This window comes from Nocardia sp. NPDC057455 (genome assembly GCF_042802775.1).
In the GTDB taxonomy this organism is placed as follows: Bacteria; Actinomycetota; Actinomycetes; order Mycobacteriales; family Mycobacteriaceae; genus Nocardia.
This window is the reverse complement of record NZ_JBHVDM010000019.1, coordinates 1-56,351: the sequence shown is the minus strand read 5'-3', so window position 1 is coordinate 56,351 and position 56,351 is coordinate 1. Positions and strand designations below refer to the sequence as shown.

The following is a 56,351-nucleotide window of genomic DNA, read 5'->3' as shown; positions in this document are numbered from 1 at the left end:
GGGGCGAGGAAAGGGGCGGGGGCGGCGGGGGTCTACCATCCTTTGTAGTAGTAGTCGCGCCGCACCGGTCGGCAGGGGCGCCGGGGCGGACGGAAGTCCGGCGCGTGCAGGTCTGTACCACCGGGACCAGCGCACTGCTGGTCCATGCCGGATGCGATGCACAGCGTGCGAGGAGAGACAGTGCGGATTGGGCAACGGCCGGGTGGCGATGGTGCGCACGGCTCCTCCGCGACGGCGCTGGCCGACCGGTTCACGGGTCCCGGCCTACCGTCCCGGCTGACGCGACGGGCGCTGGCCTACGTCGCGCTGACCAAGCCCAGGGTGATCGAGCTGCTGCTGGTCGCCACGATCCCGACCATGCTGCTCGCCGACCGCGGCACCGTCGACATCCGCCTGATCCTCGCGACCCTGTTCGGCGGCTGGATGGGCGCGGCGAGCGCGAACACGCTCAACTGCGTCGCCGACGCCGACATCGACAAGGTCATGAAGCGCACCGCCAAGCGGCCACTGGCCCGGGATGCGGTGCCCACCCGCAACGCCTTCGTCTTCGGCGTCGTGCTCGGCCTCGGTTCCTTCGCCTGGCTGTGGTGGCAGGCCAACCTGCTCAGCGGCCTGCTCGTCGTCGTGACGATTCTGTTCTACGTCTTCGTCTACACCCTGGGCCTCAAGCGCCGCACCTCGCAGAACGTGGTGTGGGGCGGCGCGGCAGGCTGCATGCCCGCGCTGGTGGGCTGGTCGGCGGTGACCGGCGGCATCGGCTGGCCCGCCCTCGCGCTGTTCGGCGTCATCTTCTTCTGGACGCCGCCGCACACCTGGGCGCTGGCCATGCGCTACAAGGAGGACTACCGCGCGGCGGGCGTGCCGATGCTGCCGGTGGTCGCCACCGAGCGGACGGTCACCAAGCAGATCGTCGTCTACACCTGGCTGACCGTGCTCACCACGCTCGCCTTGGCACCCGCCACCGGTGTGATCTACACGGCCGTGGCACTGGTGGCCGGAGCGTGGTTCCTGCTCATGGCGCACCAGCTGTACGCGGGCGTGCGGCGCGGGGAGTCGGTGAAGCCGCTGCGGCTGTTCCTCCAGTCGAACAATTACCTGGCCGTGGTGTTCTGTGGCCTCGCGGTGGACTCGGTGCTCGGCTGGGACACCATCGGCAGCTTCTTCAGCTGATCGCGCCGATGTAGCCGTCCGGACGGACGAGCACCCGGGTGCCCTCGACCGCGGCATAGGCCGTAAACGCGTGCCCGTCGACGTCCACGACGTGTGGCCCGGCCACCTGCGCTCCCGGACGCACCACCGCATACACGTGCGGTCCGGACTCCGCTCGGGCACCGAATGACAGTGCCGTCGCATGCGGCCCGCGGAACAAATCGAACAACCGGATCGGCCGCCCGGCCTCGTCCTTCACCGGCGCGTCCGGCGCCCGATCGCCGGCCGCCAGCGGGTCGCGCACGGCCGGGTCGCGGTAGGTGATGTCGAGCTGTTGGGTCTCCGGCCCCCGTCGCATCGCGTCCTCGTCGCCGTCGATCAGCTTGTCCAGCAGTTCGGCGCTCAGTCCGAGCACCCTGGCGGCGACCGTCCTGCGCTCGGTCTCGTAGCTGTCCAAGAGGCTGTCATCACCGGCCAGGGCGGCGGCCAGCTTCCAGCCGAGGTTGTAGGCGTCCTGGATGCCGGTGTTCATGCCCTGGCCGCCGGTGGGCGGATGCGCGTGCGCGGCGTCCCCGGCCAGGAAGACCCGGCCGTCCCGGAACCGCTGCGCCAGCCGGATATTGGGCCGCCAGACCGTCACCCAGGTCAGGTCGGTCAGCGTGACGCCGTCGCGTCCGCAGTAGCGGTCGGTGTACCGCTGCAGCAGTTCCAGGCTCGGCTGCTCGTCCGCGGTGAGCGGCGCGGCGAACTGGAAGTGCCGTCCACCGGGCAGCGGGGACAACGCGATGCCTTGCATCGGCTGGTCGGCGGCGGCGAACCAGTAGCCGAACTCGTGGTCGAGCGCGTCGGCGCGTACGTCGCCGAGCAGCATCCGGATCGACTCGTCGGTCTCGCCCTCGAACGGAATGCCCAGCGTCTTGCGCACCGTGCTCTTGCCGCCGTCGGCGCCGATCAGGTACCCGGTGCGCAGCGTCTCCCGCACGCCGTCGCGTTCCAGGGTCGCTGTGACGCCGCTGTCGTCCTGGTCGAAGGCGACCAGTGCGGTGCCCGATTCCACGTGCACGCCGAACTCGGCGAGCCGGTCGCGCAGGATGGCCTCGGTCTGCGACTGGCCGAGAACCCACCCGTTGGGATAAGGGACGGCGGGGGTGGGCTCGACCGGTTCGCTCATCCTGCGCTCGGTCACGAACTCGCCGCCGAGATGGACGCGCATCACCGGGGCGGGCATCCCGGCCGCGTGCACGGCTTCCAGTACCCCCAGGTCGTCGAAGACTTCGAGGGTGCGGGGCTGGATGCCGTCGCCACGGGAGCCCGCGAAGAACGTGGCCGCCTTGTCGACGATCCGGACCGGGATCTCCCGGCGGGCGAGATCGAGGGCGAGGGTGAGGCCGGTGGGTCCGGCGCCCGCGACGAGGACGAGCTGTGACATGGCGTGCTCCTGATGAATTTCTATTCAGTGAATATAAGTTCAGTCTTGCGCTTGGTACGTTGCCTTGTCAAGGAGGTGAGGTGGGTGTCGCTGAGTCGCAAGGAGAAGTCGGCCGAAACCGAGCAGGCGTTGAAGACCGCTGCGCTGCGCTTGTTCGCCGAGCGCGGCTACCTGAACACGAAGATCACCGACATCACGACGACCGCGGGGCGGGCGGCGGGATCGTTCTACAACCACTTCGCGAGCAAGGAAGAACTGCTCCAGGCGCTGCTGAACGACCTGGCCGCGGCGGGGGACGAGCGCGCGGAAGGGCCCGACCACAACCCGGACTTCAGCGACCCGGAGGCGGTGCGTTATCACGTCGCCGGGTACTGGACCTTCGCCCGCGAGCACGCGCCAGTGCTGCGTGCGGTGAATCAGGCCGCCCTGGTCAACGACGAATTCGCGCGGATGGTCGCGCGCTTCGGCACCCAGCAGCGCGCGGACATCGCCGACCACGTGGCGGGCTTCGCCGACCAGGGGTTGCGGCTGCCGAGCAGCGCCGACGCCAGCCTGGCGATGATGTTCATGCTCACCCAGAGCCTGCTGGCGGCGGTGGAGGAAGGAAACGTCGAATTGACCGACGAGCAGGCCGTGGAGGGCCTGACTCGCTTCATCTATCGCGGTCTGACCGGCCGCGACTACTGATGCGACGGTAGGCGACTCATCGGGTCGCCCCCCGCCGGCGGCTCACGGGAGCAGGACGATGGAACCGGTGGTCTTGCGGCCTTCCAGGTCGCGGTGTGCCCGTTCGGCGTCGGCGAGCGGGTAGGTGGCGCCGATCCGGATGTTCAGCGTGCCCTCGGCGATGGCGTCGAGGATGTCACCCGCGCGCCAGGTGAGCTCGGCGCGGTCGCGGGTGTAATGCGCCAGGGTGGGCCGGGTGACGAACAGCGAACCGGCCGTGCTGAGCCGTTGCAGGTCGAACGGTGGCACCGGCCCGCTCGCGCCCCCGAACAGCGCGAGCGTGCCGCGCACGCGCAACGCGGCGAGGCTCGCCTCGAAGGTCGCCGCACCGACGCCGTCGTACACCGCCGCCACGCCGACGCCATCGGTGAGGTCGCGCACCCGGTGGGCGAGGTCATCGCCGTAACGCAGCACCTCGGCGGCTCCCGCCGCGCTCGACAGCGTCTCCTTCTCGTCGGTGGACACCGTCGTGATCACCCGGATACCGCGCGCGGTCAACAGCTGGGTCAGGATGAGCCCGACACCACCCGCGCCGGCGTGGACCAGCACCGTTTCGCCGGGCTCGGGCCGGTGGATCGACTCGATGAGATAGTGCGCGGTCATGCCCTGTAACAGCGCCGACGCGGCCACCGGTGGGTCGACCCCGTCCGGCACGGGGATGGCGACGACGGCGGGCACCGCGACCTTCGGTGCGTAGCTGCCGGGTGCGGCGGACCACGCCACCCGGTCGCCGACCGCGAACTCGGTGACGTCCGAGCCGACCTCCGCGACGACGCCGGTGCCCTCCGTGCCCGGGACGTAGGGAACGTCCTGGGGGTAACGGCCGGTGCGAATGTAGGTGTCGATGAAGTTGACGCCGATCGCCTGCGTCTCCACCAGCAGTTGGTCCGGTCCGATCCGCGGATCGGGCACGTCGACGTACTTCAGGACCTCGGGACCACCGTGTTCGGAAACCTGAATGGCGCGCATGAGCTTCAGTTCTACACCCGAGCGGGGGGCATGCTGCCTACCGGTCGGTAAACTGCCTGCCATGAGTACCGAAACCGCCACGGCGCCCGCGAAGCTGTCGGGTGCCCTCGTGGAATCCGTCAAGGGATTCGTCGCCGACCACGGCAAATCCGCCACGGCCGTGCTCCAGCCCATCGGTCGTGCGGGCGTCCGCGTCACCTTGGTCGGCGCCGACGGCACCCTCGGCGACCGTGTCGTCCCCGACCTGGACACCGCCAAGGCGTTGATCGACACCATCGACGGCCTCACCGAGGCGGACGAATGGAATCGCGAACTCACCTCGATCGTCACCCCGCGCAAGGGCCACTGGGCCAAGATGGCGGGCTGGGTCGCCAAGCAGGCCCGTTTCCCCAAGGCGCGCAACGAGAAGTGATCGGTGCGTAGCCGAGTCACGCTGCCCGGCCGGATCGGCGCGGCGCTGGTCGCCGGGTGGACAGCTCTCACCGCAGCCGCGATTCCGGCGGCCGCGCAGCCGTCGGAGACGTCGAACGTGTTGCGCGCCTGCACGCCCGGCGACTATCCGCCGTACTCGATCCGGGACGACACGGGCGGCTACCGGGGCGTGGACGTCGATCTCGCGCGGGGGTTCGCCGCACTGCTCGGCCGCCCGCTCGAGTTCGTGCCCGTGACCTGGGCGACGCTGAAGACGGACTTCGCCGAGCGGAACTGCGATCTCGCGGTCGGGGGCATCTCCGACCTGCCGTCGCGCCGGGCGTTCGCCGACTTCTCGATCACCTACGGGACCGACGGCAAGGCCCCGATCACCCATCGAGCGAACGGCGCGGCGTACTCGACCATCTCGGAGATCAACCGTCCCGGTGTTCGCGTGATCGCCAATCGCGGTGGGACGAACGAGGAATTCGCGCGCAAGAACTTCCCCGACGCGCAGCTCACCTTGTGGCCGGACAATCTGACGATCTTCGGCGAGGTCGAACAGGGCCGCGCCGACGTGTTCGTCACCGATTCGGTCGAGGGCCGCTACCGCGTCCGTCAACACCCGGACCTGCAAGTGCTGCACCCCGAAGCGCCGTTCGACTCGTTCGGGAAGGTGCTGCTGGTGCGGAAGAACGACCCGGTCCTGGCGGCGATGCTGGACGCCTACTTGGCGACCCGGCTCGCGACCGGCGCGGTGGACCGGTTGTTCGACCAGTGGATCGGGCCGAACGCCTCCGTCGGCTGAGTCCGGTCGCTGTCTCGGGGGCGCGCTGGACATCGCCGAAGTACATGCGGCCGCGTCGGCACACGCCCACCCGGCATCGGCGAGCCCGCCTTGCCCGAGCCGCACTGTGACGGCATCGGGGTCATGTCTGCTCATCGGTCGCCGTGGCACGAAGGCGGCGTCGCCGGGCACTCCTGCGCCTTCGAATGGCGAATCGGGTGTCATCGGCGGTGCAGGTAGTGCGCCAGAGACCTGCAATGCCTGAAGTGAGTGAATCGGCGAATTGCCCGCAAAATGACCCATTCGCGCAGACGCAGCGCCCGCCCCTCTCGGAGCGATACGCTTTGAGCAGGGTAATTCAACGTCGAGGAGTTGATGTGGGACACCTACGAGGCGTGCGTAGCCGCCGCATGAACGACCACGGCTGATTCCGAGCTACCGATGCGTGAGCCGATCGACCTGGTCGATTCAGCCGAACGAACCCGCGCGGCGCTCGCCGCCGTCGTGGCGCAGTTCTCAGAGGCTTGGGCGTCCGGCTCCCCACCCGACCTGTCCACATATCTACCCGCCGAGCACGCCGAGCGGCGCACGATCCTGATCGAATTGATCAAGGTCGACCTCGAGTACCGCTGGCTGCGCTACCACTTTCCCAAGCGGCTGATCGACTATCGCGCGGAGTTCTCCGAACTGCGAAACGGTCCGTTTCCGGCCGACTTGGTCTACGAGGAATACCACGCCATGCGCCGCAGCGACCAGGGCGATGCCACCGACCTGACCGCCACCGCCACCGCGGCCGCGGCGGAACTCGACCGTCTCACCAGCGACTACCGCAGCACGATGATCGCTCGCCCGAGTGCCCAAGTCGCGCTCGACGCCATAGACGTCGGCGCCCAGGTCGACGATTTCGATCTCCTGATGCGGATCGGGGTCGGTGCGTTCGCCCAGGTGTACCTCGCTCGCCAGCAATCGATGCAGCGACTGGTCGCGGTCAAGATCTCGCACAACCACGGCAACGAGCCGCAGACGCTCGCGCAGCTGGACCACGAATACATCGTGCGCATCTTCGACCAGCGACTCGTCGCCGACGACGAACTGAAACTGCTCTACATGCAGTACCTGCCCGGAGGGACACTGCTCGACGTGCTGCGCCTGTCGCGCGCGACGCCGCCGGAGCAGCGTGGTGGGCAACTGCTGCTCGATGCCATCGACAAGGTGCTCGCCGACAAGGGCGAGGTCCGGCCTACCGAATCCGCCGTTCGGGCGCGGATCGCCGCGCTGACCTGGCCGGAGACCGTCGCCTGGCTGGGCCGCCGACTCGCGGACGCCCTGCAGCACGCGTCCGAACGAGGGGTGCTGCATCGCGACATCAAGCCCGCGAACGTGCTGCTGAGCGCCGAGGGAAGCCCGAAGCTGGCCGACTTCAACGTCAGCTTCAGCAAACGCGTCAAGGGCACCAGTCCCCTGGCGTACTTCGGCGGATCGCTGGCGTATATGTCGCCCGAGCAGCTCGAAGCCTGCCATCCCGACCTCCCGGCGACCGCGGGGGAACTGGACACTCGCAGTGACATCTTCGCGCTGGCCGTCATGCTGTGGGAGTTGCTCACCGGGCGCCGCCCCTTCTCGGACGAAACGTCCGCGGGTGATTCGCAGACGTCGCTGGCCCGCATGATTCAACTGCGGCGCAGCCCCGTCGAGCCGGCGTTCCTGTCCGAGCTGCCGCCGGATTGCCCCATGGCGCTGCGCCGCGTGCTGCTGAAGTGCCTGTCGCCCGACCGCGCGGACCGCTATTCGTCCGGTTCGGAATTGGCGCAACAGCTCGACCTGTGCCTGGAGCAGCGGGCGCGCGATCTCGTCTATCCGCCGCCGGACAGCTGGCGCGTGCGACTTTCCCGCTGGCCCACCCCTGTCTTGTGGCTGTCTTCGCTGGTCGGTGTCGGCCTGGCTACGGCCTACATGGCTGTGCACGTGCAGGAATTGATCAGGGAGCGCCTGACCGATGCCACGAATTCGCAGCTCAACATGGGTGTCTACGTTTTCGTTCTCATCGCGGGCCCGCTGTCCATCCTGATCTACGCATCCATGTCCCGTCATTTGCTCGCGGTGCCGCGCGGCTTACGCGAGGGCAGACGCTATGACGAGGCACTGCTCGCGCGGGTGCGGTCGCGAACCCTGTTCTGGGGCGATATGTGTGCGCTGAACACCTTCCAGACCGGGATGACGGCGACCGTGACCGGGGTGTTCCTGTGCCTGTGGTTGACCGACCTTCCGGCGCGGCTGGTGATCCACGCGGCGATGACCGTTTTCATGGCGGGCGTCATCTCCGTTGCCTACACGTTCTTCCTGTCGACGTTCTACATCGTGCGCTGCGTCTATCCGATCTATCTGCGCTACACCCGGACGACGGCGGACGACTCGGGCAATATCCGCGCGCTACGTCGAAGAACCACGGTCTATCTCGCGGTCACGGCCTCCGTGCCGCTGGTGGGAGTGCTGGCCGGATTCAGCCTTCTCGAACCCGAGGAACTTCCGCTGGTGCGCGATTCGGTCCTGGGCTTGTGCGCGGTCGGCGGACTCGCGTTCGTCGCCGTCTATTGGCTGTACCGGACGCTCGACGCGGACCTGCGCGCGCTTCAGCGGGTGGTCAGGAGACCGGCGGTGAGCGTCGGCTGATCGGCCGGCTAGACCTGTCCGGCGAACCGGGCGATCACCCGCCGGATAGCCGCACCCATGGTGGGGCTGTCGAAGTGACCCGCCCTGGTGCAGGGTCGTTCACCTGTCGTGGCGTGACGACCAGGGGCGAGCGTGGGTCGCTCAGGCGGCCTGCGTCGCCGGGTCCGGCTTCGCAGCGGCGACCCGCTCCCGGGTGCGCAGTGAGGCCCACAGCGCGGCGGTGGCGGCGGTGCACGCCGCGGCTCCGCCCACGTGCACGACGACCAGCGCCGCGGGAACGTCGGTGAAGTACTGCACGACACCGACCAGCGCCTGCGAGCACACCAGTCCGAGCAACCAGAACAATCGTGTGCGCACGGGGGGTGCGATGCCGACCGCGAACAGGCCGAACGCCAGGCCGACCAGCAGCGCGAGATACCCGACCAGCAGCTGCGAGTGCAGATGCACCAGGGTGACGATCTCGACCTGCAACCGCTCCACTTGACGCTCGATGCTCTTGTCGCCCGCGTGCGGACCCGCGGCGGTCACCAGGGTGCCCGCGATCAGGACGGCGCTGAGCGCGACCCCGGCGAGCGCGGTGAGCCAGCGCAGCGGCGCGGGGGCGCGCACGGTGTCGACGCCCTCGTCGGGTTCGCCGATCTTCGCGTACAGCACCATCGCGAGCCAGACCATCACCATGGACGCGAGCAGGTGGGTCGCGACGGTCCACCACAGCAGTCCGGTACGCACGGTGATGCCGCCGATGATCGCCTGCACGACGGTGCCACCTGGCATCAGCCATGCGTAGACCAGCACCTCACGGCGGCGGCGCGCCCTGGTCACCGCCAGCACGACCGCCGCGGCGCACAGGGTGACCAGGAAGGTGAGCAGCCGGTTGGAGAATTCGACCGCCTGGTGGATCGCCGGAACCTCCGACACCGCGACCGGCGTGAAGCTGCCGGGGAAGCACTGCGGCCAGGTCGGGCAGCCCAGACCGGACGCGGTGACCCGCACGACGGCACCGGTCACCGAGATGCCCGCTTGCGAGACAACGACCGCGAGCGCGATCAGTCGCTGCGCCCGCAGCGAGGGCAGTGGCAGCTTGTCGACGAGTCGCAAGAACGCGCGATACAGCACGTCGAAAATGGTAGCCGGGCCGGATCCGGTGGCGTCACCCGGTCTACTACATTTCGTCGTTGATTCTCAGTGGAAGCGGAACAGGCGGGTCGCCGCGACGCCCGACACCACGCCCCACACGGCCAGCACGGCGATCCCGAACCAGTCGACGCCGGTGTGCATCGCGGTTTCCAGCGCTTCGGCCAGCGCGCCGGACGGCACCAGCCGGGCGAGCACGCTCACCACGGCGGGCAGGTCGTCGGCGGCGAACACGATGCTGGCGACGCCGAGCATGACGAACCACAGAATGTTCGCCAGCGCGAGCACCACCTCTGCCTTCAGGGTGCCGCCCAGCAGCAGGCCCATCGCCGCGAACGTCGCGGTGCCCAGCGCGATCACCGCCGCGCCCAGCAGCAGCCCGACCGCTGCCGGCCGCCAGCCCAGTGCGAAGCCGATGAGGCCGAGCAGGACGGCTTGCAGGACGACCACGATGAGCACGGCCGCGCTCTTGCCCGCGATGACGCCCCAGCGCGGCAGCGCCGTCGCCCCGAGTCGTTTGAGCGCGCCGTAGCGCCGGTCGAAGCCGACCGCGATGGCCTGGCCGGTGAACGCGGTGGACATGACGGCCACCATCATCACGGCGGGGACGATCTTGTCCACCCGGTGCGTGCCGAGATCGCCGAACGGCAGCAGGCTCAGGCCGATCAGCAGAGTGATCGGAATGAACATGGTCAGCAGGAGCTGTTCGCCGTTGCGCAGCAACAGGATCAGCTCGAGCCTGGTCTGCGCGAGCAGCATCGCGGCGCGGCTGCTCGGGCGCGGGCCGGGGGCGAAGGTGCCCGGCGCGAATCGGTTGGCGGTCGCGTCGTGCTCGCTCATCCGCGCAGGTCCCGTCCGGTCAGTTCGAGGAAGACGTCTTCGAGGCGGCGCTGATCGATCCGGATGTCGGTGGCCAGCACGTTCATTCGCGCGCACCACGCGGTGACGGTCGCTAGCACTTGTGGATTGATCTCGCCCTCCACCAGGTAGGTGCCGGGGGTGGTCTCCCGGGGCGCGAATCCTTCGGGCAGGGCGTTCGCCAGCAGTTCCAGGTCCAGTTTCGGCGGCGCGCAGAACCGCAGCTGCCCCGCCGCTCCGTGTGCGGTGACCTCGGCCGGGGTGCCGGAGGCGACGATGCGGCCGTGGTCGATGATCACCAGCTGGTCGGCGAGTTGCTCGGCCTCGTCCATCATGTGCGTGGTCAACACGACGGTCACCCCGTCACGGCGCAGGGCGTCGATCAGCTCCCAGACGATCAGCCGGGCCTGGGCGTCCAGGCCCGCGGTCGGTTCGTCGAGGAACACGATCTCCGGCTTACCCACCAGTGCGCACGCGAGGGCCAGCCGCTGCTGCTGGCCGCCGGAGAGGCGGCGGTAGGGAGTGCGGCGGTTGTCCTGGAGGCCGAGCGTGCGCAGCAGCCAGTCGGGGTCGAGCGGATCCGCGGAGTAGGCGGCCACCAGGTCGAGCATCTCCCCCGCCCGCGCACCGGGGTACGCGCCGCCGCCTTGGAGCATCACGCCGATGCGGGGGCGCAGCCGTTCGGAATCGGCGACGGGGTCCAGGCCGAGCACACGCACCGTGCCCGCGTCCGGCGTGGCGAATCCCTCGCACATCTCCACCGTCGTGGTCTTGCCCGCGCCGTTCGGGCCGAGTAGCGCGAGCACCTGGGCCGGTTCGACCTCGAACGTGAGGCCGTCGACGGCGGTGATCTGGCCGTACCGCTTGACGACAGCGTCGACACGGACGGCCGGTCCGGCAGTCGCGGTCACGACTCAGCCTCGCCGGCGCTCGGTTTCGGCGCACCCGGCGATGCTGTGTAGATGGCTCCCTCGCCACGCTCGGTCACGATGTCACACCGTAGGAGGTGGGCACCTGTGACGGAGCCGACACCCCCGTCTGCCCGCGCCAAGGCAGCGAGTTGCGCGTGATCACGATGAACAGCACACCGACGATCACGGTGGCGATGGCGGCGCCCACGATCTGGAACACCTCCAGATCGGCGCCGCGTGGCATCAGGATGACGCTCACGATCGCCGAGAACGCCACCGCCGGAACCCGGAACACCGGCCGGGTCGCCCAGGCCGCCATCGGCACGATCGCCCACAGCAGATACCAGGGCTGCACCACCGGGAACAGCAGCACGATCGCGCCGAGCGCCACGCCCAGCGCGCCGACCGGATGCAGCCGCCCGGTGCCGGTGGCGACCAGCATCCGGACGGTGAAGAAGCCCGCGACCACCGCCGCGATCGGGCGGGTGATGCTCAGCAGCGCGGTGGTGTGATCGCCGAGTCCCAGCAGCACACCGCCGAATCCGGTGATGATGCCGAGCACGGTCGGCAGCGACATCCAGCTGCGCACGACGCTCGCGGTGTTCAGGGTGTAGATCCAGCCGAATCCGAGCCCGCTCACCGAACTGATGAAAAGCGTTGTGCCGATGGCGATCGCGCCGAGCATGGCGGCCGCGATGGCGACCGTGCGCAGCGAGGCGCCCCAGCGCCGCGCCAGCGCCATCCCGACGAACCCGAGCACGATGATCGAGGTGAACTTGATCGATGACGACAGCGTGATGATGATCGCCCCGCTGATCAGCCAGGCGTAGGCCCGGCCGTCGAACGGATGGGTGTCCTCGATGGCGCGCAGGCAGAACTCCATGCCCGCCAGCATCAGGCCGAGCATCAGCGCGTCGTTGTGCACGCCACCGACCAGGTGGAACAGCACCAGCGGGTTGGCAGCGCCGAGCCACAGCGCGCTCACCGGTGCGACGCCGCAGCGCACCGAGAGCCGGGGCAACGCCCAGACGATCAGCGCGACGCCGCCGAGCGCGAGGATCCGGTGCACCCACACGCCCGCGATGATGTTGTCGCCGGTGAGTTCGGCGATGCCCCGGCCGATCCAGAGGAACAGCGGACCGTAGGGCGCGGGGGTGTCGCGCCAGATGGTCGGCACGTTGTTGGTGAGGACGTTGTCGATCCCGAGTCCGGCGACCGGGCCTTCCTGATATGGGTCGATGCCGCGCGCGGCGATCTCGCTCTGTGCCAGATAGGAGTAGACGTCATTGCTGAACAGTGGGGGAGCGACGCTGAGCGGGATGAGCCAGAGCAACAGCGTGCGGTCCAGTTGTGAGCGGGTCAGCCGGTGGATGGGGGAGCCGCCGATGCCGCCGATCGCGAACCGGCCCAGCAGCAGCCAGGCCAGCACGACGACGACGGTCCCGGTCATGCACATGGCCAGCGAGCCGGTGTGCGCGCGGGCGAAGATGCCGAGCACGCGGACGCCGGAGGTCGGATTCTGATGTACCGGCTGCGCGCCGATCCCGAGCGCGCTGATCGCCATCAGCACCGTGCCGGTCGCGCCCATCAGACGGATCCGGTCGAGCTGGGCGAGCTCTTTGCGGTCGAGGCCGGGCACCTCCGACTCGTCGCGATGCAGCACCGCGATCGTGTGATCGGCCGCGGGCACGTCGAGTCCGAGTGCCCGGCGCCCGATCGCCAGTGTCCTGCGCCGCGCGCCCTCCAGTACCGCCACGCAACGCAGCCTAGTTGGTGCGCGCATCCCGGTCTGTCGTGTCGATGTCAGCGGGGACGGGGCGGGTGCCGGTGGGGGTTCTCGTCGGTTCGTCGCAGCCATTCCGAGAGCAGGGCGCGTTCGGCGTCGGTGAGCATCGACAGTTCCGGTGCGGCGGCTCGTAGTGCGGCCGCGGTGGCGTCGGGCGCGGAGGGTGGTGGGACGTCGGTGAGGATCGCATGGGTCACCGCCTCGTACATCGCCTCGGCAAGCCCGAGGTCTCGGTCTTGGGGCGGGGCGGACAACAGGGCCAGAGCGGCTCCGGTCCCGGCGGCGTGGACGAGATCGACGGCGCGGCGTTCGCTTACCCGGAGCCGGCCGGCCGCCGCGACGCGGTGCACCCGGGCACGCAGCACCTGCAGCCCGGCGGCCGCCGCGGGTGAGGCAGTCCCGCGGTGGGGGTCGGTGAGCATCGCGAACACCGCCGGATTGGTCAGTGCGAAGTCGATGTGCATGTCCCATCCGGCGCGAAGATCGGCCACTGGGTCGTCCTCCGCGTCGACAAACGTCTTTCCTGCCACGTAGGTCGCGAAGACGTGCTCGGCGACGGCATCGAGCAACGCGTCCTTGTCCTCGAAGAACCGGTAGATGGTCGGCGCCTGCATGCCGGCCGCGTGCGCTACCGCGCGGGTGGTGACAGCGTGCGGACCCTGTTCGCGTAACAGCCGCCCCGCCACCTCCACGATGCGCTCCCGGCTCTCGTGCCTGCTCGCGCTGCTCGATCTCGCCTCTGCCATGCGACCATCCTAATCGCTGCTAATATCGACGTTGCTAACAGCGATATTATCAATGTTAAGGAGCGTTGGATGATCATCGTCACCGGAGGCACAGGACTGCTCGGCTCGCAGATCGTCGAGCGGCTGCTGGAGCGGGTACCAGCCGCACGTGTCGGCGTCAGCGTCCGCGATACCGATCGGGCAGGTGAGCTGGGCGCCCGTGGAGTGCGGGTGCGGCGCGGCGACTTCACCGACCCGCCATCCCTGGCCGAGGCATTCGAAGGCGCAACCCGAGTGCTGATCGTCTCGGCGAACCTGACCGGGGAGGCGGCCGTCGCCGCGCACGTCGCGGCGATCGACGCCGCACGCGCGGCCGGGGCCGGACGCATCCTTTACACCAGCCATCAGGCCGCCGCCGATGATTCGGTGTTCGCGCCCATGCCGGACCACGCCGCGACCGAGCGCTACCTGGCGACGACGGGCATACCGTTCACCGCCCTGCGCAACGGGTTCTACGCCGGCACCGTCCCGCTCTTGCTCGGTCCGGCGCTGGAAACCGGTGAGCTCCGCGCCCCGGCCGATGGGCCCGTCTCCTGGACCGCCCATGCCGACCTCGCCGAAGCCGCGGCGATCATCCTCGCCGACGAGGGCCTGTTCGACGGGCCGACGCCGCCCCTGACCGCACCGGAGGCCCTCGACCTCTCCGACATCGCCGCCATCCTCACCGAACAGACCGGACGAACGATCCGTCGCATCGTCATCGAGGACGCCGAATGGGCCGCTTCCCTGGTCGCTCGTGGTGCCTCCGAGGACCGGGCGGCCATGCTCCTGGGTATGTTCCAGGCTGCCCGCCGTGGGGAATTCGCCACTACCGCAGGCCAACTCGAAAGCCTTCTCCAGCGCCCCGCCACACCGGTCCGTTCGATTCTGCGGGCTGCCACCAATCGCTGAGCACGACCTACGCGCGGCCATGGGCGGCACACCATTGATTGCAATCCTCGGGGACGAGGCGCAGTCGTAAGGCAGCTGTAGGCACCCGCCGACGGTGCGGCATCACGGGGACTTCCGGATTCCCCGGCCTGGTTCGCGCGGCGATCCCGTACCGCGAACGGACCCTGGTTGTTCCGACCGGACCCGTCCCGGTCGCGGGGCACAATCGACAGATGGTTTCGGAGTCCAGGCGGCGGATCGAGGTGGCCGCGTCCGGGTTGCTGGCGCGGCACGGGTATCACGGGTTCGGTCTGAAGGCGTTGAGCGAGGCGGCCGAACTGCCGTACGGCTCGATCTACCACCACTTTCCGGGCGGTAAGGAGGAGATCGCGGTCGCGGCGATCACCGGGACCGGGACGCTGACCGGCCGGATGATCCGGCAGGCGCCCACCGATGTGTTCGCCACCTTGGCCACACTGTTCGAATTCATGGTGGGCAAGCTCGCGGATTCGGAGTGGACCGACGGGTGCCCGGTTGGGACGCCCGCGCTGGACGGCGGCAGTGACGTCGAGGCGGTGCGCTCGGCCTGCGCGCACGCCTTCGAGGCGATGGAGCAGGCGTTCGCCGGGCTGCTCGCCGAGCTCGGGCTCGGTGGGGAGGAGGCGGCCGAGCTGGCGACCACGGTCGTCGCCGCCTACGAGGGCGCCACGATCCTGGCCCGGATCCGGCAGACGGACGCGCCGCTGCGCACGGTGGCGAGGTCGATGGAGCGGCTGATCCGTTCGACTTTCGCGGCGGCGGGAATCGGCGGCCCCGCGTCCGCGCCGAGCGCGGCGGCGGCCACCTCCGAGCCCGGTGCGGCCGCGCGACCCGGAAATTTTCCGGAAACACCTGCTCAGCAGGGCGATACGAAATGGAACGCTTGACTAGAAAGAACGTTCTAGCGACACTCGGACGATGAAGCGTCTGATGCTGACCGGCCCTGGTGCGATGCGCTGGGAAGAACATCCCGAACCTGTGCTGAGCGGACCCGGCCAGGCGCTGGTGCGGCCGGTCGCGCTGGCCACCTGTGACATCGACCCGGCCGTTTTGCGCGGCGCGTTCCCGCTGCCCGGGCCGTATCCGTTCGGGCACGAGGGAGTGGCCGAAGTCGTCGAGATCGGGCCGGAGGTGCGCGGCGTCGGTGTCGGTGATTTGGTGGTGGTGCCGTTCCAGATCTCCTGCGGCGCCTGCCGGGCGTGCGCACGCGGGCGGACCGGGAACTGCGTGAGCCATCCGCGGCTGTCGTCGTTCGGCCTCGGTGCCATGGGCGGGCTGGACTGGGGCGGCCTGTGGGCCGACCTGGCGCTGGTGCCGCACGCGGACACCATGCTGGTCCGGCTGCCCTCCGGCGTCGACCCGGCCGCGGTTGCCAGCGCCAGCGACAACATCCCGGACGCCTACCGCTCGGTCGGGCCACAGCTGGCCGACGATCCCGCCGCCGAAGTGCTGGTGATCGGCGGCCCCGCCGCACCGTCGATCGGTCTGTACGCCGCCGGGCTCGCGGTCGCCCTCGGCTCCGCCCGGGTGGTCTATCTGGACGACTCCGTCAAGCGGCTGGACATCGCGAAGTCGCTCGGCGCGGAGGCGATCGAAGGGCCCCCGCACGCGCGGGTGGGGCGGTTCCCGATCGTCGTGGAGGCGGCAGGTGGGGCGAAAGCGCTGCGTGGCGCGATCGACGCGGCGGCGTACGACGGCTGGTGCACGAGCGTCAGCGTCCAGTCGCAGGACGTCGCGCTGCCGATCTTCGGCATGTACACCCGCTGCTGCACCTTTCACACCGGCCGCGCGCACGTGCGCCCGGTCATTCCCGAGGTCCTCGATCTCGTGGCGGCCGGTCGCTTCGACCCGTCGCTCGTGATCACCGCGACGGTCCCGTGGGAGGACTCGGTGGACGCGCTGCTGGAGACGCCGATGAAACTGGTGGCCGTGCGCTGAACGTCTGTGACGAATCGCACTGCGGAGCGCCGCGGCCCGGTGTCCGGTGGCGACGATCACGCCGCGGAGGCTGTGGTGGACGCTCGGGGTTCGTGCGAACTCGCGCCGACCGGTTCGATCAGCGTTTTCCTCTGCGCAGGTCAGGCGGGAAAGGCGGCTCCGGGCGCAGCGCTGCACCGGTGGACACCTGTCCGGACGATCGGGGCGTGCCGCTCCGCGGTACCGGAATCCCCGCAGGTCGATCGGGTCGGCGACTCAGGGCACCCTTATTAGATTTCCGGAACGAATTCCGCCACACTGATGTTGTGAAAACCGTGGGTTTGCGGAGAAACGACGAAGGGGCTGGTCGCCGGACCGGTACCGGGTCGGTTGCTGCGCCCGCGGCGGTCGGCGGCGAAGGGCATACCCGAGCGGCCATCGTCCAGCTGCTGCTGGAGGAAGGACCGATCACCGCCACCGCCATCGGGAACCGGCTCGGCCTGGCTCCAGCCGGCGTGCGCAGGCATTTGGACGCCTTGATCGACTCCGGCCAGGCACGAGCCGGTCGATCGGCACCCTGGCAGCAGAAAGGCCGGGGCCGCCCGGCCAAGCAGTACCAGCTCACCGCGGCGGGACGAGGCAAACTCGGTCACGCCTACGACGATCTGGCGGGGGCCGCGATCCGGCAACTCGGGGAGATCGGTGGCGAACAGGCCATCACCGAGTTCGCCCGCAAACGGGCACGCACTATCGTGGCCGGGATCGAACCGGTCGGCGAGCACACCACCGAGCAGACCGAAGCCAAGGCCGAGGAGATCGCCGAGGCGTTCACCGACGCCGGGTTCGCCGCCACCACCCGCAAGGTGGGCACGGGCGTGCAGATCTGCCAGCACCACTGCCCCGTGGCGCACGTCGCCGAGGAGTTCCCTCAGCTGTGCGCGGCGGAGCTGGAGGCGTTCCGGGAGTTGCTCGGCACGCACGTGCAGCGGCTGGCCACGATCGCCAACGGCGACTGCGCGTGCACCACGCATGTGCCGCTGCTCGTCCTACCCGCCGACCGGACCGGAACTTCAGCACCAACCGCTGCACAGCCCGCAGCGGTACGAACGAACGACTCCGGAAGGAGTGCCGAATGACGACGACCACCGACCAGGTGCAACCGCTCACCCAAGAAGAGGCCATCGCCTCACTGGGCAACTACGGTTACGGCTGGGCCGATTCGGATGTGGCCGGCGCCAGCGCGCAACGAGGTCTGTCCGAGGCGGTTGTCCGCGACATCTCGGCGAAGAAGAACGAGCCGGAATGGATGCTCGAACTGCGACTGAAGGCGCTGCGCATCTTCGATCGCAAGCCGATGCCGCTGTGGGGCTCCAACCTCGATGGCATCGACTTCGACAACATCAAGTACTTCGTGCGCTCCACCGAGAAGCAGGCCGCGTCCTGGGACGAGCTGCCCGAGGACATCAAGAACACCTACGACAAGCTGGGCATCCCCGAAGCGGAGAAGCAGCGGCTGGTCTCCGGTGTCGCCGCGCAGTACGAGTCGGAGGTCGTCTACCACCAGATCCGTGAGGATCTGGAGCAGCAGGGCGTCATCTTCCTCGACACCGATACGGCGTTGAAGGAGCACCCGGAGATCGTCCGGCAGTACTTCGGCACGGTGATCCCGGCGGGCGACAACAAGTTCTCCGCGCTGAACACCTCCGTTTGGTCGGGTGGGTCGTTCATCTATGTGCCGCCGGGCGTGCACGTCGACATCCCGCTGCAGGCCTACTTCCGGATCAACACCGAGAACATGGGCCAGTTCGAGCGGACCCTGATCATCGTCGACGAGGGCGCGTACGTGCACTACGTCGAGGGCTGCACCGCGCCGATCTACAAGTCGGACTCGCTGCACTCCGCGGTGGTGGAGATCATCGTGAAGAAGGGCGGCCGCTGCCGCTACACGACCATCCAGAACTGGTCGAACAACGTCTACAACCTGGTCACCAAGCGGGCCAAGGCCGAGGCGGGCGCGACCATGGAGTGGATCGACGGCAATATCGGGTCCAAGGTCACCATGAAGTACCCGGCGGTCTGGATGACCGGCGAATACGCCAAGGGTGAAGTGCTCTCGGTGGCGTTCGCCGGCGAGGGCCAGCACCAGGACACCGGTGCGAAGATGCTGCACCTCGCGCCGCACACCTCCTCGACGATCGTGTCGAAGTCGGTGGCGCGCGGCGGCGGCCGGGCCTCCTACCGCGGCCTGGTCCAGGTGAACAAGGGCGCGTACGGCTCGAAGTCGACGGTGAAGTGCGACGCGTTGCTGGTCGACACGATCAGCCGATCGGACACCTACCCTTACGTCGACATCCGCGAGGACGACGTGACCATGGGTCACGAGGCGACCGTGTCGAAGGTCTCCGAGGACCAGCTGTTCTACCTGATGAGCCGCGGCCTCACCGAGGACGAGGCGATGGCGATGGTGGTGCGCGGCTTCGTCGAGCCGATCGCCAAGGAACTGCCGATGGAGTACGCGCTCGAGCTGAATCGCCTGATCGAACTGCAGATGGAAGGAGCCGTCGGCTGATGGCCGTGGAGAACATTGCCGAAGCCGCCGAAGCTCGCACCCCCGCGGTCAACAAAGGTGAGGTCTTCACCTCGTTCGATGTGAACGCCTTCGAGGTGCCTTCCGCCAAGGACGAGGCGTGGCGGTTCACCCCGCTGCGCCGTCTGCGTGGACTGCAGGACGGCACCGCGGTCCGGGACGGCCGCGCGACGGTCGAGGTCGCCGCGGCCGAGGGCGTGACCGTCGAGACGGTCGACCGCACCGACGCCCGCCTCGGCGCGGGCGGTGTGCCGTCCGATCGCGTCGCCGCCCAGGCTTATTCGGGCTTCGAGCAGGCCACCGTCGTGTCGGTCGGCAAGGAGATCGAGGTCGCCCGGCCGGTAACCGTCACGATCACCGGCCCCGGCGAAGGCAAGACCGCCTACGGCCACCTGCAGGTCCGTCTGGAACCCTTCGCCAAGGCCACCGTGGTCATCGACCAGCGCGGCAGCGGAACCTACGCGGAGAACGTGGAATTCGTGCTCGGCGATTCGGCCAAGCTGACCGTCGTCGCGGTGCAGGACTGGGCCGATGACGCGGTGCATGCCACCGCCCACCACGCCGAGCTCGGCCGCGACGCCACCCTGCGGCACACCTCGGTGACCCTCGGCGGCGACCTGGTGCGCCTGACCGGCAAAGTCCGCTACGACGGCCCCGGGGGCGACGCCGAACTGCTCGGCCTCTACTTCGCCGACGCGGGCCAGCATTTCGAGCAGCGCTTGCTCGTCGACCACGCGGTGCCGAACTGCAAGTCGAACGTGCTGTACAAGGGTGCGCTGCAGGGCGATCCGAACTCGCCCAAGGGCGACGCCCGCACCGTGTGGGTGGGCGACGTGCTCATCCGCGCCGCCGCGGAGGGCACCGACACCTTCGAGGTGAACCGCAACCTGGTGCTCACCGACGGCGCCCGCGCGGACTCGGTGCCGAATCTGGAGATCGAGACCGGCGAGATCGTCGGCGCCGGACACGCCTCCGCGACCGGCAGGTTCGACGACGAGCAGCTGTTCTATCTGCGCGCCCGCGGCATCCCGGAAGACGCCGCCCGCCGCCTGGTGGTGCGCGGTTTCTTCCACGAGATCATCCAGAAGATCGCTGTGCCCGAGGTCCGGGAGCGGCTGGAGGCGGCCATCGAGGCCGAACTCGCCGCCATCGGCGCCTGATCGACAATCCCATACCTGGCAAAGGAATTCGAATTCGATGACCACCCTGGAAATCAAAGACCTGCACGTCGAGGTCGCCAACCCCGACGAGTCCGGCGAGCCCATCAAGATCCTCAAGGGCGTGAACCTCACGGTGAAGTCCGGTGAGACGCACGCCATCATGGGCCCGAACGGCTCCGGCAAGTCGACGCTGTCGTACGCGATCGCCGGTCACCCGAAGTACACCGTGACCTCCGGCTCGATCACCCTCGACGGCGAGGACGTGCTGGCGATGTCGGTGGACGAGCGCGCGCGTGCGGGCCTGTTCCTCGCCATGCAGTACCCGGTCGAGGTTCCCGGCGTCTCGATGTCGAACTTCCTGCGTACCGCCGCCACCGCCGTGCGCGGCGAGGCGCCCAAGCTGCGGCACTGGGTCAAGGAGGTGAAGGAGTCGATGAGCGAACTGGAGATCGACGCCGCTTTCGCCGAGCGCAGCGTGAACGAGGGCTTCTCCGGCGGTGAGAAGAAGCGCCACGAGATCCTTCAGCTGGGCCTGCTCAAGCCGAAGATCGCCATCCTGGACGAGACCGACTCCGGCCTGGACGTCGACGCGCTGCGCATCGTCTCCGAGGGCGTCAACCGCTACAAGGAGCGCGAGAACGGCGGTGTCCTGCTGATCACGCACTACACCCGCATCCTGCGCTATATCCAGCCGGAGTTCGTGCACGTCTTCGTCGGCGGCCGCATCGTCGCCGAGGGCGGCCCCGAACTCGCCGAGGAACTCGACGCCAACGGCTACGTTCGTTTCACCCAGACTGCAACCGCTGGAGCCTGACATGACCGCTACGGTCCGCACCCTCGACGTCGCCCGCATCCGGGCCGACTTCCCGATCCTGAACCGCACGGTCCGGGACGGAAAACCGTTGGTGTATCTGGACTCCGGCGCGACCGCGCAGCGGCCGATCGAGGTGCTCGAAGCCGAACGTGACTTTTTGATCACCAGCAACTCCGCGGTGCACCGCGGCGCGCACCAGTTGGCCGAGGAGGCGACCGACGCCTACGAGGGCGCGCGAGCCGATATCGCGCGGTTCGTGGGCGTCGACGCGGGCGAGATCGTCTTCACGAAGAACGCCACCGAGTCGCTGAACCTGGTGACCTACGCGTTCGCCGACGACCGGTTCCCGCACCACCTGGGCCCGGGCGACGAGATCGTCATCACCGAGCTGGAACACCACGCGAATCTGGTGCCCTGGCAGGAGCTGGCCCGCCGCACCGGCGCCACGCTGAAGTGGTACGGCGTGACCGAGGACGGCCGGATCGACCTGGACTCGCTGGAGCTGTCGCCCGCCACCAAAGTGGTCGCGTTCACCCATCAGTCCAACGTCACCGGCGCTGTGGCGCCGGTAGAGGAGTTGGTGCGCCGGGCGAAGGCGGTGGGCGCGCTGGTCGTGCTCGACGCCTGCCAGTCGGTGCCGCACATGCCGGTGGACTTCGGCGCACTCGGCGTCGATTTCGCCGCGTTTTCCGGGCACAAGATGCTCGGCCCCTCCGGCGTCGGCGTGCTCTTCGGCCGCCGCGCGCTGCTGGAGGAAATGCCGCCGTTCATCACCGGCGGGTCCATGATCGAGACGGTCTTCATGGACCACAGCACCTACGCGCCGCCGCCGCAGCGCTTCGAGGCGGGGGTGCCGATGACCTCGCAGGTGGTCGGATTGGGCGCGGCGGTGCGCTATCTCGAGCAGATCGGCATGGACGCCGTCGCGGCGCACGAGCACACGCTGGTCGGCGCGGCGCTGGACGGGCTGGCCGGGATCGACGGCGTGCGCGTCATCGGACCCACCGACAACATCGACCGCGGCGGCGCCGTGGCCTTCGTGGTGGACGGCATCCACGCACACGACGTCGGGCAGATCCTGGACGACGAGGGCGTCGCCATCCGGGTGGGCCACCACTGCGCGTGGCCGCTGCACCGGCGTTTCGGCATCGCCGCCACCGCACGCGCTTCGTTCGCCGTCTACAACACCGTCGCCGAGGTGGACGCGCTGGTCGCCGCCGTGCGGAAGGCCCAGAGCTTCTTCGGAGTTGCATAAGACATGCGCATGGAGCAGATGTACCAGGAAGTGATCCTGGACCACTACAAGCACCCGCACCACCGGGGGCTGCGCGAGCCGTTCGGGGCCGAGGTACACCACGTGAACCCGACCTGCGGCGACGAGGTAACCCTGCGCGTGCAACTGGATGACAACGGTGACATCGCCGACGTCTCCTACGACGGGCAGGGCTGCTCGATCAGCCAGGCCGCCACCTCGATCCTCACCGACCAGGTCATCGGGTTGCCGGTGCAACAGGCGCTGAAGGTGGTCGACTCCTACAGCGAGATGATCTCCAGCCGCGGCACCGTCGAGGGCGACGAGGACGTGATCGGCGACGGCGTCGCCTTGGCGGGAGTCTCGAAGTACCCCGCGCGGGTGAAATGCGCGCTGCTCGGGTGGATGGCGTTCAAGGACGCCGTCCTCAGGATCGGCCCCGAGCAGCCCGCCGGCGCCGCGGAAGTGAACTGACCGTCCGATGGGAAACGGGGAAGCGTCAATGACTGACACACCGGCCACCGAGCAGCTGGAACAGACTGCCGAACTGTCCGAGCTGTCCGCGGAGGACATCAAGCTGCTCGAGGACATCGAAGAGGCGATGCGTGACGTCGTCGACCCGGAATTGGGTATCAACGTCGTCGACCTCGGCCTGGTCTACGGGTTGCGCGTCGAGGAGGACAACATCGCGATCCTCGACATGACGCTGACCTCGGCGGCCTGCCCGCTGACCGATGTCATCGAAGACCAGTCCCGCAACGCGCTGGTGCGCAGCGGCCTGGTGGAAGACTTGAAGATCAACTGGGTCTGGATGCCGCCGTGGGGTCCGGACAAGATCACCGAGGACGGCCGCGAGCAGCTGCGCGCCCTCGGGTTCACGGTGTAATCGCGAGAACTCGGGCAGCCGCCGAGTAGCGCCCTGGACAGGGTGCTTCGGCGGCTGAGTCCTATCTGCCGCGCGAGCAGTGCTGTCGAGCGCGATCACCCGCGTCGCGTTCCCGCTGCCCCCGCCCGCCCCAGCGCTCGGTGCTCGGCGGAGACGGACACGGGAAGGCGACGTGCGCGCCGGGTCTCGGTGTCGTGCACCCGCCCGAGCTGGGAAGCCCGCACTTCGACAAAGCGCACCGGCCGGACGATGATCTGGGCGCTGAGTCGTTCGAAGACGGGGAGGATCATCACATGTCGCTGCCGCACAAGGCTGCCATCGGGCTCGCGGCGGTATCGGCCGCCACCTGCGCCGTCGTCGGCGCACCGGCGGGTGAAGCGCACGCGGCGACCTACTATGGCGCGCTGGCGCTTTCGCCCGGTACCGGTGCCGTCGTCTCGGCGGTGGACTACGCGAGCGCCGCCGCCGCCGACACCGCGGCTCGCGCCCAATGCGGTGTCACCGACTGCCAAACGGTCGTGCAGTTCTGGAACGCTTGCGGGTCGGTCGTGCGCGGCGCCGACGGCAAGCACGGATGGGCGTGGGGTTCCACCCGCGTCGAAGCCGAACGCCGGGCCATCGACGTCCTCGGCCCGAGCGCTCCGCCCTTCCCGAGTCTCGGCAGCGCGATTCCCCGGCCCGCGAGCGTCCGATTGACCGCTTGCACGTCGACGGCCGGATAGCTCTGCGGCGCAAACATTCCGGGCCGAAAGGCTGCCCCGCCTATGCGCGAGAAAGATCAGTGCCGTGACAAGCGTGACCTGCGAGGCGAAGCGCTGATAACCGTAGACCGGGGTCGAGGCCGCCGAACGCGTGCCGTGGCGCCGGGCATACGGCTGCGTGTCGGCTCGGCCCGCGCGGCGGTCAAGCCGGGGGCACGGTCGGCGGATAGTGGGAGCGCCTGCCGCTGATCATGTCGCGGATCTTGTCCACGACCGCCGACACCATGCCCAGAGTTTTCAGGTAGCCGGGACCCGATGGTGTGCCGGGATGCGGCCTGGTCGGCGCCATCGCTTTGGCCGCGGCCATCTTCCGCCCCAATTCGTTCGACGTCTCGGGTGGGATCGCGTCCGCGAAAGCGGGCCAGACCTCGGACTGCTCGAACTCGATGTGGGCCCGGGCAGCGGGAATGAACCGGGTCAACGCTTCCTCGAACTCGGAGCTGCCCGCTCGAGAATTCTTCAACTGCTGAAGCAGTTTCTTGGCGCCGTCTTCCTGGCCGATCGCCCGATCGGCGAGATCGTCGCCGTCCGGAACAGTCCGCCGGACTTCGGGCCAGAAGAACTGCTCCTCGAGCGCCTCGTGCTGTGATTCCGCGATCACCAGAGTGGTGACCAGATTGCCGCGAGCGCGGACCTCCGCCTCGCCGCTGCCTCGCCCACGTTCGAGGGACTCGAGAATTCCGAGTACGCCCTCATGGTCGGTGCGCAGGAATGTCAATGCGTCCACAGCGTGCCTCCTTCTGAGTGCCGGGCCGGGCGACCGCCGATACGGCGAGCTGGCCAGCCATTTCGCCCCTCGAGCCCGTCGCATCAGGGGCTCACTTCGTACATCCGTCGCCTACCCGGTTCCGCTGCGTTCATACCCGACGGCTCGCAGCCGTCGGCCGCCCGGATCCGACGGACGAACCGCGTCACCGGCCGGGCCGGGCATCCTTCGCGGAGCAGACAGCCGGTGTCGCGGTTCCGGATCTGACGAACGGGCCGGATAACCCCGCCGACGGCCCAGCATGCCCGCGGTCTGGCAAGACACTCGCCAGGAACGTCGCCGCAAGCCTCGGTATCGGCTCGGCCGCCGACTACAAGCCCCTGGCGTCGCCCGACTGCGCTGTCGCCCTGTCTTCCCGCTCGGTGGCCGCGTCGCGTTGCTCGCACGAAACGCGTGCGCGAGACCGATGACAACGGAGATGATGCGGGGGTGGACGAGGTGACGTATCGGGGCTCGCGAGTCGGATTGCACGCGGTCGCGGAATTATTGATCGCCGGGCCGCAGTTCCGAGAGTTCGGCACCATTCGTTTGGGGGTCGTGCGCGGAGGCTTCGGGGGTGTGCGGTGGCCGGTATCGGTTGTCGGGGAGGAGTTGGTGTGGCCGGAAGGGAGGGTCCGGCTGGAGGGGACCTATCGGGAGGTTGCCAGGGCCGCGGGTTTCGAGCCGGGACCGCCGGAAGGGGTGTACTCGGCCACCACGGGCGTGGATCTCGATGCGGCGATCGAGGTGGATCCCTCCGCGGGCGGGATGATCGAGGACTGGCTCGCGCTGGGGGACAGGGCGCTGCGTTGCCTGGCGCCCGACGTGACACCGGTGCTGTGGCCGGAGCACTTCGATCTGGCGAGCACGCTCGATGAGGTGAACTACGGGATCTCGCCCGGAGACGACGCCCACCCCGGTCCGTACGCCTACATCGGGCCGTGGACCCCGCGAACCGGCGCGTTCTGGAACGCGCCGTTCGGCGCACTCAGGCCACGCGGCGCGGTGCACACCGTCGCGGCTTTGCTGGAGTTCTTCGAAGAGGGCCGACGGCGCGCGGCGCAGGACTGACTCGGCCCCCGCCCGGGGTGCCCTGCTCGAAGAGACTCAGGCGCCTTTGCGCGCCGGAGCCTTCTTGGCCGCCTTCTTCGCGGGCGACTTCTTCGCCGCGCTCTTGGACGCCGTGCTCTTCGATGCGCTGCTCTTGGACGCGGTGCTCTTGGCGGCGCCGCTCTTGCCTCCGGCGCTTTTGGCCGCGGCCTTCTTCGCGGCCTTCTTCGGTTCGGCCCCTGCCCCGTCGCCGTCCGCCGTCCGGCGTCCACTGGCCTCCAGGCTGCGCTGCAACGCGGCGACCAGATCGACCACCTCGGCGTCCATCCCGCTCGGCGCGAGTTCCGGCTGCTCGGGCACCTTGCCGGTGCCGCTGGCGATCGCCTCGTCGAGCAGGCGTTTCAGCTCGATCTGATACTCGTCGGTGAACTGTTCTTGATCGAAGTCGTCGGACATCGCCGAGACGAGCGTCTCGGCCATCTTGATCTCCTGCGGCCGCGGGTCGGCGACACCGTCGAGGGATTCGAAGTCGACGGAGCGGACCTCGTCCGGCCACAGCAGCGTCTGCAACACCAGAATGCCGTCGCGCACGCGCAGGGCGGCCAGCCTGGTCTTCTGCCGCAGCGTGAAGTACACCAGGGCGGTGCGTTCGATCTTCTCCAGCGTGCGCGCCAGCAGGACATAGGCCTTCGGCGTACTGGAGTCCGGTTCCAGGTAGTAGCTCTTCTCGAACAGGATCGGGTCGATCTGCTCGGACGGCACGAACTGCAGCACCGGGATCTCGTGCTTCTCCGCCACCGGCAGTTTCGCGAAGTCCTCGTCGCTCAGGACGACCTTGTCGCCGTCCGGGGACTCGTAGGCCTTGTCGATCTCGGTGTACTGGACGGACTGACCGCATACGGAGCAGACGCGGTCGTATTTGATCCGGCCTCCATCCTTGGCGTGCACCTGATGGAACCGGATGTCGTGGTCCTCGGTGGCGGTGTACACCTTCACCGGAACGTTCACCAGCCCGAATGCGATCGAGCCCTTCCAGATCGATCTCATGCTCCCATCATGGCCGAAGCCTCTCGACCTCGCGAGCGAACCGGAAACCGAGTGTCGCCGCCGCGACACGCCGCCGCAGCCGGCCCGGCAGCGCCACGAAGAGCGCACTCATAGCCGAAACCGTGCCGGCGAGGTCGGTACGGCCGGACAGATACGCGCGCTGCGCGGCCGGGGGCAGCGTGAAGAACGTGTCGAAGAACAGCGGAAGGTCCTCGGGGGGCAATGCCAGCAGCGCCCGCAGGCCGGCGCTGCGCAACCGGTGGACGACGCGCGCCGCAGTGGGCCACACGTCCTGCCCCGCCGCCATCGCGTCGGCTGCGGCCAGCGTGGCGCCGACGCTGTAGCCGGTCGCCGGATGCAGGAACCCGCCCGCCGCCCCGAACCTGCGCGGCCCGGGACCGCCCCCCTGTACGGGAAATCGGACGTGCTCCACGGCTTCGTCGCCGGTGAGCCGGATGCCCCTGGCATCGAGCCGGTATCGCAAGCGTGAGCGCAGCTGCGCACCCGTCGACGCGGGGCGGCCGGCCAGGCAGGTCTCCTCGAGCAGCATTCGCTCGTCGTCCAGCGGGACGGCGTAGAGGAACGAGGGTGGCGCGCCAGGTGCGGCGCCGTTGTCCGGCCGCCAGTCCATGAACAGCGGGTCGAGTCCGGCGCAGCGTTCCGCGTCCACGATGACGCCGTAGGCGGTCTGCTCGGCCCGTGCGGCAGAGCGGGCGAGTCCTCGCGCGTCGATCACCCTGCCGCCGGTGATCGTCGCTCCGGAGGCCAAGGTGACGCGCTCGGGAGCGATGTCGACCGCGCGATCGGCCACGACGTGCGAATCGCCGATGGCCAGCGAGGTCTGTAATCGACCGGTGTCCAGCACGACGTACGGGCGGTCGACCCGGTGAGCGCGCGTTCCCCAGGCCATCGGCCGGGGTACCGTCGCCGCGACGACCTCCGGCGTCAGCCAATTCGGCAGTTCGTCGGCCCACGCCGCATAGGTGGCCGTCCACTTGCGCTCCGGCGCGGGATCCACCACCGTGACCGTGCGACCGCGTGCCGCGGCCCGGTGTGCCAGAGCGCGACCGGCCGGGCCGAGACCGCAGACGATCAGGTCCGGCTTCACGCCGCGCCCGTTCGGATCCACGAGGGTGCGATGCCGTGCATGGTCCGAGCCTCTCATCCGTTCCTCCGGCCGCCGCGCCCTGGATGCGGGTCAGCGAAGCCGTCGGCCGGCTGCGCGCGGTCGCTCCGCTCGACCGGTCCGCTGCCGCGGCCGAGCTTTGAGCCCGTTCCAGATCACGGTTCGACGCGTACGCGCAACATGGTCCGGCACGAAGATTCGGATCGGTGCGGTGAACTCTTCGCGAAGACCGTCGCGGCGATTCGGGCTGCCCGGCTCGTGTGCGGAAGCGTGACCGGGTCGGATCGGTGGCATGCCGAGGCGGGGAGCGAAGTCGCGCCGGTGCTGCGAGTTATCGCCGCGACTCGCGCCGACGGAATGTGTTCGCGCTCACCGTAGTTTGTCACACGTTGCTAGGATGCCGGGGCGCTGGCGCACGCATCCGGCCCGGTGCCGTGTGTCGGATGTCGGCGTACCGGTGCGCCGTGGATGGCGTACCGGGCAGGTTGCCGACCGGCGGCCGCTGGCGTTCACCGAGCGAAAGCGGCACGACCGGAACGAGTTAGGGGTAGACGGAGTGTTCGAACTGACCAGGCGGCGCAGCCGGTGGATCCTCGCCGTGTTCGTGGTGCTCGCACTGGCGATGGGCACGCTGAGCGCGACGCTGTTCGACAAGGTGCAGGGCGGCGGGTACATCGACCCCGACAGCGAATCGAGCCGCGCGACCGCGGTGCTGCGCGACACCTTCGGCCAGGCCGCCCCGAATTTCGTGCTGCTGGTGCAGACTCGCCGGTCGGTGGACGACGACGCCGCGGCCACCGCGGCGACCAACCTGGTCACCGAGCTGAAGTCGGTGTCCGGCGTCGCGGGCGTCACGTCGTACTGGACCGACAAGTCGCCCGCGCTGCGCAGCACCGACGGCACCAAAGGGCTGATCGTGGCCAGCATCCTCGGCGAGGAGGCCGAGGTCGACCAGCGAGTGGGTGATCTCGCCGACCGGTTCGGCGGCGCCCACGGACCGCTCGAGGTGCGGGTCGGCGGCTACGCGATGCTGCTGCACGAGACGGTGCAGCAGAGCGAGAAAGACGTCGTGCTCGGCGAATCGATCGCTTTCCCGATCACGCTGATCGCACTGCTACTGGTGTTCGGGGGTCTGGTCGCGGCCAGCCTGCCGCTGGTGGTCGCGATGATCACGGTGATGATCACGATGGGCGCGCTGTGGCTGATCGCGAGTGTCACCGACCTCGCGGCGACCGCGACCAATGTCGCCACGCTGCTCGGACTCGGCCTCGCGATCGATTACAGCCTGCTGATGATCAGCCGCTACCGCGACGAACTGGTCGCCGGTCGGGAACCGGCTGCCGCGGTGGCCGCGACCATGCGCTCGGCGGGCCGGACGGTCCTGTTCTCGGCCGTCACCGTCGCCGTCGCCCTGTCGGGCCTGCTGTTCTTCCCCCTGCTGGCGGTGCGGTCCATGGGGTACGCGGGTCTGGCCGTCGCGGTGATCGCCGCGACGGTGTCGCTGACCGTGCTGCCCGCGATCCTGTTCCTGCTCGGCGCCAAGGTCGACAGCGGCCAGTTGTGGTGGTTCCTGCGCGCTGCGCGTCCCGCGCCCGGTGAGGGCGCCTGGCACCGCCTGGCGCGGTTCGTGATGATGCGACCCGTGCCCATCGGGCTGGCGGTGACCGCCCTGCTGCTCGTGCTGGGCGCGCCGTTCCTCGGTGTGCAGCTCGGCTTCCCCGACGAACGGTCACTGCCGGAGTCGATGAACAACCGCCAGGTCACCGAGACCATCCAGCGAGACTTCGCGGCCACCGAGCAGCACGGGCTGTTCGCGGTGCTGCCCGAAAGCGCCTACAGTGCCGCTGGATTGGACGCTTACGCCCGGGAGCTGTCGGAGATCGAGAACGTCCGCCGGGTCGACACCGCCACCGGCAGCTACAGCCACGGCGGTCTGCTCGCCGCCCCCACCGCCGCCCACGACGGCTTCCGCGCCGAGAACGCCGCCTATCTCTCGGTGGTCCCGGACACCACCGATCCCACGGTGCTGGACCGGATCGCCGACGACGTGCGCGCGACGCCCGCCGCCTCGCCGGTGCTGGTCGGCGGCGTGGCCGCGGCCAACACGGACGCGATCGACGCGGTGATCGAGGCACTGCCGTACGCGCTGGCCTTCGTCGTGCTGATCATGGTGGTGGTCCTGTTCCTGCTGACCGGAAGCGTCGTGCTGCCGGTGCTGGCGGTGGTGCTCAGCTTCCTGAGTCTTACGGCCACCTTCGGTGCGCTGGTCTGGATCTTCCAGGACGGGCACCTGTCGGGACTGCTCGGATTCACCGTCACCGGCGATCTGCCGCCCACGGTCCCGGTCATGCTGTTCGGCGTCGCGTTCGGACTCGCCATGGACTACCAGGTGTTCCTGTTGGCGCGCATCCGCGAGGAGTACCAGCGCACCAGATCGAACGCGCTTGCCGTCACCTCCGGGCTGGAGCGGATCGGCCGGATCGTCACCGCGGCCGCGGTGCTGATCTCGCTGGTCTTCCTCGGCTTCCTCGCCTCCGACATCACGTTCATGAAGGCGTTCGGCATCGGCCTTCCGCTGGCCGTTCTGGTGGACGCGACCCTGGTACGCGGCTTCCTGCTGCCAGCCGCGATGGAACTGCTCGGCCACTGGAACTGGTATGCGCCCGGCCCGCTGGGCAAACTGCACCGGCGGTTCGGCATCGAAGAAGGGCCTGCCGTCCCGGCGGTCGCCGGACGGGAGGACTGGCTCCAGCCCGCGCGGCTCTGAGCCGCGGCGACCGTACGCGCCCGATCGGGTAGGTTCTCCTCCGGCAGCTCGGGGAGGCCCGCACGAGGTGGGACGGCTGCCGGGAATGTGGAGGGCGACCGCGATGACCTACCCGTCCGGTTCTGGATTCGGTGGCGGCCCAGCGGAACACGGGAAACCGGACCAGGCGGGGCACCCGCCGGACTGGGGAAGCATGTCCCCGCCCAGCGCGTACCCGATGCAGGCATGGGAGACGCCGCCGCTGCCGCCTCCGCCCCAGCGCGCGACCGGCGTGATCGTCGCGCTGGCGGTCGGCGTGGTGGCCGTGCTGGTGGCGGTCGGTATCGGCGTGTCGGCGAACTCACGCGTGCAGGGGCACGCGCAGGCCGCGGCCACATCCGCCGAGGCGACCACCCGCGCGGGCAGCGCCACCAGCACGCGGCCCGCGCCGACAGCGCCGGGCGGTACGCACCCGTCGTCGGGCAGGCTGAGCTATTGGGAATACGCGAAGGATTGGGACTTCCGGTTCGATCGCGTCGAGCTGCACGCCGACTGGGTCGACGGCCGTGACCACGCCGATTGCCACCCCGTGGAGGCCGCGGGCAAGCTCACGAGTCTCGGCTGCGTCTATGCGGCGGAGCTGGTGTACCGCGCCGAAGGCGGCGCGCTCATGCTCACCCAGCTCGTCCTCGGCATGGCCGACCAAGGCCGGGCCGCCGCGGCGAAGGATCGGTTCACCGACGCGGACCTCACCCTGCGTCCCGGTACTTACATCAAGGGCTACGCCACCGGCAAGTGGAAGGACGGCAGCGAGAAGGAATTCGTGGTGGTGACGCTCGCGACGGCCACCGGCGCGGTCGACGCCCCGACCGTCGAGAAGTACCTGCGCTACCGGCATGCCGACACGATCGGCGCGCTGGCCTTCCGGTAGCGCAAGGCCGACCCGCGGCGGGACCGCCGTCCGCCCCGGGTCAGATTCCGCCGGTGGAGAGCAATCCGCCGTCCACGCGCACCGTCTCGCCGGTGATCCACGCGGCCTCGTCGGAGACCAGGAAACCGATCAAGCGTGCCACGTCCTCCGGGCTGCCCAGCCGCTTCATCGGGTACACGCTCGCGGCGCGCTCCTCGTCGGCCGAGTACAGCGCGTCGGCGAACTTCGTCTTGATCACGCCGGGTGCGACCGCGTTCACCCGGATCTTCGGCCCCAGCTGCCAGGCGAGTTCCCCGGTGAGATGGATCAGCGCGGACTTGGACGCGCCGTACGCGGCGATCACGCCGGTCGAGCGGATGCCCGCGACGCTGGCCACGTTGACCACGGCGCCGCCGTGATCGCGCATCCACGCCTTGTACGCCTCCTGGATGTAGCCCAGCGCCGCGACCACGTTCACGTCGAAGATCTTGCGCACAGCGTCCAGGTCGGCCTCCATCAGGGAGCCGAAGACCGGATTGATGCCGGTGTTGTTGATCAGGACGTCCAGCGAACCGAACTCCGCGACCGCGCGCTCGACCGCGGCTGCCCGATCCTCGGCGACCCCCGAGTTGCCCGCCGAGGCCACGACCTGGCCCTGGTGGCCCAGCTCGCGCAGCTCCGCGGCGGCTTCCTCCAGCGCATCCTTCTTCCGCGCGGTGATCAGCACGTTCGCGCCGCGGCCGAGCAGCTCCGCCGCGACCGCCTTGCCGATGCCCCGGCTGGCCCCCGTGACCAGAGCGCTCTTACCCAACAGATCGGTACCCATGGCATCGCACGGTAGCGCAGCCGCCCGCGCGAGCCGTTACCGCCGTCACATGCGGGGTGCTGGTATGGGGGAGCATCGGGCATCCCGGGTAAAATCGGTGGTTCTTGTGCGCGTCGGGTCGCACAATCGAGCACGCGCCCAGCACCACGATCCGCGAGGAGAATTTTGTGATCACCGCGACCGACCTGGAGGTCCGGGCCGGAGTCCGCACCCTGCTGTCCGCTCCCGGACCGGCACTGCGGGTGCAGGCGGGCGACCGGATCGGGCTGGTCGGGCGCAACGGCGCGGGCAAGACCACCACGCTGCGCATCCTGGCAGGCGAGGGCGAGCCGTACGCCGGCAAGATCCTTCGCTCCAGCGACATCGGTTACCTGCCGCAGGACCCGCGCGAGGGCAACCTGGACGTGCTGGCCCGTGACCGGGTGCTGTCCGCGCGCGGCCTGGACACGCTGATCCGTGAGATGGAGAAGCAGCAGGCGCTGATGGCCGAGGTCGCCGACGACAAGGAGCGCGAGAAGGCGGTCCGCAAGTACGGGCGGCTCGAGGAACGGTTCTCGGCGCTCGGCGGCTACGTCGCCGAGAGCGAAGCGGCGCGCATCTGCCACAGCCTCGGCCTGCCCGACCGGGTGCTCGGCCAGGCGTTGCGCACCCTGTCCGGTGGGCAGCGGCGGCGAATCGAATTGGCACGCATCCTGTTCGCCGCTTCCGACGGCAGTGGCGGGCGCTCGGACACCATCCTGCTGCTGGACGAGCCGACCAACCACCTCGACGCCGACTCGATCACCTGGCTGCGCGGCTTCCTGCAGAGTCACGACGGTGGCCTGATCGTCATCAGTCACGACGTGGAACTGCTCGGCGATGTGGTGAACAAGGTGTGGTTCCTGGATGCGGTGCGCGGCGAGGCCGACGTCTACAACATGGGTTGGAAGAAGTACCTGGACGCACGCGCCACCGACGAGCAGCGCAGGCGCCGCGAACGCGCGAATGCCGAGAAGAAGGCGAGCGCGCTGCGTGCCCAGGCGGCCAAGCTCGGCGCGAAGGCCACGAAAGCCACTGCGGCGCAGAACATGGCCAAGCGGGCCGATCGCCTGCTGGCCGAGCTCGACGACGTGCGGGTCGCCGACAAGGTCGCCCGGATCAAATTCCCCGAGCCCGCGGCCTGCGGCAAGACGCCGCTGATGGCCGAGAACCTGACCAAGGTCTACGGCTCGCTGGAGATCTTCACCGGCGTCGACCTCGCGATCGACCGCGGCAGCCGGGTGGTCGTCCTTGGGCTCAACGGCGCGGGTAAGACGACGCTGCTGCGCCTGCTGGCCGGAGTCGAGCAGCCCACGGCGGGCGGTTTGGTGCCGGGGCACGGGCTGAAGATCGGATACTTCGCCCAGGAGCACGACACCCTGGACGACAACGCCACGGTGTGGGAGAACATCCGCCACGCCGCCCCGGACGCGGGCGAGCAGGATCTGCGTGGCCTGCTCGGTGCGTTCATGTTCTCCGGTCCCCAGCTCGACCAGCCCGCGGGCACGCTCTCGGGCGGTGAGAAGACCCGGCTCGCGCTGGCCGGACTGGTGTCCTCGGCGGCGAACGTGCTGCTGCTGGACGAGCCGACGAACAACCTCGACCCGGTGTCGCGCGAGCAGGTGCTCGACGCCCTGCGCACCTACGCGGGCGCCGTGGTGCTGGTGACCCACGACCCGGGCGCAGCGGAGGCGTTGTCTCCAGAACGCGTGATCCTGCTCCCGGACGGGACAGAAGACCATTGGTCGGCCGAATACCTGGAACTTATTCAGCTCGCGTGAGTTTCATCACACGAACCCGTTGATCACGGCCTGCTGAGTGCTTAGCCTGGAAAGACGCTGCTCGGCGACTCGGAGGAAGCCATGAGCGACAGGCCACAAAGCAAGGCCACATTGGGTAAGGGCACACGTGTCACCGGGAAGTCCCGCGATCGCCTACAGACCCAGCTGAAGAAACAATACGAGGCGGGTGCGAGCATCCGGTCACTGGCGCGGTCCACCGGCCGCTCCTATGGCTTCATCCACAACGTGCTGGTGGAGTCGCATGTGCAACTCCGCAGCAGGGGCGGAGCCAATCGCCGCAAGGGCCAATAGCGCCGCAGGCGGCGCGCGGAATCCGCACCGCGAAGGCCGTCCGCACTGTGGGGACACATTGCCGACGGAAGCAACCGCGCGGTGTGGAGCCCTGCTGCTCGCGGATCGTGGTCAGGTTGCACCGCCACGGCCCAGCGCGGTCGGAGCACTCGGATCGCACGTCGACGTCACCGCACCGGATGGTTATCTCGCCGCGCCGTTCGGCGGCGTCGATGCTCGGATCGTCGGTCGCCCCGTTACGATCTCCGGCCGATAACGGCCGCAGGCACAACACAATCCGGCCGCCGGGGTGATGCTGGTCGAGCCGGTGTCGTAGCACCGGCCTGCCAGGCTGGTCACCCGCCGGATCGGCGAATGCTCGCGTCTCGGCGCGGAGGGCTCAGTAGCCCGCCACCATGCCGTCGCCTTCCACCAGTAGGTTGGCAAGGCTGCGGAAGATCGGCAGCCCCGTTTTGATCTCCAGGTAGGCGAACTGGCCCTGCGGATTGACCTCGAGGAAGTAGTACTCGCCGTCGCGGCCGAGCCGAATATCGAGCACACCGAAGGACAATCCCAACGCGCCCATCAGCGTGGCCAGTGACTTGCTCACCGAGGCGGGCAGGTGGTCGGGCACGAAATCGACCGAGGTGTCCAGACGGGAGTCGACCTTGCCGACGCCTGCCTGCGAGTCGATGCGCACGGTCCATTCGACGCCGTCCACCCAGACCACGCGCAGATCGCAGGTGGCGTCGATGTAGTCCTGGAAGGTCGTCGGCGCCGAACGGATCGCGGCCAGCCTGCCGAAATCATCCCGGGAGATGATCCTCGTCTCGGCGAACTCCGCGCGGCTGGTGCCGGTGCGCTTGTAAACGACCGAGCCGGGCCGGGATTCGACGAAGCTGCGCGCCTCGTCCGGGTCGTTGGTGATCAACGTCTCCGGCACCGCGAACCCGGCCCGCAGCGCCGTCTCCAGTTGCACGATCTTGCGTCCCGCGGTCCGGTCGGCCCCTGGGTCGTTGACCCAGTAGGCGGGGATGGACCAGAGCAGTCCCTGGATGAACCCGTCGCACTCGGCCTGGCGAAAGTCGTTGTCCGAGGCGCGGACACCCGCGGGCACCCGCGCGGGGTGCGGGCGCCGCCACCACACCGACCGGACGTCGTCCAGGCCGATGACGTGCGACAGCGAGCGTGCGGTCCCGAGCCGGTCCAGCCGGAAGCTGCCGGACTCACGGGGGAAATCGCGCAGGTCGAGCTGGATCGGGCCGAGTCCGTAATGGTCTCGCAGCGTCGCCGCCATCGCGGTGGCGTGTAGATCATCGGATTCGGACACGATCAGGACCGAACCACGCCGGCGTGCGGCCATCCGCCTTCCGCTCAGTCGAGACTGTCGCAGTTGATGCCGTCGTCGCTGCCGTTGATCGATTTGGTCTGGCAGTAGGTGAAGGTCGCTCCGCCCGCGCCCGGGCAGTCGACGAGTTGCAGCCGGTCGGCCCAGGTTTCGGTCAGCTGACGCAGCTGCTCGTCACCGAGTGCCTCCGACGGCGACTCCGGGATGGTCATCGGTCGATCGACCAAGTCGATGCGCAGCCTACGGGTGAAATCGGCGGTGGCGCCCGCGCGGATGTCCACCAGTACCGGGCGGCCGTCCTGATCGGTGTGCGACGCCGCGGAGTCGACCACACGCAGGACATCGGATCGACTGAACGTCCACGTTCCCTCGGCGACGCGCACGCTGATCTGCCGGTCCGATTCCGCGACAAGCAGACCCTGGAGCGGAGGAACGCGGTCACCCTTCGGCGTCGTCCCGGGAAGGTGGATTGCGTCGGTCATAGCCGGTTCTCCGATCTGCTCACGATTTGCCACGACCCCCAAGCGTGTGAGCGATCATATCGCGATGAGGGGCGCTACCGGCTCGGATCGCGAGATTTCTCGGCCTGTGGCAAACCTAATTCCGATCTATAACGGCCGAGTGCCGAAAGTTTTCCGGTAGGCTGGAAGTACCTCCAGCGCAATCATGGAGCTAATTTCACCTGCTGCCCGTCCGGTGCCCATAGCCCGATATTGGCGGCTGTGCATCTGCGCTTTCGCGCCTCTCCGGAGGTGGGCGGCGAATGCGGTCGCTGCCTACCGGCTCGGTCGAATCCGGTCGCGCGCAGCGGGATCCGGGGTTCGGCTGCCCTCAGCCCCGGTTCGCGTTGCGCTCCGCCCACCAGGCGGGAGCGTCGATGAAGTGGTTGTCGAACTCGTCCTGAGCGGCAGCGAGATCCTGGATCGTGGATCGGCCCGCGGCGATCCGTTCCAGCAGCCGGAAGTACTCGAAGCGCTGCACGCCGGGGGTGAGCGCGATCAGAATGCGCGCCGTGCTGTCCGGTGTGGCGCCGAAGGCGTGCGGCATGAATTTCGGGACCACGATGGAACCACCCGCGCCGACGGTGACGATGCGGTCACCGGCCAGCAGCTGCAATTCGCCCTCTGCGACGTAGAACAGCTCGTCCGAACGCGTGTGATAGTGCGGCGCCGCACCGTCCGCGCCGCGGTCCATGCTGACCTCGAGCGTGCTCAGGCCGCCGCCCGCCTCCTCGGCGTCGATCAGCAGGCGCAGGGTGACCGACGTGGTGCGCAGGACTTCCGCGTCCTGCGGCTGTCGGATCGCGACGTCTTTACGGGGGGTGGGGATGGTCATCGGATCCTCCATTTAGTTCGGTCATTTATAATTCGCTAACGAACTATATCTCGACGAATAGAATCTTGTCCATGACCGAGCGAGATGCGGACGCCGTCGACGCGATCGTGGCGCAGTGGGAGCGCGAACGACCGGACCTCGATCTCGAGGCGATGGCCGTGGTGGGACGCCTAAGCAGGCTGCTCGTGGTGGCCCAGCGTGAGATCGAGGCGGTGTTCGGCAAGCACGGCCTGCAGCGCGGCGAGTTCGATGTGCTTGCCGCGCTGCGTCGTTCGGGCGAGCCGTTCGAGCTCAACCCGTCGGCGCTCGCCGACACGCTGATGCTGTCCCGGGCGGGCATGACCGGACGGTTGGACCGACTGGAATCGGCAGGGCTGGTACGGCGCGTCCCCGACGCCCAGGACCGCAGGGCGGTGCGCGTCGCCCTCACCACGGCGGGGCGGGAACTGGTCGACGCCGTGGTCACCGAGCACACCGCGAACGAGGCCAGAATGCTGTCGGTACTCACCGCGGGGGAACGGACAGAACTGGACCGAATCGCGCGAATCCTGCTGAGCAGTATGGAACCGGACGCGTAGTCGCGGTAGCTCGCGTACGCCTCGAAGCGCTGAATCGCGCTCTACATGGGAGAACTCGCGCTGCGATGAGGTAGCCCGTTACTCGTGTCGACGGAGCATTTCGGGTCTAACTTGAGATTCCGTGCCGAAGGGGTCGGTGCGGTTGTGCAAGGAGGACACGATGATCGACATCATCACTCTCCGCGGCACCGGCGAGCCGCGCAACTCCGACGGAATGCCCGCGGGCATGCTGCACGACGTCACGAAACTACTGGACACCGGCAGGTTCAGCTGCTTCGAACCGGATTGGCCCGCTTCGGTGGGGCCCGTGCCCGAGGTGTGGGGCCCTTCGCTGGAGACGTCGGTGCGGGCCGGGGTCGCCGCCGGGGTGAAGGCGATCCAGGACTCGCCGAATGTCTGCGGACTGCTGAGCTATTCGCTCGGCGGTATCTGTGCGAGCCGGATCCTGGAAGGCGTCCACTCGGGAAAGTACGAGAACACGAACGGCACTCCGCTGGAGATCGCCTTCGTAGTGAACATCGCCAACCCGTTGCGCCGTGCCGGCCAGTCGGTCGGGAATCTCTGCCCCGTCACCACGTTCGGCCTGCACGGGCAGCGGGGCGCGTGGCCCGCCTCGGTCGCGGTCCGCGAGTACGCCAATCCCGGCGACATCATCACCGCGTCACCGGGCAATTCGCCGCTGCGCGTCATCGACGTGGGCATCTCGCCGTTCTCCTTCGTGGAGGGCGCCCGCATCGGCGACATCGCGCCGCTGATCTTCGCCGAACTGCTCGAAATCCTGCTGCGCGACCCGATCGGCAACCTCGACCGCTACACCGCGGCGGTCCGCGGCGTCGTCGGCTACCTCACTCCGTGGCCCTACGGTCAGCACGTCCTCTACAACCACCAGCACATGCCGGGGACGAACGTCCCATGGACGACGCATGCCGCCGAGCACATCAATACGACGTATTGAGCCCTGTCGGGAGCACGGACGGTCCCGTCTGTCCGTGTTCGTGGTCCGCGCCCGAGATCTCGGGTGCACGTAGGGTATCGCCGGGTATGTCCGGAACGTGGGTGGCGCCTGACGCAGGACCGCGACGCAAGTTGTGCGCTACCCCGGCTGGTACGGCCTAAAAACCAGGAGAGGCGGGGGAACGGACCGAAGCCTCGACGAGATCGAGGACGGCGGAGAGGTTCTCGTTGGTGTGCCCGGAGGCGATCCGGGCGATCAATCCGTCGAGGACCAGATCGAGGTAGCCGAGCAGGACGTCGGTGGGCACGTCGTCGCGCAGTGCGCCCGCGGCCTTGCGGCGTTCCAGGCGCGCGAGGGTGGCGGCGGTGAGCTCGGCCGAACGCTGGGTCCAGCCGGCGCGGAATTCGGGATCGGTGCGCAACCGTCGCGCGATCTCCAACCGCGTTCCGAGCCAGTTGAACTGCTCGGGATGGGCGAGCATATCGCGCATCACCTGCACGATGCCCTGGTTGGCCGCGACGTCGGCCATGCGTTCGGCGTCCTCTTGGGCGAGGGCGAGAAACAGCGCGTCCTTGTCGCGGAAGTGGTGGAAGATGGCGCCCCTCGATAGCCCGATCTCCTCCTCCAGGCGGCGCACGGTGGCGCCGTCGTAGCCGTATTCGGCGAAGCAGCGACGTGCTCCGTCGAGAATCTGGCTGCGCCGGGCGGCGAGGTGATCGTCACTGACCTTGGGCACGGGATCCTCCAGCGGGGAAACACGGACCCCCGCATCGGCGGTCCACCGATGCGGGGGCTCTCACAGTACGAGCGAGGCGAGTAGTGATCCGAGCGACCGTGACGACGGTGTCCGGAGCGCCGGTACCCGGGGTGCTCATGGACCCGCCGCCGCTCGCGCAATCGCGACTCCGCCGGGAGCGAGTCCTACCGACACGCGCCGCCGAAGGCGGTGCAATCAGGCACGGATCATATTGCGCAGCACGTACTGCAGGATGCCGCCGTTGCGGTAGTAGTCGGCCTCACCGGGGGTGTCGATCCGCACCACCGCGTCGAAGGTGATCTTGTCACCGTTCTCCTTGGTGGCGGTGACCTTCAGGGTCTTCGGGGTGGCACCCTCGTTCAGCTGGGTGATGCCCTCGATGTCGAAGGTCTCGGTGCCGTCCAGCTTCAGCGACGCGGCCGACTCGCCCGCGGGGAACTGCAGCGGGATGACGCCCATGCCGATGAGGTTGGAGCGGTGGATGCGCTCGAACGACTCGGTGATGACGGCCTTCACGCCCAGCAGGCTGGTGCCCTTGGCGGCCCAGTCACGCGAGGAGCCCGAACCGTACTCCTTGCCACCGAGCACGACCAAGGGAATGCCCGCGGCCTGGTAGTTCTGCGACGCGTCGTAGATGAACGCCTGCGGGCCGCCCTCCTGGGTGAAGTCGCGGGTGTAACCACCCGAGACGTCGTCGAGCAGCTGGTTGCGCAGCCGGATGTTGGCGAAGGTGCCGCGGATCATCACCTCGTGGTTACCGCGGCGCGAGCCGTAGGAGTTGTAGTCCTTGCGCTCGACGCCGTTGGTCTCCAGGTACTGGGCGGCCGGGGTGCCGGGCTTGATGTTGCCCGCCGGGGAGATGTGGTCGGTGGTGACCGAGTCGCCGAGCAGCGCGAGCACCCGGGCGCCCTTGATGTCGGTGACCGGCACCGGGGTCTGCGGCATGCCCTCGAAGTACGGGGGCTTGCGCACGTAGGTCGACTCGGCGTCCCACTCGAAGGTCTTGCCCTCCGGCGTGGGCAGGCCACGCCAGCGCTCGTCACCCCGGAAGACGTCCTTGTAGTCCTCGAGGAACATGTCGCGGCTGATGACCCGGTCGATGGTGTCCTGGATTTCCTGCGGCGAGGGCCAGATGTCCTTCAGGAAGACGTCGTTGCCCTCGGTGTCCTTGCCCAGCGGGTCGTTCTCGAAGTCGAAGTCCATGGTTCCCGCGAGCGCGTAGGCGATGACCAGCGGCGGGGAGGCCAGGTAGTTCATCTTCACGTCGGGGGAGATGCGGCCTTCGAAGTTGCGGTTACCCGACAGCACCGCGGTGACGGTGAGGTCGTTGTCGTTGACCGCTTTGGAGATCTCCTCCGGCAGCGGGCCGGTGTTGCCGATGCAGGTGGCGCAACCGAACGCGACCAGGTTGAAGCCCAGCTTGTCCAGGTACGGCCACAGACCGGCCTTCTCGTAGTAGCCGTTGACGACCTGCGAGCCCGGCGCCATGGAGGTCTTCACCCACGGCTTGCGGGCCAGGCCCTTCTCCACCGCGTTGCGGGCCAGCAGGGCCGCGCCGATCATGACCGACGGGTTGGAGGTGTTGGTGCAGGAGGTGATCGAGGCGACCACGACCGCGCCGTGGTCGAGCACGAAGTCGCCGTACTCCTCGGTGGAGACCTTGACCGGCTTGCTCGGGCGGCCCTCCGCGCCGTTCGCGGCCGACGGCGTGAAATCGGAGCCGTCGTCGGCGAAGGACAGCACGGCCGGGTCACTGGCCGGGAAGGATTCTTCGACGGCTTCGTCCAGCTTGCTGTGCGGGGTGTCGGCAGCGGGGCCGCTCTCCGCGTCGCTGGTGTAGTTGTGGATGTCCTTGCGGAACGCGATCTTCGACTCCGACAGCAGGATCCGGTCCTGCGGGCGCTTCGGGCCCGCGATGGACGGCACCACGGTGCTCAGATCCAGTTCGAGGTACTCCGAGTAGGCGGGCTCGGTGTCGGGATCGTGCCAGAGGCCCTGCTCCTTGGCGTACGCCTCGACCAGCGCGACCTGCTCGTCGGAGCGGCCGGTCAGGCGCAGGTAGTCGACGGTCACGTCATCGATCGGGAAGATAGCGGCGGTGGAACCGAATTCGGGGCTCATGTTGCCCAGGGTGGCGCGGTTGGCCAGCGGCACCTCGGCCACGCCCTTGCCGTAGAACTCGACGAACTTGCCGACCACGCCGTGCTTGCGCAGCATGTCGGTGACGGTGAGCACGACGTCGGTGGCGGTGACGCCCGGGTTGATCTCACCGGTCAGCTTGAAGCCGACGACGCGCGGGATCAGCATCGAGACGGGCTGGCCGAGCATGGCGGCCTCGGCCTCGATGCCGCCGACGCCCCAGCCGAGCACGCCCAGGCCGTTGACCATGGTGGTGTGCGAGTCGGTGCCGACGCAGGTGTCGGGGTAGGCCTGGCCGTTGCGGACCATGACGACGCGGGCCAGGTGCTCGATGTTGACCTGGTGCACGATGCCGGTGCTGGGCGGGACGACCTTGAAGTCGTCGAACGCGGTCTGGCCCCAGCGCAGGAACTGGTAGCGCTCACCGTTGCGCTGGTACTCGATGTCGACGTTGCGCTCGAAGGCGTCGGCGCGGCCGAAGACGTCGATGATGACGGAGTGGTCGATGACCATCTCGGCGGGGGCGAGCGGGTTCACCTTGTCCGGGTCGCCACCCAGGGTGGCTACCGCCTCGCGCATCGTGGCCAGGTCGACGATGCACGGCACGCCGGTGAAGTCCTGCATGATGACGCGGGCGGGCGTGAACTGGATCTCGGTGTTCGGCTGCGCCGTGGGATCCCACTTCGCGATGGCGCGAATGTGATCAGCGGTGATGTTGATGCCGTCCTCGGTGCGGAGGAGATTCTCCGCGAGGACCTTGAGTGCGTAGGGGAGTTTTTCGGTGCCGGGCACGGCGGAGAGGCGGAAGATCTCGTAGGAGTTGCTTCCCACCTCGAGGGTGCCCTTGGCGCCGAAAGTATCGATACTTGTCGTCACGTCAGCTCCACTCGTCTGTACGGGCGGCCGCCGGCGGGGCTGTGCCGGCGGCCGAGTCTTCGGAGGTGCTCCGGTGCCGCTCCAGCGCCGGTTCCTCGCGGCTACGACCCTAACAGTACGCTTGTCCTGTGAAACACCAGGGGGCGGTTCGGCGTGCCGCGCGCGCGGAATGCGACACTCCGTCGCGTACTGTGCTTTCGAGCCAGCAAGGGGGATCTTGCTCGCCCTGCAGTGTTAGATGCCCGTCGCTTCGGTTGCCGATGCGGCTCGACAGACCGGATGGAAGATGACCGCCCCGCACAACTCGGTTTTCACCCCCATGGCCGCCGAACTGCCGCCGAATGTCACCACCGACACCGTGCGCTCGCTCACCGCCGATCTGGCCGACGATCACGTCGCGACGCTGACCGGCAAGGACACGGCGGAACTGGCCACCATCGCCGCGGAGGCGCGATCGCAGGGAATCCCGTTGAGCATCGTGGTCGTCCCCGGCAATCCAGGACACGACTCGAGCCTACGAGACTTGGCCACCGAGGTGGGCAAGACGCAGCACGGCACCGTGGTCGTCTTCAGTGACGACTGGATCGGCACCTACAGCGATTCGATCAGCCGGGTCCGGTTGGAATGGGCCGAGGACGCCGCGAAGGCTAAGCAGGGCAAGAGCGGGGAGGCCGCGAGCATTTTCGTCGCCCGCCTGGAGGCGCCGGAGTCGGTGTCCTGGACCGCGATCACGGGCACGCTGCTGGTGGGGACGGCAGCGGCCATCGCCGGGCTGTACTGGTTCAAGGTCCGGCGGGCGGCGAACGACGCCGAGCCGGTGCGAGTGGCGAACGATCGCCGGGCGACGGAGGACGAATCGCCCGAGGTCCGCACCAACTGAGTGTCGCGCACGCCGCGTCACGATCGGCCGCGGTTATTCGAATTTCCTGACGATCTCGCCCCGGCTTCTGCCACCCTCGGCTGCGCCATGCGCCGTGATGGCTGTCTTCCCCGCATATTTCTTCGCTGGATGCGAAGCCTGCCGTAGGCGGATCCGGGGGGCAATCAGGGCTTGAAGTTTCTATTCAGCTAATTTTCCGAACAGTTGGTCTGTTACGTATCACCGGATCTCCGGTGATGCTCAGCAAACTTCTAGCAATACTGAGACTCGACCGCATAGTTGCGTGAATGTTGTTTCGTCGGTGACGCAAGTGTCTTACGGTTCGAATGGTCCCTTATGGGGAATAAGTGTTCCCAGAGGCCATCTGTCGACCACAGTGCGTCATGGTTCGCCTGATGCCCTCGAGGATTGCCGGAATCCGGTCCTTGGAGGTGTGATGCGCAACAACGGCGCGCTGACCTACCGGCGCCGATTATCGGTCGCTGTGGGATTGCTGATTACGGTCGCCGTAGTGGTCACGGCCGGGCCGGTCATCGCTGTGCCGCCCCCTCCGCCAAATCCCAGCGACGGCCAGATCGCGCAGGCCGGCGCGCAGGTCGACTCCGGGGTCGCCGAGGTCGGCACCCTGATCAATCAGGTCGCCGTGGTCGATCACCAGCTGGGGCAGCTCGACGACGCCGTCGCGCAGCGCCGGGAAGACGTCAACAAGGCACTGGTGGACCTGCAGGACGCGCGCGACGCCGCCGACGCGGCCGCCGTCGTGGTCGTGGACACCCAAGTCGCGTTGGCCGACGCCGCGGCGGCGGTGGGCCAGGCCCGGCGCAACTTCGACCAGTTCGCCACCCAGGTCTATACCCGGCCGGGCGCCGACTCGATGGTCACCTACCTCGCGGCGGCCACCCCGGCCGTCGCGCTGGACCGGGCCCAGCTCCTCGACCGGGTCTCCAAGAATCGCAGGCAGGTGCTGGACGGCCTGCGCCGCGCACAGATCGATCACGGCAACAAGAACTCCAGCGCCCGGCGGGCGAAGTCGGACGCCGACGCGGCCGCCGCCGTCGCCGCCGCGCGCAAGGCCGACGCCGAGCACGCGGTCGCCGCCGCCGAGGCCGAACTCGACCGGCAGACCGCGCAGCGCGACGACCTGCTGCGACAGCGTCAGGACGCGCAGGGCCGGCTGGATCAGGCGCGGCAGAACGTGGCGGGACTGCAGGACCAGCGCGACGCGTATCTGGCCTGGGACGCTCTGCGCAAAGCGGAGGAGGCCGCGGTCCGGGCCGCCGCAGCGGCGGCCGCCGCCCGGGCGGCCGCCGACCGGGCCGCTCAGGATCGCGCCGCCGAACTGGGCGCGGGCAAACGCCCGCACACCCAATTGGAGGACGCGCCACCGCCGCGGCGCAGCGCGCCCCGGCCGGACTCGCCGTCGGTCGGGGGCTCGTCGGCGATCGAGATCGTGGTCGATCGCGCCATGTCCCAGCTGGGCGTCACCTACGCCTGGGGTGGTGGTGACGAGGACGGGCCCACACTCGGCATCCGTGACGGCGGTGTGGCCGACCGCCACGGCGACTACGGCAAGGTGGGCTTCGACTGCTCCGGGTTGATGGTCTACGCGTTCGCGGGCATCGGGGTCTCGCTGCCGCACTACAGCGGCTACCAGTACAACGCGGGCACCCGGGTGCCGGTCGGTGACCGCGAACGCGGCGACATGCTGTTCTGGGGGCCGAACGGCAGCCAGCACGTGGCGCTGTATCTCGGCGACGGGAAGATGGTGGAGGCGCCGGAATCCGGCGACGTGGTCAAGGTGTCCCCGGTCCGTGAGGGCGGCATCATGCCGTTCGCGGTGCGCATCGGCTCCTGATATCGGACATTCCGGGTGCCGCCCGAGGCCGCGGGACCACCGAATTCCCATTCTGTCGGGTCCGGTTGCGGCACAGGCGGTGATTACCTGGAATAGTTGTGGCAGCACGCACAGGACCAAGGCGAAAGCGGGGATGTTGGTGACTTCGACGGACGGTGTGAGCGGAGCGAACTCGGCGAAGGGCACGCCGGGCTCCACGCCCGGCACCCTCGAGCGTGACGTCCAGACCCTGGAGAAGGCGATCTACGAGGTCAAGCGGGTGATCGTGGGCCAGGACCGCCTGGTCGAGCGACTGCTCGTCGGCGTGCTCGCGCGTGGTCACGTCCTGCTCGAAGGTGTTCCCGGCATCGCGAAGACCCTCGCCGTGGAGACCTTCGCCAAGGTGGTCGGTGGCTCGTTCGCCCGGGTGCAGTTCACGCCCGACCTGGTGCCCACCGATCTCATCGGAACCCGCATCTACCGGCAGGGCCGTGAGCAGTTCGACACCGAACTCGGCCCGGTCGTCGCGAACTTCGTCCTCGCCGACGAGATCAACCGCGCGCCCGCCAAAGTGCAGTCGGCGCTGCTCGAGGTGATGGCCGAGCGGCACGTGTCGATCGGCGGCAAGACCTATCCGATGCCGGATCCGTTCCTGGTCATGGCGACGCAGAACCCGATCGAGAGCGAGGGCGTGTACCCGCTGCCCGAGGCGCAGCGCGACCGCTTCCTGTTCAAGGTAGTCGTCGACTACCCCTCGGTCGAGGAGGAGCGCGAGATCATCTACCGGATGGGCGTCACCCCGCCGGAGGCGAGCCGCATCCTGGCGCCGGAGGACCTGATCCGCCTGCAGAAGGTCGCGGCAGGCACGTTCGTGCACCACGCGCTGGTCGACTACGTGGTCCGGGTGATCGCGGCGACCCGTAAACCGGCCGAATTCGGCATGCAGGACGTGGCGAGCTGGATCTCCTACGGCGCCTCGCCGCGCGCCAGCCTCGGCATCATCGCCGCGGCCCGTGCGGTCGCGCTGATCCGCGGCCGCGACTACGTGGTGCCGCAGGACGTCGTCGAGGTGATCCCCGACGTGCTGCGCCATCGCCTGGTGCTCTCCTATGACGCGCTCGCCGACGAGATCAGCCCGGAGGAGGTCATCAAGCGCGTTCTGCAGACGGTCGGCCTGCCGCAGGTCGCCCCGCAGGCTGTCGCACCGGGCGCGCCCGGCGCCCCGGCGCAGAGCGCCCCACAGCAGCAGATTCCGCAGCCGCAGCCGCCGCAGCAGGCCGTTCCCCAGCCGCCTAACGGGCAGCAGTCGCAGCCCGCGGGCACCATGCCGCCGAAGTGACCTCGGCATCGGATCCGGTTGCGCCAGTGCCGATGTCGCCGTCCCACGCACCGCCGTCCTTTCACGCGGGGGAGCTGACCGACCCCCGGCTCACGGTCGCGCTCAAGACCCTCGAACTCACCGTGCGCCGCAGGCTCGACGGCGTGCTGCACGGCGATCACCTCGGTCTGATCCCCGGACCCGGCTCCGAGCCGGGCGAGGCGCGCGCCTACCAGCCGGGTGACGACGTGCGTCAGATGGATTGGTCGGTCACCGCCCGCACCACCCATCCGCACGTCCGGCAGATGATCGCCGACCGGGAGCTGGAGACCTGGATGGTGGTCGATCTGTCGGCCAGCCTCGACTTCGGCACCGCCGCCTGCCAGAAGCGTGACCTCGCCATCGCCGCCGCGGCCGCGATCACCCATCTGACCAGCGGCGGCGGCAACCGGATCGGCGCGGTCGTCGCCACCGGGGAACGGTTGACCCGCATCCCGGCGCGCGGCGGGCGGGTGCACGCCCAGTCGCTGCTGCGCAGCATCGCGACCACCCCGCATGTGCGCGACGGTGTGCGCGGCGACCTGCGCGGCGGCATCGAGTCGCTGCGCCGCCCGCAGCGCAAACGCGGGCTCGCGGTGATCATCAGCGATTTCCTGGGTGACATCGATTGGCAGCGCTCGCTGCGCGCGATCTCGGCCAGGCACGATCTGCTCGCGGTCGAAGTGCTCGACCCACGCGACCTGTCGCTGCCCGACATGGGCGACGTCGTGCTGCACGACCCGGAGACCGGGCGCACCCGCGAGTTCAGCGTGACCTCCACTCTGCGCGCCGATTTCGCGGCCGCCGCGCAGCGCCACCGAGAGCAGGTCGAACAAGCCCTGCGCAGCTGTGGCGCTCCGGTGCTCACCCTGCGAACCGATCGGGACTGGATCGCCGATGTGGTCCGGTTCGTGTCCACCCGGCGCCACAGCTTCGGCGCCCCGACCGGGCGGGTGCCACGTCAGTGAGTATTTCGCATTTCACCGCGCAGATCTGGCTCGGATTCCTCGCCGTCATCGCGCTGATCGCGCTCGGCTACGTCCTGGTGCAGCGCAACCGGCGCAAGCACATGCTGAAGTTCACCAACATGGAGTTGCTGGAGAAGGTCGCTCCCTCGCGGCCGAGCCCGTTGCGCCATGTGGCCGTCGCGCTCCTGCTGGTCGGCTTGGTATTCCTCACCGTCGCCGCCGCGGGACCGACCGCGGTCAAGAAGGTGCCGCGCAATCGCGCGACCGTCATGCTCGTGATGGACGTGTCGCTGTCGATGGAGGCGACCGACGTGGCTCCGAGCCGCATCCAGGTCGCCGAGAAAGCGGCCAAGGAGTTCGTCGACGGGCTGCCCGAGGGCGTGAACATCGGCTTCGTCACCTTCGCGGGCACCGCCTCGGTGATGGTGTCGCCGACGACCAACCACGAGTCCGTGAAGGCGTCGATCGACAACGTGAAGCTGGCCGAGCGCACGGCTACGGGTGAAGGCATTCTCACCGCGCTGCAGGCGATCGAGACGCTCGCGACGGTGCTCGGCGGAGCCCAGGAGCCGCCGCCGGCCCGGATCGTCCTGATGTCGGACGGTAAGCAGACCGTCCCGGCGTTCGAAGACGTCGACAACCCGCGGCACGAGTACGTCGCGGCCCGGCTCGCCAAGACCAAGAACGTCCCGATCTCCACGATCTCGTTCGGCACCAGCTGGGGCGAAGTCGAGATCCCGCGGGAAGACGGGAGCAAGGACCGGGTGCGCGTGGCGGTGGACGACGACGCCATGCGCGAACTCGCCCGGCTGTCCGGCGGAGAGTTCTACACCGCCTCGTCCCTGCAGGAGCTGACCAGGGTCTACGACACTTTGGAGCAGCAGATCGGGTACGAGCTGACCAGAGGCGACGCCAGCCGCCCGTGGATGTTGCTCGGACTGCTGGTCATCGCCGGCGGAGTGATCTTCGGTCTGCTGTATCGGCAGCGGCTGCCGTAGCCGTACGACACCCCCGACCGGCCGGTGGTCCGCCTCGCGGGCGGCCCCGGCCGGTCGGCGTTCGTAAGCTCCGATCGCGTTGTCCTTGTGGTGTTTCACCAACGCATCGGCACTCCGGTGTCGGTTCGACAGACGGGGCAGCCCGGTCGTGACCTATCGATCCGACCAGGTAGGTTGAACCCCATGTCGAATCTCACATCCCGGTCGGTCCTGGTGACCGGCGGTAACCGCGGCATCGGACTCGCGGTCGCGCAGCGTCTGCTTGCCGACGGTCACAAGGTGGCCGTCACGCATCGTGGGTCGGGGGTGCCAGACGGCCTGTTCGGTGTGAAATGCGATGTGACCGACAGCGAGTCGGTGGACGGCGCCTTCGCCGAGGTGGAGGCACACCAGGGTCCGGTCGAGGTGCTGGTGGCCAACGCGGGGATCACCGACGACACGCTGCTCATGCGGATGAGCGAGGAGCAGTTCACCCGGGTCATCGATGCGAACCTGACCGGAGCCTTCCGTGTCGCCAAGCGCGCCAACCGGGCCATGCTTCGGGCGCGCTGGGGCCGGATCATCTTTCTCGGTTCGGTGGTCGGTATGGGCGGTGGGCCCGGCCAGATCAACTACGCCGCGTCCAAGGCCGGTCTGATCGGTATGGCTCGCTCGATCACCCGCGAACTCGGCTCGCGTTCCATCACCGCCAACGTCGTCGCACCCGGGTTCATCGAAACGGACATGACCGCGGCACTGGACGAGAAGTTCCACGACATGGCGAAAGAGTTCATTCCGCTGCAGCGCCTCGGCCAGCCGGAGGACGTCGCGGCCGTCATCAGCTTCCTGGCGTCCGAGGACTCCGGCTACGTCTCCGGCGCCGTCATCCCCGTCGACGGCGGCATGGGCATGGGTCACTGACCACACCGAACGCGTAGTGCGGCCGATCACGGCCGCCCGCAGCCAATCCCACTTCGAATTTCAGGAGAACCGAGAACTCATGGGCGGACTGCTCGAAGGCAAGACCATCCTGGTCACGGGCATCATCACCGATTCGTCGATCGCGTTCCACGCGGCCGCCGTCGCGCAAGAGCAGGGTGCGAAGGTGATCATCACCGGCATCCCGGAGCGGCTGCGGCTGATCGACCGGATCGCCAAGCGCCTGCCCCAGGAGGTTCCGCCGGCCATCGGGCTCGACGTCACCAGCGAAGAGGATCTCGCCGGCTTGGCCGACAAGCTGCGGGAACTGGCTCCGCAGGGCATCGACGGCGTGCTGCACTCGATCGCGTTCGCACCCCGCACCCTGATGGGTCCGGAAGCTCGGCCGTTCCTGGAGGGCCCCGGTCCGGACGCCGCCAAGGCGTTCGAGATCTCGGCGTGGAGCTACGCCTCGCTGTCGCGCGCGGTGCTGCCTGCGATGAACGAGGGCGGCTCGATCGTCGGCATGGATTTCGATCCGCGCACCGCGATGCCCTACTACAACTGGATGGGCGTGGCCAAGGCGGCGCTCGAGTCGGTGAACCGGTACGTCGCGCGGGAGGTGGGCGCGGCGAAGAAGATCCGCTCCAACCTCATCGCCGCCGGCCCGATCAAGACACTGGCCGCCAAGGCGATCGCGGGCACGGCGACCGACGACGCGGCCAAGCTCAACCAGCTCAACACCTACTGGGACGGCGCCTCGCCGATCGGCTGGGACGTCGACGACCCCACGGTGGTGGCGAAGTCGATCGTGGCGCTGCTGTCGGACTGGCTGCCGGGCACCACCGGCTCGATCATCTACGTCGACGGCGGAGCCAGCCACAACACCTGGTTCCCCGAGGACATGTCCATCAACTGAGCCGGATCGAGGGAAATCACCGTGGTTCGGACCGCCGACGCGCTGCTGCTGCTGTCCTTCGGCGGTCCGGAGCGTCCTGAGGACGTGATGCCGTTCCTGGAGAACGTCACCCGGGGCAGGGGAGTGCCGCGCGAGCGTCTCGAATCGGTCGCCGAGCACTACCTGCACTTCGGCGGTGTCTCGCCGATCAACTCGCTCAATCGTGACATCATCGCGGCGGTGGAAGCCGAACTGGCCGCCGCGGGCCTGGATCTGCCGGTGTACTTCGGTAACCGGAACTGGCATCCCATGGTCGAGGACGCGGTCGCGCGGATGGCCGCCGACGGCGTGGGCTCCGCGCTGGTCTTCCCGACTTCGGCCTGGGGCGGCTACTCCGGCTGCCTGCAGTACCACGAAGACATCGTCAGGGCGCGTGCGGCATTCGGCGCGGGCGCGCCGGAACTGCTGAAGCTGCGCCAGTATTTCGACCACCCGCTGTTGATCGAGTCGTTCGCCGAGGGAATCCGCGCGGCTCGTGATCAGCTCGCGGCCGGGCAGCGCGCCGCGGCGCGCCTGGTGTTCACCGCCCACTCCATCCCGGTGGCCGCCGATGCCGCGGCGGGGCCGCCTGCCGACGGGGGGCGGCTCTACAGTCGTCAGGTCGCCGACGCGGCTCGATTGTGCGCCGCGGCAACGGGTTTCACCGACTACGACGTCGTCTGGCAGTCTCGTTCCGGTCCGCCGCAGGTGCCGTGGCTGGAGCCGGATATCGTCGACCACTTGGACGATCTGGCGGCCAAGGGGGTCGAGGCCGTGGTCGTCTGCCCCGTGGGCTTCGTTTCCGACCATCTCGAAGTCATCTGGGACCTGGACAACGAGGCTGCGCAGAAAGCCGCCGAGCTCGGCATGGGCTTCGCCCGGGCCGCGACGCCGGGAACCGACCCGCGCTTCGCGAAGCTGATCGTCGAGCTGGTCTCCGAGCAGTGGCACGGCATCGAAGCCCGGCGACTCGGGATGGTCCCCGGCTACGGCTGCACGCGCGACGGCGAACCGTGTGCCGTCGGTTGTTGCGCGCTGCCGCGCCGTCCCAGCGCTGGGAATTGAGGCGGAGCAGGCGCGATAGCATCGCCTGCGACCGATCGCCGAATCCGACTTCCCGGGGGTACCTCTCGATGACCTATGCCGACATGCTGACCAACGCCGCCTTGCTCGATCCGCACGCCTGGTCCGATGCGAACGTGTGGACCGTGGCACTCGATGCCACCGAGGCCAGGCGTCGCGGCCGCAGCAGTGGCAAGGGCGGGTTCTCGCTCGGTGGTCTGCTGTTGTGCATCGGAGTCGTCGCCGTGGTCATCGGACTCATTGTCTGGCTGAGCCGGCGAGGGAAAGCAAACCAGTCCCAGCAGCAGCACCCGCCACAGCAGCAGTACCAGCAACAGCAGTATCCGCAGGTCCAGCAGTACCCGCAGCCGTATCCTGCGCAGCAGGATTTCTCGGGACAACCGCAGTATCCGGCGCAGCAGCAGCAGTACCAGCAGCCGTATACGCCGCCGGCGCAACCGCAGTATCAGCAGTACCCGCCGCAGCAGCAGCCCTATCCGCCGCAGCAGCCGTACCAGCCGCCGCAGCGGTAAGGCGCAGAGCGCCCCGAACGATCAGAAGTTCGCGGTGGTCACGCGGGTGTAGACAGTGGGGAAGCCGGGGCGGGCCGCGCCGGTGCCCCAGGATGTGAGACCGGCGAGACGTCCGTCGACGATCAGCGGTCCACCGCTGTCGTACTGGGCGGTGTCGGCGGTCGGGCTGCCCGCGCAGAGCATGGTGCGGGTATCGAAGGCCGGACCGTAGGCGGTGGCGCACTCCGCGTCGACGGCCAGAGGGATGTTCGCGGCGTGCAACCGGGTGTTGGCCTCATCGGTTTCGAAGGTCGCGCCCCAGCCCAGGATGGTCGCGGTGCCGGCCGCGGCGGGCGCGGCGACGGTGACCGTCGGACCGGGCTGCGGCTGGTCCAGGGTAAGGATCGCCACATCGTTCTGATAGGCGGTCGTCGTGTCGAGAACGGTCGCCCGGAAGTCCGGGTGAATACGAATGTCTTTGACGTGCACCGTGTTTCCGGTGTGCTCGCGGAGGTCGTCGCGGCCGAAGGTGACGGTGAGCGTCTGCGCGAGCGGACTCGCCAGGGCCACGCAGTGCGCCGTGGTGATCACCTCGTCCGGCGCGACGAGTGCGCCGCCGCAGAACTGGCCGGAAGCGCGGGTGAGGAACATCGGCGTGCCGATGGCCGCCAGCCACGGATATTCCGTCGTCGTCGCGTCGGTGCCGCCCACGATCGCCGCGGCCGGGGCATGCAGCGCCAGACCGATCAGCACGGTGAGGGCGGCAACGCGGCCACGGCGGGAAAATCGCATGTCATACCGCCCGTGCCATGATGTCAGCGGCTCTCGCGCGCGGAGGCGTGCACGGCGACCAGACGCGCGGCGCGGATCGCGTCCCACAGCGGCCGCAGCAGCGATTCCTGCGCACCGATCGCGCTGGCGGACGTGGGCGCGGAAGCCGGCTCCCGCTGCGCCACCGTGAGGATGGCCGCGACATGATCGGCGGTGTCCAGAATGCGCCTGGCGCGCAGCGGAATCGACTCGGGGTAGTCGTGGCGCGAGTAGTCGGCGAGTTCGGCTTCGATGAGTTCGCGCGGATCGGAGTCAACCGTGCCGAGCGACGTGGTATGCAGTTGCATCAGCGCGTCGGCGGCGTCGCGGACCGCTTCGCGCATCGCGTATTCGGCCTCGCCGAGCGACATGTCGGGTCCGGGCGCCCCGGGGATGGGGGTGCTGTAGACGGTCCACTGCAACGTGTCGTCGTCCGACCACTGCGGGATGAGGCCGGTACCTTCGGTGCCCGGTACGCCGATCAGGATGCCCTCCTCGGCCTCCACCGCGTCGGCGGCGAACGCCGTGCCGGTGGGCACGCCGCGCACGTCCCCCGGGACGGGGAGCACCAGCCGCAGCTGCGCCCCGGGGTGGGCCATCGTCTCGCGAATCACTTTGAGCAGCGCCATGACCCCGCTTCCCGGCAGATTGCCGTGCGCGGACCACGGTAGGTCGGTGCGGCCGCCGGTGAGCGGGTCGCCCGCCGCGATCGTGTGCTTCGGCGCCCACGCGTGCAAGGCGGCCAAAACGTCGTCGGGCGCGCTCCGGCCGGCCAGCCAGGAGCTCGCCCACACCGTCAGCGTCGCACTTGGAGAGCACATAATTATCGAGCATAAGGGGTGGGCGCTACCGGTGGGCATCCATGCGCGAGGGCATTCGTGAGCAGCGCGGGAACCGGGGGCCACGCGCTGCCTGCGACGAGCGGGTCCGTGCGGATACCCGCCCGGCATCTGGCTTCGGCCCCCGCGACCCGGAATGCGCTAGTCCGGTTCGGTGACGAAATCGATGAGGCGCTCGACCGCGCCGATGAGCGGCGCTTCCAGATCGCGGAAGGAACTCACCGCGTCGTACACCCGCCGCCAGCCGTCCTGGGGAGTGCCCCAGCCCAGCCGTTCGCAGACGCCGGTCTTCCAGTCCTCGTCGCGGGGCACCCGGGGCCACCGCGCGATCCCTAGGGTGGACGGGCGCACCGCTTGCCAGACGTCGACGAACGGGTGACCGGTCACCAGGACGTGCGGTCCGAGGCCGGTGGTCAGCTGGGTTTCCTTGGATCCGGTCACCAGATGGTCGACCAGCACGCCGACCCGTTTACCCGGGCCGGGCCGAAACTCCGCCAGGCGCGCGGCCAGATTGTCCAGACCTTCCAGCTGCTCCACGACTACGCCCTCGACGCGCAGGTCATGGCCCCACACCCGCTCCACGAGCGCGGCGTCGTGGACGCCCTCCACCCAGATCCGGCTGCCGCGAGCGATCCGGGCGCGCAGACCGTCGACCCTGGTGGAGCCGGAGGCGGAGCGGCTCGGAGTCTTCGGCGGGGCGGCCGTCGGCCGCACCAGCGTCACGGGCCCGCCGTCGATGAGGAACGCGGCCTCGCGCAGCGCGAACAGGCGCACCGCGCCGCGTGCGTCCTCCAGCTTGACGAACTCACCGTCGTAACTGCGCTCGAATCCGACCACCGCGCCGCAGAATCCGGTGGCGGCGTCTTCGACGACCAGGTCGCGCTCCGCGGTGACCGTCGGCACCGCCCGTTTCTTCGATCGAGGATGGCCGGAGAAGATGTCGCTGTACCTGTCACGCCCGCTCACCTGCCTGAAGCTAGCACCGCCGCTGCGGCTTTCGGTGCACCCGGGCCGCCGCGCGTCCGCGCAAGGAATTCATCGGGAGTACTGGCGAAGGTCGCGCCCGATATCATGATCGGCGCACTACAGTGGTCGTGTGGCCGCAATTTTTTGGCTGGTCGCGGGCATTCTGCTCGCGGCGGCGGAGATGCTCACCGGCGATTTCACCCTGCTGATGCTCGGTGTCGCCGCGCTCGGCACGGCGGGTGTCAGCGCGGCGGCGGACACCTCGCTCGTCGTGGACGCCATCGTCTTCGCGGTGGTCTCGGCGGTGCTGTTCCTCGGCGTGCGCCCGATCATCCGGCGTCGCTTCGGAACTCCGCCGCCCACGCCGACGAACGTGGACGCGTTGCCGGGGAAGACCGCCCTGGTGCTCGAACAGGTCGCCGCGCACTCCGGTCAGGTGAAACTGGGCGGTGAAGTGTGGACCGCGCGTCCGATGGACACGACCGAAGTCTATGAACCGGGTACGACCGTATACGTCATGAAGATCGACGGCGCGACCGCCGTCGTCTGGAAGGGGCCTTGATGGCTGTATTGATCGTTGCCGCTGTCCTCGTCTTGCTGGTCGTGGTGGTGGTCTTCAAGTCCATCGCGCTGGTGCCGCAGGCCGAGGCCGCGGTGATCGAGCGACTCGGCCGGTATTCGCGGACCGTGTCCGGCCAGCTCACGTTCCTGGTGCCGTTCGCCGACCGGGTGCGCGCCAAGGTGGATCTGCGGGAGCGGGTGGTGTCGTTCCCGCCGCAGCCGGTGATCACCGAGGACAACCTCACCCTGCACATCGACACCGTGGTCTATTTCCAGGTGACCAGCCCGCAGGCGGCGGTGTACGAGATCAGCAACTACATCGCCGCCGTCGAGCAGCTGACCGTCACCACGCTGCGCAACGTCGTCGGCGGCATGACGCTCGAACAAACCCTCACCTCCCGCGACGCGATCAACGGCCAGCTGCGCGGCGTGCTGGACGAGGCGACCGGGCGCTGGGGGTTGCGCGTCGCGCGGGTCGAGCTGAAGAGCATCGATCCGCCTCCGTCGATCCAGGAGTCGATGGAGAAGCAGATGAAGGCCGACCGCGAGAAGCGCGCCATGATCTTGACCGCGGAGGGTCAGCGCGAATCGGCGATCAAGACGGCCGAGGGGTCGAAACAAGCGCAGATCCTGTCCGCCGAGGGCGCCAAGCAGTCGGCGATCCTGGCCGCCGAAGGCGAACGGCAGAGCCGCATCCTGCGGGCGCAGGGTGAGCGCGCCGCCTCCTACCTGCAGGCCCAAGGCCAGGCCAAGGCCATCGAAAAGGTCTTCGCCGCCATCAAATCCGGGAAGCCGACGCCGGAACTGCTTGCCTATCAGTACATGCAGACGCTGCCCCTGGTCGCGCGCGGTGACGCCAACAAGGTGTGGCTGGTGCCCAGCGATTTCGGCAAAGCGCTGGAAGGGTTCGCCAAGAGCTTCGGCACGCAGGGCGAAGATGGTGTGTTCCGGTACGAACCGCCCGCCCCGGACGGCGCGGAAGTCAAGCCGGAGGACGACTCCGATGTCGCGGACTGGTTCGACACCGCCCCCGACCCGACCATCGAGCGGGCCGTGCGGGCCGCCGAGGCGACGGCGCGGACTCCGGTCGAAGGGTTGATATCGACACCGCCCCCGCAGAGTTTCGAACCGTCGCCGCACCAGCCGGTCATCCCGCCGCAGGAAGCTTTCCCGGCCCAGCAGCAGCCGCCGCAACAGCCGCCGTCGCAGCCTCCGGCTCAGCGCCCGGACGACCCGCACGGCCGTCCGTGGCAGCCGCCGGAGAACTTGTCGAAGTAGCACCGCGCCCGACCGCCCCGGAC

Annotated in this window: 53 protein-coding genes and 1 pseudogene; 35 read left to right on the top strand and 19 right to left on the bottom strand. The window is 68.8% G+C overall.

The window, feature by feature from the left end; all coding sequences use genetic code 11:
• Positions 1–180: 180 nt before the first annotated feature.
• Complete coding sequence (locus ACFU5M_RS10860) at positions 181–1,170, top strand: heme o synthase (RefSeq protein ID WP_379047271.1); 990 nt, start codon at positions 181–183, stop codon at positions 1,168–1,170.
• Here ACFU5M_RS10860 and ACFU5M_RS10855 read toward each other — a convergent pair.
• Positions 1,163–2,578 carry an FAD-dependent monooxygenase gene (locus ACFU5M_RS10855; RefSeq protein ID WP_379047268.1) on the bottom strand — a complete coding sequence of 472 codons (1,416 nt, stop codon included), beginning with the start codon at positions 2,576–2,578 and terminating at the stop codon, positions 1,163–1,165. The genes ACFU5M_RS10860 and ACFU5M_RS10855 overlap by 8 nt on opposite strands.
• Positions 2,579–2,662: 84 nt before the next feature.
• Between ACFU5M_RS10855 and ACFU5M_RS10850 the strand changes: the two genes are divergently transcribed.
• Positions 2,663–3,265: a TetR/AcrR family transcriptional regulator gene (locus ACFU5M_RS10850; RefSeq protein WP_379047265.1), complete on the top strand. Its 603-nt coding sequence runs from the start codon at positions 2,663–2,665 to the stop codon at positions 3,263–3,265.
• Between the two features lie 42 nt (positions 3,266–3,307).
• On the opposite strand, the gene ACFU5M_RS10845 is transcribed toward ACFU5M_RS10850, so the two are convergent.
• A complete protein-coding gene (locus tag ACFU5M_RS10845; protein WP_379047262.1) occupies positions 3,308–4,273 on the bottom strand; it encodes a quinone oxidoreductase family protein in 966 nt (321 codons plus the stop codon).
• A gap of 61 nt (positions 4,274–4,334) precedes the next feature.
• On the opposite strand from ACFU5M_RS10845, the gene ACFU5M_RS10840 reads away from it, so the two are divergent.
• From ACFU5M_RS10840 to ACFU5M_RS10830, 3 genes are all read left to right on the top strand, one after another.
• A complete protein-coding gene (locus ACFU5M_RS10840) occupies positions 4,335–4,685 on the top strand; it encodes a hypothetical protein (RefSeq protein ID WP_379047259.1) in 351 nt (116 codons plus the stop codon).
• A gap of 3 nt (positions 4,686–4,688) precedes the next feature.
• A complete protein-coding gene (locus ACFU5M_RS10835; RefSeq protein WP_379047255.1) occupies positions 4,689–5,492 on the top strand; it encodes a transporter substrate-binding domain-containing protein in 804 nt (267 codons plus the stop codon).
• 420 nt (positions 5,493–5,912) lie between these two features.
• A complete protein-coding gene (locus tag ACFU5M_RS10830; protein ID WP_379047251.1) occupies positions 5,913–8,141 on the top strand; it encodes a serine/threonine-protein kinase in 2,229 nt (742 codons plus the stop codon).
• Between the two features lie 141 nt (positions 8,142–8,282).
• Here ACFU5M_RS10830 and ACFU5M_RS10825 read toward each other — a convergent pair whose 3' ends face one another.
• From ACFU5M_RS10825 to ACFU5M_RS10805, 5 genes are all read right to left on the bottom strand, one after another.
• Positions 8,283–9,257: a heme A synthase gene (locus tag ACFU5M_RS10825; RefSeq protein ID WP_379047248.1), complete on the bottom strand. Its 975-nt coding sequence runs from the start codon at positions 9,255–9,257 to the stop codon at positions 8,283–8,285.
• Positions 9,258–9,323: 66 nt separating this feature from the next.
• Positions 9,324–10,115: an ABC transporter permease gene (locus ACFU5M_RS10820; protein WP_379047245.1), complete on the bottom strand. Its 792-nt coding sequence runs from the start codon at positions 10,113–10,115 to the stop codon at positions 9,324–9,326.
• Positions 10,112–11,044: an ABC transporter ATP-binding protein gene (locus ACFU5M_RS10815; protein WP_379047242.1), complete on the bottom strand. Its 933-nt coding sequence runs from the start codon at positions 11,042–11,044 to the stop codon at positions 10,112–10,114. The genes ACFU5M_RS10820 and ACFU5M_RS10815 overlap by 4 nt, the downstream gene beginning before the upstream one ends.
• Positions 11,045–11,117: 73 nt before the next feature.
• Complete coding sequence (mptB, locus tag ACFU5M_RS10810) at positions 11,118–12,827, bottom strand: polyprenol phosphomannose-dependent alpha 1,6 mannosyltransferase MptB (RefSeq protein WP_379047239.1); 1,710 nt, start codon at positions 12,825–12,827, stop codon at positions 11,118–11,120.
• 20 nt (positions 12,828–12,847) lie between these two features.
• Positions 12,848–13,576 carry a TetR/AcrR family transcriptional regulator gene (locus tag ACFU5M_RS10805; protein ID WP_379047236.1) on the bottom strand — a complete coding sequence of 243 codons (729 nt, stop codon included), beginning with the start codon at positions 13,574–13,576 and terminating at the stop codon, positions 12,848–12,850.
• Between the two features lie 69 nt (positions 13,577–13,645).
• Here ACFU5M_RS10805 and ACFU5M_RS10800 point away from each other — a divergent pair, with 69 nt between their 5' ends.
• The 11 genes from ACFU5M_RS10800 (at position 13,646) to ACFU5M_RS10750 (ending at position 23,862) form a co-directional block, all read left to right on the top strand.
• On the top strand, positions 13,646–14,506 hold the full coding sequence (locus ACFU5M_RS10800) for an NmrA family NAD(P)-binding protein (protein ID WP_379047233.1): 861 nt from the start codon (positions 13,646–13,648) through the stop codon (positions 14,504–14,506).
• Positions 14,507–14,718: 212 nt separating this feature from the next.
• Positions 14,719–15,411 carry a TetR/AcrR family transcriptional regulator gene (locus ACFU5M_RS10795; RefSeq protein WP_379047230.1) on the top strand — a complete coding sequence of 231 codons (693 nt, stop codon included), beginning with the start codon at positions 14,719–14,721 and terminating at the stop codon, positions 15,409–15,411.
• 31 nt (positions 15,412–15,442) lie between these two features.
• Positions 15,443–16,462, top strand: a complete 1,020-nt coding sequence (locus tag ACFU5M_RS10790) for a zinc-binding dehydrogenase (protein WP_379047227.1) — start codon at positions 15,443–15,445, stop codon at positions 16,460–16,462.
• 314 nt (positions 16,463–16,776) lie between these two features.
• On the top strand, positions 16,777–17,577 hold the full coding sequence (locus tag ACFU5M_RS10785; protein ID WP_379047393.1) for a helix-turn-helix transcriptional regulator: 801 nt from the start codon (positions 16,777–16,779) through the stop codon (positions 17,575–17,577).
• Positions 17,574–19,010 (top strand): Fe-S cluster assembly protein SufB, encoded by a 1,437-nt coding sequence (sufB, locus tag ACFU5M_RS10780; protein WP_379047224.1) that lies wholly within the window; start codon positions 17,574–17,576, stop codon positions 19,008–19,010. The genes ACFU5M_RS10785 and sufB overlap by 4 nt, the downstream gene beginning before the upstream one ends.
• Complete coding sequence (sufD, locus tag ACFU5M_RS10775; RefSeq protein ID WP_379047221.1) at positions 19,010–20,188, top strand: Fe-S cluster assembly protein SufD; 1,179 nt, start codon at positions 19,010–19,012, stop codon at positions 20,186–20,188. Before sufB ends, sufD begins: the two co-directional genes overlap by 1 nt.
• A gap of 37 nt (positions 20,189–20,225) precedes the next feature.
• The gene (gene sufC / locus ACFU5M_RS10770; RefSeq protein WP_379047218.1) at positions 20,226–21,002 is read left to right on the top strand and encodes a Fe-S cluster assembly ATPase SufC; all 777 of its coding nucleotides are present in this window, start codon (positions 20,226–20,228) and stop codon (positions 21,000–21,002) included.
• Between the two features lies 1 nt (position 21,003).
• Positions 21,004–22,257 carry a cysteine desulfurase gene (locus tag ACFU5M_RS10765; protein WP_379047215.1) on the top strand — a complete coding sequence of 418 codons (1,254 nt, stop codon included), beginning with the start codon at positions 21,004–21,006 and terminating at the stop codon, positions 22,255–22,257.
• A 3-nt stretch (positions 22,258–22,260) separates the two neighbouring features.
• Positions 22,261–22,728 carry a Fe-S cluster assembly sulfur transfer protein SufU gene (sufU, locus tag ACFU5M_RS10760; protein ID WP_379047211.1) on the top strand — a complete coding sequence of 156 codons (468 nt, stop codon included), beginning with the start codon at positions 22,261–22,263 and terminating at the stop codon, positions 22,726–22,728.
• A 73-nt stretch (positions 22,729–22,801) separates the two neighbouring features.
• The gene (locus ACFU5M_RS10755) at positions 22,802–23,140 is read left to right on the top strand and encodes a metal-sulfur cluster assembly factor (RefSeq protein WP_379047390.1); all 339 of its coding nucleotides are present in this window, start codon (positions 22,802–22,804) and stop codon (positions 23,138–23,140) included.
• Between the two features lie 293 nt (positions 23,141–23,433).
• Positions 23,434–23,862: a DUF4189 domain-containing protein gene (locus ACFU5M_RS10750; RefSeq protein ID WP_379047208.1), complete on the top strand. Its 429-nt coding sequence runs from the start codon at positions 23,434–23,436 to the stop codon at positions 23,860–23,862.
• Positions 23,863–24,043: 181 nt separating this feature from the next.
• On the opposite strand, the gene ACFU5M_RS10745 is transcribed toward ACFU5M_RS10750, so the two are convergent.
• Positions 24,044–24,628: a hemerythrin domain-containing protein gene (locus ACFU5M_RS10745; RefSeq protein WP_379047205.1), complete on the bottom strand. Its 585-nt coding sequence runs from the start codon at positions 24,626–24,628 to the stop codon at positions 24,044–24,046.
• A gap of 227 nt (positions 24,629–24,855) precedes the next feature.
• Between ACFU5M_RS10745 and ACFU5M_RS10740 the strand changes: the two are divergent.
• Together ACFU5M_RS10740 and ACFU5M_RS10735 are read left to right on the top strand one after the other, a co-directional pair.
• Positions 24,856–24,984: pseudogene (locus ACFU5M_RS10740) on the top strand (NAD(P)/FAD-dependent oxidoreductase); the annotation flags it as partial.
• A 112-nt stretch (positions 24,985–25,096) separates the two neighbouring features.
• On the top strand, positions 25,097–25,717 hold the full coding sequence (locus ACFU5M_RS10735; RefSeq protein ID WP_379047202.1) for a hypothetical protein: 621 nt from the start codon (positions 25,097–25,099) through the stop codon (positions 25,715–25,717).
• 36 nt (positions 25,718–25,753) lie between these two features.
• Here the strand turns inward: ACFU5M_RS10735 and ACFU5M_RS10730 are convergent, their stop codons facing one another.
• Both ACFU5M_RS10730 and ACFU5M_RS10725 read right to left on the bottom strand, forming a co-directional pair.
• Complete coding sequence (locus ACFU5M_RS10730) at positions 25,754–26,743, bottom strand: Ku protein (RefSeq protein WP_379047199.1); 990 nt, start codon at positions 26,741–26,743, stop codon at positions 25,754–25,756.
• A 7-nt stretch (positions 26,744–26,750) separates the two neighbouring features.
• Positions 26,751–27,908: a lycopene cyclase family protein gene (locus ACFU5M_RS10725; RefSeq protein ID WP_379047196.1), complete on the bottom strand. Its 1,158-nt coding sequence runs from the start codon at positions 27,906–27,908 to the stop codon at positions 26,751–26,753.
• 517 nt (positions 27,909–28,425) lie between these two features.
• Here ACFU5M_RS10725 and ACFU5M_RS10720 point away from each other — a divergent pair.
• Both ACFU5M_RS10720 and ACFU5M_RS10715 read left to right on the top strand, forming a co-directional pair.
• Positions 28,426–30,636, top strand: a complete 2,211-nt coding sequence (locus tag ACFU5M_RS10720) for an MMPL family transporter (RefSeq protein ID WP_379047192.1) — start codon at positions 28,426–28,428, stop codon at positions 30,634–30,636.
• 103 nt (positions 30,637–30,739) lie between these two features.
• On the top strand, positions 30,740–31,546 hold the full coding sequence (locus tag ACFU5M_RS10715; RefSeq protein ID WP_379047188.1) for a hypothetical protein: 807 nt from the start codon (positions 30,740–30,742) through the stop codon (positions 31,544–31,546).
• Positions 31,547–31,586: 40 nt separating this feature from the next.
• Here the strand turns inward: ACFU5M_RS10715 and ACFU5M_RS10710 are convergent, their stop codons facing one another.
• A complete protein-coding gene (locus tag ACFU5M_RS10710; protein WP_379047185.1) occupies positions 31,587–32,351 on the bottom strand; it encodes an SDR family oxidoreductase in 765 nt (254 codons plus the stop codon).
• Positions 32,352–32,518: 167 nt separating this feature from the next.
• Between ACFU5M_RS10710 and ACFU5M_RS10705 the strand changes: the two genes are divergently transcribed.
• Both ACFU5M_RS10705 and ACFU5M_RS10700 read left to right on the top strand, forming a co-directional pair.
• Positions 32,519–34,150 carry an ABC-F family ATP-binding cassette domain-containing protein gene (locus ACFU5M_RS10705; protein WP_379047181.1) on the top strand — a complete coding sequence of 544 codons (1,632 nt, stop codon included), beginning with the start codon at positions 32,519–32,521 and terminating at the stop codon, positions 34,148–34,150.
• Positions 34,151–34,231: 81 nt separating this feature from the next.
• Positions 34,232–34,462 carry a helix-turn-helix domain-containing protein gene (locus tag ACFU5M_RS10700; RefSeq protein WP_040867425.1) on the top strand — a complete coding sequence of 77 codons (231 nt, stop codon included), beginning with the start codon at positions 34,232–34,234 and terminating at the stop codon, positions 34,460–34,462.
• Between the two features lie 379 nt (positions 34,463–34,841).
• On the opposite strand, the gene ACFU5M_RS10695 is transcribed toward ACFU5M_RS10700, so the two are convergent.
• The 3 genes from ACFU5M_RS10695 to ACFU5M_RS10685 all read right to left on the bottom strand — a co-directional run bounded on the left by ACFU5M_RS10695 (position 34,842) and on the right by ACFU5M_RS10685 (position 37,124).
• A complete protein-coding gene (locus ACFU5M_RS10695) occupies positions 34,842–35,771 on the bottom strand; it encodes a hypothetical protein (RefSeq protein ID WP_379047177.1) in 930 nt (309 codons plus the stop codon).
• A gap of 44 nt (positions 35,772–35,815) precedes the next feature.
• Positions 35,816–36,271 (bottom strand): hypothetical protein, encoded by a 456-nt coding sequence (locus ACFU5M_RS10690; RefSeq protein ID WP_379047174.1) that lies wholly within the window; start codon positions 36,269–36,271, stop codon positions 35,816–35,818.
• Positions 36,272–36,620: 349 nt separating this feature from the next.
• Positions 36,621–37,124 carry a cupin domain-containing protein gene (locus ACFU5M_RS10685; protein ID WP_379047171.1) on the bottom strand — a complete coding sequence of 168 codons (504 nt, stop codon included), beginning with the start codon at positions 37,122–37,124 and terminating at the stop codon, positions 36,621–36,623.
• A 71-nt stretch (positions 37,125–37,195) separates the two neighbouring features.
• Between ACFU5M_RS10685 and ACFU5M_RS10680 the strand changes: the two genes are divergently transcribed.
• Both ACFU5M_RS10680 and ACFU5M_RS10675 read left to right on the top strand, forming a co-directional pair.
• Entirely contained in the window at positions 37,196–37,702 is a 507-nt protein-coding gene (locus ACFU5M_RS10680; RefSeq protein WP_379047168.1) for a MarR family winged helix-turn-helix transcriptional regulator, read from the top strand.
• A 160-nt stretch (positions 37,703–37,862) separates the two neighbouring features.
• The gene (locus tag ACFU5M_RS10675) at positions 37,863–38,657 is read left to right on the top strand and encodes a hypothetical protein (RefSeq protein ID WP_379047165.1); all 795 of its coding nucleotides are present in this window, start codon (positions 37,863–37,865) and stop codon (positions 38,655–38,657) included.
• A 157-nt stretch (positions 38,658–38,814) separates the two neighbouring features.
• Here the strand turns inward: ACFU5M_RS10675 and ACFU5M_RS10670 are convergent, their stop codons facing one another.
• The gene (locus ACFU5M_RS10670; RefSeq protein ID WP_379047162.1) at positions 38,815–39,393 is read right to left on the bottom strand and encodes a TetR/AcrR family transcriptional regulator; all 579 of its coding nucleotides are present in this window, start codon (positions 39,391–39,393) and stop codon (positions 38,815–38,817) included.
• Positions 39,394–39,609: 216 nt separating this feature from the next.
• The gene (locus tag ACFU5M_RS10665) at positions 39,610–42,429 is read right to left on the bottom strand and encodes an aconitate hydratase (RefSeq protein ID WP_379047159.1); all 2,820 of its coding nucleotides are present in this window, start codon (positions 42,427–42,429) and stop codon (positions 39,610–39,612) included.
• Positions 42,430–42,715: 286 nt separating this feature from the next.
• Here ACFU5M_RS10665 and ACFU5M_RS10660 point away from each other — a divergent pair, with 286 nt between their 5' ends.
• The 9 genes from ACFU5M_RS10660 to ACFU5M_RS10620 all read left to right on the top strand — a co-directional run bounded on the left by ACFU5M_RS10660 (position 42,716) and on the right by ACFU5M_RS10620 (position 51,895).
• Positions 42,716–43,309 carry a DUF6676 family protein gene (locus ACFU5M_RS10660; protein ID WP_379047156.1) on the top strand — a complete coding sequence of 198 codons (594 nt, stop codon included), beginning with the start codon at positions 42,716–42,718 and terminating at the stop codon, positions 43,307–43,309.
• Positions 43,310–43,745: 436 nt separating this feature from the next.
• Positions 43,746–45,164: an NlpC/P60 family protein gene (locus tag ACFU5M_RS10655; protein WP_379047151.1), complete on the top strand. Its 1,419-nt coding sequence runs from the start codon at positions 43,746–43,748 to the stop codon at positions 45,162–45,164.
• Between the two features lie 133 nt (positions 45,165–45,297).
• Entirely contained in the window at positions 45,298–46,482 is a 1,185-nt protein-coding gene (locus ACFU5M_RS10650; RefSeq protein ID WP_379047148.1) for an AAA family ATPase, read from the top strand.
• A gap of 32 nt (positions 46,483–46,514) precedes the next feature.
• The gene (locus ACFU5M_RS10645) at positions 46,515–47,468 is read left to right on the top strand and encodes a DUF58 domain-containing protein (protein WP_379047145.1); all 954 of its coding nucleotides are present in this window, start codon (positions 46,515–46,517) and stop codon (positions 47,466–47,468) included.
• Positions 47,465–48,466 (top strand): VWA domain-containing protein, encoded by a 1,002-nt coding sequence (locus ACFU5M_RS10640; RefSeq protein WP_379047142.1) that lies wholly within the window; start codon positions 47,465–47,467, stop codon positions 48,464–48,466. The genes ACFU5M_RS10645 and ACFU5M_RS10640 overlap by 4 nt, the downstream gene beginning before the upstream one ends.
• A gap of 183 nt (positions 48,467–48,649) precedes the next feature.
• Complete coding sequence (fabG1, locus tag ACFU5M_RS10635) at positions 48,650–49,366, top strand: 3-oxoacyl-ACP reductase FabG1 (protein ID WP_379047139.1); 717 nt, start codon at positions 48,650–48,652, stop codon at positions 49,364–49,366.
• A gap of 79 nt (positions 49,367–49,445) precedes the next feature.
• Positions 49,446–50,282 carry an NADH-dependent enoyl-ACP reductase InhA gene (gene inhA / locus ACFU5M_RS10630; protein WP_379047136.1) on the top strand — a complete coding sequence of 279 codons (837 nt, stop codon included), beginning with the start codon at positions 49,446–49,448 and terminating at the stop codon, positions 50,280–50,282.
• A gap of 21 nt (positions 50,283–50,303) precedes the next feature.
• The gene (locus ACFU5M_RS10625) at positions 50,304–51,365 is read left to right on the top strand and encodes a ferrochelatase (protein WP_379047133.1); all 1,062 of its coding nucleotides are present in this window, start codon (positions 50,304–50,306) and stop codon (positions 51,363–51,365) included.
• Between the two features lie 68 nt (positions 51,366–51,433).
• Positions 51,434–51,895, top strand: coding sequence for a hypothetical protein (locus ACFU5M_RS10620; protein WP_379047130.1), 462 nt, complete (start codon positions 51,434–51,436; stop codon positions 51,893–51,895).
• Positions 51,896–51,916: 21 nt separating this feature from the next.
• Here the strand turns inward: ACFU5M_RS10620 and ACFU5M_RS10615 are convergent, their stop codons facing one another.
• From ACFU5M_RS10615 to ACFU5M_RS10605, 3 genes are all read right to left on the bottom strand, one after another.
• Positions 51,917–52,666 carry a S1 family peptidase gene (locus ACFU5M_RS10615; protein ID WP_379047127.1) on the bottom strand — a complete coding sequence of 250 codons (750 nt, stop codon included), beginning with the start codon at positions 52,664–52,666 and terminating at the stop codon, positions 51,917–51,919.
• 23 nt (positions 52,667–52,689) lie between these two features.
• Positions 52,690–53,505 (bottom strand): hypothetical protein, encoded by an 816-nt coding sequence (locus tag ACFU5M_RS10610; RefSeq protein WP_379047124.1) that lies wholly within the window; start codon positions 53,503–53,505, stop codon positions 52,690–52,692.
• Between the two features lie 159 nt (positions 53,506–53,664).
• Positions 53,665–54,489, bottom strand: coding sequence for a DUF3097 domain-containing protein (locus ACFU5M_RS10605; protein WP_379047121.1), 825 nt, complete (start codon positions 54,487–54,489; stop codon positions 53,665–53,667).
• 130 nt (positions 54,490–54,619) lie between these two features.
• On the opposite strand from ACFU5M_RS10605, the gene ACFU5M_RS10600 reads away from it, so the two are divergent.
• Positions 54,620–55,051, top strand: coding sequence for an NfeD family protein (locus tag ACFU5M_RS10600; protein ID WP_063051896.1), 432 nt, complete (start codon positions 54,620–54,622; stop codon positions 55,049–55,051).
• Positions 55,051–56,328 (top strand): SPFH domain-containing protein, encoded by a 1,278-nt coding sequence (locus ACFU5M_RS10595; RefSeq protein ID WP_379047117.1) that lies wholly within the window; start codon positions 55,051–55,053, stop codon positions 56,326–56,328. Before ACFU5M_RS10600 ends, ACFU5M_RS10595 begins: the two co-directional genes overlap by 1 nt.
• The last annotated feature ends 23 nt before the right edge of the window (positions 56,329–56,351 follow it).

What these genes read in the sequence shown, in the direction of transcription:
- ACFU5M_RS10855 (WP_379047268.1), bottom strand. Translation starts at nt 2,578, where the DNA reads ATGTCACAGCTCGTCCTCGTCGCGGGCGCCGGACCCACCGGCCTCACC.
- ACFU5M_RS10845 (WP_379047262.1), bottom strand. Translation starts at nt 4,273, where the DNA reads ATGCGCGCCATTCAGGTTTCCGAACACGGTGGTCCCGAGGTCCTGAAG.
- ACFU5M_RS10840 (WP_379047259.1), top strand. Translation starts at nt 4,335, where the DNA reads ATGAGTACCGAAACCGCCACGGCGCCCGCGAAGCTGTCGGGTGCCCTC.
- ACFU5M_RS10830 (WP_379047251.1), top strand. Translation starts at nt 5,913, where the DNA reads ATGCGTGAGCCGATCGACCTGGTCGATTCAGCCGAACGAACCCGCGCG.
- ACFU5M_RS10820 (WP_379047245.1), bottom strand. Translation starts at nt 10,115, where the DNA reads ATGAGCGAGCACGACGCGACCGCCAACCGATTCGCGCCGGGCACCTTC.
- mptB (WP_379047239.1), bottom strand. Translation starts at nt 12,827, where the DNA reads ATGCGCGCACCAACTAGGCTGCGTTGCGTGGCGGTACTGGAGGGCGCG.
- ACFU5M_RS10805 (WP_379047236.1), bottom strand. Translation starts at nt 13,576, where the DNA reads ATGGCAGAGGCGAGATCGAGCAGCGCGAGCAGGCACGAGAGCCGGGAG.
- ACFU5M_RS10800 (WP_379047233.1), top strand. Translation starts at nt 13,646, where the DNA reads ATGATCATCGTCACCGGAGGCACAGGACTGCTCGGCTCGCAGATCGTC.
- ACFU5M_RS10795 (WP_379047230.1), top strand. Translation starts at nt 14,719, where the DNA reads ATGGTTTCGGAGTCCAGGCGGCGGATCGAGGTGGCCGCGTCCGGGTTG.
- ACFU5M_RS10790 (WP_379047227.1), top strand. Translation starts at nt 15,443, where the DNA reads ATGAAGCGTCTGATGCTGACCGGCCCTGGTGCGATGCGCTGGGAAGAA.
- sufB (WP_379047224.1), top strand. Translation starts at nt 17,574, where the DNA reads ATGACGACGACCACCGACCAGGTGCAACCGCTCACCCAAGAAGAGGCC.
- sufD (WP_379047221.1), top strand. Translation starts at nt 19,010, where the DNA reads ATGGCCGTGGAGAACATTGCCGAAGCCGCCGAAGCTCGCACCCCCGCG.
- sufC (WP_379047218.1), top strand. Translation starts at nt 20,226, where the DNA reads ATGACCACCCTGGAAATCAAAGACCTGCACGTCGAGGTCGCCAACCCC.
- ACFU5M_RS10765 (WP_379047215.1), top strand. Translation starts at nt 21,004, where the DNA reads ATGACCGCTACGGTCCGCACCCTCGACGTCGCCCGCATCCGGGCCGAC.
- sufU (WP_379047211.1), top strand. Translation starts at nt 22,261, where the DNA reads ATGCGCATGGAGCAGATGTACCAGGAAGTGATCCTGGACCACTACAAG.
- ACFU5M_RS10750 (WP_379047208.1), top strand. Translation starts at nt 23,434, where the DNA reads ATGTCGCTGCCGCACAAGGCTGCCATCGGGCTCGCGGCGGTATCGGCC.
- ACFU5M_RS10730 (WP_379047199.1), bottom strand. Translation starts at nt 26,743, where the DNA reads ATGAGATCGATCTGGAAGGGCTCGATCGCATTCGGGCTGGTGAACGTT.
- ACFU5M_RS10725 (WP_379047196.1), bottom strand. Translation starts at nt 27,908, where the DNA reads ATGAGAGGCTCGGACCATGCACGGCATCGCACCCTCGTGGATCCGAAC.
- ACFU5M_RS10715 (WP_379047188.1), top strand. Translation starts at nt 30,740, where the DNA reads ATGACCTACCCGTCCGGTTCTGGATTCGGTGGCGGCCCAGCGGAACAC.
- ACFU5M_RS10710 (WP_379047185.1), bottom strand. Translation starts at nt 32,351, where the DNA reads ATGGGTACCGATCTGTTGGGTAAGAGCGCTCTGGTCACGGGGGCCAGC.
- ACFU5M_RS10700 (WP_040867425.1), top strand. Translation starts at nt 34,232, where the DNA reads ATGAGCGACAGGCCACAAAGCAAGGCCACATTGGGTAAGGGCACACGT.
- ACFU5M_RS10690 (WP_379047174.1), bottom strand. Translation starts at nt 36,271, where the DNA reads ATGACCGACGCAATCCACCTTCCCGGGACGACGCCGAAGGGTGACCGC.
- ACFU5M_RS10685 (WP_379047171.1), bottom strand. Translation starts at nt 37,124, where the DNA reads ATGACCATCCCCACCCCCCGTAAAGACGTCGCGATCCGACAGCCGCAG.
- ACFU5M_RS10680 (WP_379047168.1), top strand. Translation starts at nt 37,196, where the DNA reads ATGACCGAGCGAGATGCGGACGCCGTCGACGCGATCGTGGCGCAGTGG.
- ACFU5M_RS10675 (WP_379047165.1), top strand. Translation starts at nt 37,863, where the DNA reads ATGATCGACATCATCACTCTCCGCGGCACCGGCGAGCCGCGCAACTCC.
- ACFU5M_RS10660 (WP_379047156.1), top strand. Translation starts at nt 42,716, where the DNA reads ATGACCGCCCCGCACAACTCGGTTTTCACCCCCATGGCCGCCGAACTG.
- ACFU5M_RS10655 (WP_379047151.1), top strand. Translation starts at nt 43,746, where the DNA reads ATGCGCAACAACGGCGCGCTGACCTACCGGCGCCGATTATCGGTCGCT.
- ACFU5M_RS10650 (WP_379047148.1), top strand. Translation starts at nt 45,298, where the DNA reads ATGTTGGTGACTTCGACGGACGGTGTGAGCGGAGCGAACTCGGCGAAG.
- ACFU5M_RS10645 (WP_379047145.1), top strand. Translation starts at nt 46,515, where the DNA reads ATGTCGCCGTCCCACGCACCGCCGTCCTTTCACGCGGGGGAGCTGACC.
- fabG1 (WP_379047139.1), top strand. Translation starts at nt 48,650, where the DNA reads ATGTCGAATCTCACATCCCGGTCGGTCCTGGTGACCGGCGGTAACCGC.
- inhA (WP_379047136.1), top strand. Translation starts at nt 49,446, where the DNA reads ATGGGCGGACTGCTCGAAGGCAAGACCATCCTGGTCACGGGCATCATC.
- ACFU5M_RS10620 (WP_379047130.1), top strand. Translation starts at nt 51,434, where the DNA reads ATGACCTATGCCGACATGCTGACCAACGCCGCCTTGCTCGATCCGCAC.
- ACFU5M_RS10615 (WP_379047127.1), bottom strand. Translation starts at nt 52,666, where the DNA reads ATGCGATTTTCCCGCCGTGGCCGCGTTGCCGCCCTCACCGTGCTGATC.
- ACFU5M_RS10610 (WP_379047124.1), bottom strand. Translation starts at nt 53,505, where the DNA reads ATGTGCTCTCCAAGTGCGACGCTGACGGTGTGGGCGAGCTCCTGGCTG.
- ACFU5M_RS10595 (WP_379047117.1), top strand. Translation starts at nt 55,051, where the DNA reads ATGGCTGTATTGATCGTTGCCGCTGTCCTCGTCTTGCTGGTCGTGGTG.